60 protein-coding genes and 1 pseudogene (1 of these 61 running past the window's edge) are annotated in these 55103 nt (G+C 59.2%); 34 read left to right on the forward strand and 27 right to left on the reverse strand.

Annotated features, from left to right (window positions below; genetic code table 11):
* The 3 genes from KHQ23_RS21550 to KHQ23_RS21560 form a co-directional block, all read left to right on the forward strand.
* Window positions 1-1147: ABC transporter permease subunit (locus KHQ23_RS21550; RefSeq protein ID WP_211777060.1), on the forward strand; the 1147-nt coding region annotated here is incomplete at its 5' end.
* A complete protein-coding gene (locus KHQ23_RS21555) occupies window positions 1147-1779 on the forward strand; it encodes an ATP-binding cassette domain-containing protein (protein WP_032434352.1) in 633 nt (210 codons plus the stop codon). The genes KHQ23_RS21550 and KHQ23_RS21555, both read left to right, overlap by 1 nt.
* Before the next feature lie 93 nt (window positions 1780-1872).
* A complete protein-coding gene (locus tag KHQ23_RS21560; RefSeq protein ID WP_032434350.1) occupies window positions 1873-3180 on the forward strand; it encodes a sulfurtransferase in 1308 nt (435 codons plus the stop codon).
* A 51-nt stretch (window positions 3181-3231) separates the two neighbouring features.
* Here the strand turns inward: KHQ23_RS21560 and KHQ23_RS21565 are convergent, their stop codons facing one another.
* The gene (locus KHQ23_RS21565; protein ID WP_004183674.1) at window positions 3232-3855 is read right to left on the reverse strand and encodes a CDP-alcohol phosphatidyltransferase family protein; all 624 of its coding nucleotides are present in this window, start codon (window positions 3853-3855) and stop codon (window positions 3232-3234) included.
* Between the two features lie 86 nt (window positions 3856-3941).
* Here KHQ23_RS21565 and KHQ23_RS21570 point away from each other — a divergent pair, with 86 nt between their 5' ends.
* Both KHQ23_RS21570 and gdhA read left to right on the forward strand, forming a co-directional pair.
* Entirely contained in the window at window positions 3942-4352 is a 411-nt protein-coding gene (locus KHQ23_RS21570; protein ID WP_004176525.1) for a pyrimidine (deoxy)nucleoside triphosphate diphosphatase, read from the forward strand.
* Window positions 4353-4534: 182 nt separating this feature from the next.
* Window positions 4535-5878, forward strand: a complete 1344-nt coding sequence (gdhA, locus tag KHQ23_RS21575; RefSeq protein ID WP_004176526.1) for an NADP-specific glutamate dehydrogenase — start codon at window positions 4535-4537, stop codon at window positions 5876-5878.
* Between the two features lie 43 nt (window positions 5879-5921).
* Here gdhA and KHQ23_RS21580 read toward each other — a convergent pair whose 3' ends face one another.
* The 3 genes from KHQ23_RS21580 to selD all read right to left on the reverse strand — a co-directional run bounded on the left by KHQ23_RS21580 (window position 5922) and on the right by selD (window position 10076).
* Complete coding sequence (locus KHQ23_RS21580; protein ID WP_032434348.1) at window positions 5922-6902, reverse strand: NAD(P)H-quinone oxidoreductase; 981 nt, start codon at window positions 6900-6902, stop codon at window positions 5922-5924.
* Window positions 6903-7081: 179 nt separating this feature from the next.
* A complete protein-coding gene (locus KHQ23_RS21585; protein WP_019705495.1) occupies window positions 7082-9028 on the reverse strand; it encodes a DNA topoisomerase III in 1947 nt (648 codons plus the stop codon).
* Window positions 9029-9032: 4 nt separating this feature from the next.
* Entirely contained in the window at window positions 9033-10076 is a 1044-nt protein-coding gene (gene selD, locus KHQ23_RS21590; RefSeq protein WP_016946408.1) for a selenide, water dikinase SelD, read from the reverse strand.
* 225 nt (window positions 10077-10301) lie between these two features.
* On the opposite strand from selD, the gene phoC reads away from it, so the two are divergent.
* Window positions 10302-11048, forward strand: a complete 747-nt coding sequence (phoC, locus tag KHQ23_RS21595; protein ID WP_002901387.1) for an acid phosphatase PhoC — start codon at window positions 10302-10304, stop codon at window positions 11046-11048.
* Between the two features lie 736 nt (window positions 11049-11784).
* Here phoC and KHQ23_RS21600 read toward each other — a convergent pair.
* On the reverse strand, window positions 11785-12336 hold the full coding sequence (locus KHQ23_RS21600; protein WP_004176531.1) for an NAD(P)H nitroreductase: 552 nt from the start codon (window positions 12334-12336) through the stop codon (window positions 11785-11787).
* A gap of 165 nt (window positions 12337-12501) precedes the next feature.
* Between KHQ23_RS21600 and sppA the strand changes: the two genes are divergently transcribed.
* The 5 genes from sppA to yajD all read left to right on the forward strand — a co-directional run bounded on the left by sppA (window position 12502) and on the right by yajD (window position 18093).
* On the forward strand, window positions 12502-14355 hold the full coding sequence (gene sppA, locus KHQ23_RS21605) for a signal peptide peptidase SppA (protein ID WP_032434346.1): 1854 nt from the start codon (window positions 12502-12504) through the stop codon (window positions 14353-14355).
* Window positions 14356-14493: 138 nt separating this feature from the next.
* A complete protein-coding gene (gene ansA / locus KHQ23_RS21610; protein WP_004176535.1) occupies window positions 14494-15513 on the forward strand; it encodes an asparaginase in 1020 nt (339 codons plus the stop codon).
* 9 nt (window positions 15514-15522) lie between these two features.
* Window positions 15523-16164, forward strand: coding sequence for a bifunctional nicotinamidase/pyrazinamidase (gene pncA, locus KHQ23_RS21615; RefSeq protein WP_004213144.1), 642 nt, complete (start codon window positions 15523-15525; stop codon window positions 16162-16164).
* A gap of 170 nt (window positions 16165-16334) precedes the next feature.
* Window positions 16335-17588: a glycoside hydrolase family 18 protein gene (locus KHQ23_RS21620; RefSeq protein ID WP_032417012.1), complete on the forward strand. Its 1254-nt coding sequence runs from the start codon at window positions 16335-16337 to the stop codon at window positions 17586-17588.
* 160 nt (window positions 17589-17748) lie between these two features.
* Window positions 17749-18093: an HNH nuclease YajD gene (yajD, locus tag KHQ23_RS21625; RefSeq protein WP_002901254.1), complete on the forward strand. Its 345-nt coding sequence runs from the start codon at window positions 17749-17751 to the stop codon at window positions 18091-18093.
* A gap of 94 nt (window positions 18094-18187) precedes the next feature.
* Here the strand turns inward: yajD and KHQ23_RS21630 are convergent, their stop codons facing one another.
* Both KHQ23_RS21630 and msrB read right to left on the reverse strand, forming a co-directional pair.
* Window positions 18188-18466, reverse strand: coding sequence for a YeaC family protein (locus tag KHQ23_RS21630; protein WP_002901249.1), 279 nt, complete (start codon window positions 18464-18466; stop codon window positions 18188-18190).
* A 43-nt stretch (window positions 18467-18509) separates the two neighbouring features.
* Window positions 18510-18923, reverse strand: a complete 414-nt coding sequence (msrB, locus tag KHQ23_RS21635; RefSeq protein ID WP_002901246.1) for a peptide-methionine (R)-S-oxide reductase MsrB — start codon at window positions 18921-18923, stop codon at window positions 18510-18512.
* 338 nt (window positions 18924-19261) lie between these two features.
* Between msrB and gapA the strand changes: the two genes are divergently transcribed.
* Together gapA and KHQ23_RS21645 are read left to right on the forward strand one after the other, a co-directional pair.
* Window positions 19262-20257 carry a glyceraldehyde-3-phosphate dehydrogenase gene (gene gapA, locus KHQ23_RS21640; protein WP_002901243.1) on the forward strand — a complete coding sequence of 332 codons (996 nt, stop codon included), beginning with the start codon at window positions 19262-19264 and terminating at the stop codon, window positions 20255-20257.
* Between the two features lie 74 nt (window positions 20258-20331).
* A complete protein-coding gene (locus tag KHQ23_RS21645) occupies window positions 20332-21216 on the forward strand; it encodes a D-hexose-6-phosphate mutarotase (protein ID WP_002901240.1) in 885 nt (294 codons plus the stop codon).
* Window positions 21217-21272: 56 nt separating this feature from the next.
* Here KHQ23_RS21645 and KHQ23_RS21650 read toward each other — a convergent pair whose 3' ends face one another.
* Together KHQ23_RS21650 and KHQ23_RS21655 are read right to left on the reverse strand one after the other, a co-directional pair.
* Window positions 21273-22127, reverse strand: a complete 855-nt coding sequence (locus KHQ23_RS21650; RefSeq protein ID WP_004176538.1) for an aldo/keto reductase — start codon at window positions 22125-22127, stop codon at window positions 21273-21275.
* A gap of 91 nt (window positions 22128-22218) precedes the next feature.
* Window positions 22219-22965, reverse strand: a complete 747-nt coding sequence (locus KHQ23_RS21655; RefSeq protein ID WP_002901236.1) for a MipA/OmpV family protein — start codon at window positions 22963-22965, stop codon at window positions 22219-22221.
* Window positions 22966-23381: 416 nt separating this feature from the next.
* Here KHQ23_RS21655 and yeaG point away from each other — a divergent pair, with 416 nt between their 5' ends.
* Both yeaG and KHQ23_RS21665 read left to right on the forward strand, forming a co-directional pair.
* Complete coding sequence (yeaG, locus tag KHQ23_RS21660; RefSeq protein WP_002901234.1) at window positions 23382-25316, forward strand: protein kinase YeaG; 1935 nt, start codon at window positions 23382-23384, stop codon at window positions 25314-25316.
* 85 nt (window positions 25317-25401) lie between these two features.
* Complete coding sequence (locus tag KHQ23_RS21665; protein WP_004152363.1) at window positions 25402-26685, forward strand: YeaH/YhbH family protein; 1284 nt, start codon at window positions 25402-25404, stop codon at window positions 26683-26685.
* A 45-nt stretch (window positions 26686-26730) separates the two neighbouring features.
* Here the strand turns inward: KHQ23_RS21665 and KHQ23_RS21670 are convergent, their stop codons facing one another.
* On the reverse strand, window positions 26731-27294 hold the full coding sequence (locus tag KHQ23_RS21670; protein WP_002901231.1) for a hypothetical protein: 564 nt from the start codon (window positions 27292-27294) through the stop codon (window positions 26731-26733).
* Between the two features lie 158 nt (window positions 27295-27452).
* Between KHQ23_RS21670 and KHQ23_RS21675 the strand changes: the two genes are divergently transcribed.
* Complete coding sequence (locus KHQ23_RS21675) at window positions 27453-27935, forward strand: glutathione peroxidase (RefSeq protein ID WP_002901230.1); 483 nt, start codon at window positions 27453-27455, stop codon at window positions 27933-27935.
* Between the two features lie 121 nt (window positions 27936-28056).
* On the opposite strand, the gene KHQ23_RS21680 is transcribed toward KHQ23_RS21675, so the two are convergent.
* Window positions 28057-28368, reverse strand: coding sequence for a hypothetical protein (locus KHQ23_RS21680; protein ID WP_002901229.1), 312 nt, complete (start codon window positions 28366-28368; stop codon window positions 28057-28059).
* Between the two features lie 67 nt (window positions 28369-28435).
* Here KHQ23_RS21680 and KHQ23_RS21685 point away from each other — a divergent pair, with 67 nt between their 5' ends.
* On the forward strand, window positions 28436-28555 hold the full coding sequence (locus KHQ23_RS21685) for a hypothetical protein (protein ID WP_014907792.1): 120 nt from the start codon (window positions 28436-28438) through the stop codon (window positions 28553-28555).
* A 70-nt stretch (window positions 28556-28625) separates the two neighbouring features.
* Here the strand turns inward: KHQ23_RS21685 and KHQ23_RS21690 are convergent, their stop codons facing one another.
* A complete protein-coding gene (locus KHQ23_RS21690) occupies window positions 28626-29507 on the reverse strand; it encodes a LysR family transcriptional regulator (protein WP_009309126.1) in 882 nt (293 codons plus the stop codon).
* Window positions 29508-29682: 175 nt separating this feature from the next.
* On the opposite strand from KHQ23_RS21690, the gene KHQ23_RS21695 reads away from it, so the two are divergent.
* Complete coding sequence (locus KHQ23_RS21695; protein ID WP_009485416.1) at window positions 29683-30900, forward strand: MFS transporter; 1218 nt, start codon at window positions 29683-29685, stop codon at window positions 30898-30900.
* Here KHQ23_RS21695 and KHQ23_RS21700 read toward each other — a convergent pair.
* Window positions 30897-31646 carry an SDR family NAD(P)-dependent oxidoreductase gene (locus KHQ23_RS21700; protein WP_009485415.1) on the reverse strand — a complete coding sequence of 250 codons (750 nt, stop codon included), beginning with the start codon at window positions 31644-31646 and terminating at the stop codon, window positions 30897-30899. The two genes, KHQ23_RS21695 and KHQ23_RS21700, sit on opposite strands and share 4 nt — an antisense overlap.
* 166 nt (window positions 31647-31812) lie before the next feature.
* On the opposite strand from KHQ23_RS21700, the gene KHQ23_RS21705 reads away from it, so the two are divergent.
* A complete protein-coding gene (locus tag KHQ23_RS21705; RefSeq protein ID WP_004140447.1) occupies window positions 31813-32718 on the forward strand; it encodes a LysR family transcriptional regulator in 906 nt (301 codons plus the stop codon).
* A gap of 6 nt (window positions 32719-32724) precedes the next feature.
* Here KHQ23_RS21705 and KHQ23_RS21710 read toward each other — a convergent pair whose 3' ends face one another.
* Window positions 32725-33990: a Y-family DNA polymerase gene (locus KHQ23_RS21710; RefSeq protein WP_004152360.1), complete on the reverse strand. Its 1266-nt coding sequence runs from the start codon at window positions 33988-33990 to the stop codon at window positions 32725-32727.
* Window positions 33991-33992: 2 nt separating this feature from the next.
* The gene (locus KHQ23_RS21715; protein ID WP_002901192.1) at window positions 33993-34412 is read right to left on the reverse strand and encodes a translesion error-prone DNA polymerase V autoproteolytic subunit; all 420 of its coding nucleotides are present in this window, start codon (window positions 34410-34412) and stop codon (window positions 33993-33995) included.
* Window positions 34413-34682: 270 nt separating this feature from the next.
* Here KHQ23_RS21715 and KHQ23_RS21720 point away from each other — a divergent pair, with 270 nt between their 5' ends.
* Window positions 34683-34925: a DinI family protein gene (locus tag KHQ23_RS21720; protein WP_002901096.1), complete on the forward strand. Its 243-nt coding sequence runs from the start codon at window positions 34683-34685 to the stop codon at window positions 34923-34925.
* 170 nt (window positions 34926-35095) lie between these two features.
* On the opposite strand, the gene KHQ23_RS21725 is transcribed toward KHQ23_RS21720, so the two are convergent.
* Window positions 35096-36232, reverse strand: a complete 1137-nt coding sequence (locus tag KHQ23_RS21725; RefSeq protein ID WP_072158595.1) for a glycosyltransferase family 9 protein — start codon at window positions 36230-36232, stop codon at window positions 35096-35098.
* On the opposite strand from KHQ23_RS21725, the pseudogene KHQ23_RS26400 reads away from it, so the two are divergent.
* The 3 genes and pseudogenes from KHQ23_RS26400 to KHQ23_RS21735 all read left to right on the forward strand — a co-directional run bounded on the left by KHQ23_RS26400 (window position 36227) and on the right by KHQ23_RS21735 (window position 37542).
* Window positions 36227-36383, forward strand: a pseudogene (locus KHQ23_RS26400) (hypothetical protein). The gene KHQ23_RS21725 and the pseudogene KHQ23_RS26400 overlap by 6 nt on opposite strands.
* A 95-nt stretch (window positions 36384-36478) precedes the next feature.
* Window positions 36479-36979, forward strand: coding sequence for a YbaK/prolyl-tRNA synthetase associated domain-containing protein (locus KHQ23_RS21730; RefSeq protein ID WP_004892876.1), 501 nt, complete (start codon window positions 36479-36481; stop codon window positions 36977-36979).
* Between the two features lie 116 nt (window positions 36980-37095).
* Window positions 37096-37542, forward strand: a complete 447-nt coding sequence (locus KHQ23_RS21735) for a DUF441 domain-containing protein (protein WP_002901080.1) — start codon at window positions 37096-37098, stop codon at window positions 37540-37542.
* Here the strand turns inward: KHQ23_RS21735 and KHQ23_RS21740 are convergent.
* Window positions 37526-38320, reverse strand: a complete 795-nt coding sequence (locus KHQ23_RS21740; RefSeq protein ID WP_004140469.1) for a helix-turn-helix domain-containing protein — start codon at window positions 38318-38320, stop codon at window positions 37526-37528. The two genes, KHQ23_RS21735 and KHQ23_RS21740, sit on opposite strands and share 17 nt — an antisense overlap.
* A gap of 107 nt (window positions 38321-38427) precedes the next feature.
* Here KHQ23_RS21740 and KHQ23_RS21745 point away from each other — a divergent pair, with 107 nt between their 5' ends.
* Window positions 38428-39603, forward strand: coding sequence for a CynX/NimT family MFS transporter (locus KHQ23_RS21745; RefSeq protein ID WP_020324105.1), 1176 nt, complete (start codon window positions 38428-38430; stop codon window positions 39601-39603).
* 31 nt (window positions 39604-39634) lie between these two features.
* Here the strand turns inward: KHQ23_RS21745 and KHQ23_RS21750 are convergent, their stop codons facing one another.
* Window positions 39635-40327 carry a CTP synthase gene (locus KHQ23_RS21750; protein WP_004140471.1) on the reverse strand — a complete coding sequence of 231 codons (693 nt, stop codon included), beginning with the start codon at window positions 40325-40327 and terminating at the stop codon, window positions 39635-39637.
* A gap of 145 nt (window positions 40328-40472) precedes the next feature.
* On the opposite strand from KHQ23_RS21750, the gene KHQ23_RS21755 reads away from it, so the two are divergent.
* Together KHQ23_RS21755 and KHQ23_RS21760 are read left to right on the forward strand one after the other, a co-directional pair.
* Window positions 40473-40982: a DUF523 domain-containing protein gene (locus KHQ23_RS21755; protein WP_004150778.1), complete on the forward strand. Its 510-nt coding sequence runs from the start codon at window positions 40473-40475 to the stop codon at window positions 40980-40982.
* A gap of 4 nt (window positions 40983-40986) precedes the next feature.
* Entirely contained in the window at window positions 40987-41325 is a 339-nt protein-coding gene (locus tag KHQ23_RS21760; protein ID WP_014343000.1) for a DUF488 domain-containing protein, read from the forward strand.
* On the opposite strand, the gene KHQ23_RS21765 is transcribed toward KHQ23_RS21760, so the two are convergent.
* Entirely contained in the window at window positions 41315-41554 is a 240-nt protein-coding gene (locus KHQ23_RS21765) for a DUF333 domain-containing protein (protein ID WP_004176548.1), read from the reverse strand. The two genes, KHQ23_RS21760 and KHQ23_RS21765, sit on opposite strands and share 11 nt — an antisense overlap.
* Before the next feature lie 300 nt (window positions 41555-41854).
* Here KHQ23_RS21765 and KHQ23_RS21770 point away from each other — a divergent pair, with 300 nt between their 5' ends.
* The 4 genes from KHQ23_RS21770 to KHQ23_RS21785 all read left to right on the forward strand — a co-directional run bounded on the left by KHQ23_RS21770 (window position 41855) and on the right by KHQ23_RS21785 (window position 43344).
* A complete protein-coding gene (locus tag KHQ23_RS21770; RefSeq protein ID WP_004176549.1) occupies window positions 41855-42868 on the forward strand; it encodes a sensor domain-containing diguanylate cyclase in 1014 nt (337 codons plus the stop codon).
* 57 nt (window positions 42869-42925) lie between these two features.
* A complete protein-coding gene (locus KHQ23_RS21775) occupies window positions 42926-43027 on the forward strand; it encodes a YoaK family small membrane protein (RefSeq protein ID WP_004150782.1) in 102 nt (33 codons plus the stop codon).
* Complete coding sequence (gene yoaJ, locus KHQ23_RS26645; protein WP_142900986.1) at window positions 43027-43101, forward strand: protein YoaJ; 75 nt, start codon at window positions 43027-43029, stop codon at window positions 43099-43101. The genes KHQ23_RS21775 and yoaJ overlap by 1 nt, the downstream gene beginning before the upstream one ends.
* Window positions 43102-43218: 117 nt before the next feature.
* Window positions 43219-43344 carry a hypothetical protein gene (locus tag KHQ23_RS21785; RefSeq protein ID WP_004140488.1) on the forward strand — a complete coding sequence of 42 codons (126 nt, stop codon included), beginning with the start codon at window positions 43219-43221 and terminating at the stop codon, window positions 43342-43344.
* 59 nt (window positions 43345-43403) lie between these two features.
* Here KHQ23_RS21785 and KHQ23_RS21790 read toward each other — a convergent pair whose 3' ends face one another.
* From KHQ23_RS21790 to fraE, 4 genes are all read right to left on the reverse strand, one after another.
* The gene (locus tag KHQ23_RS21790; RefSeq protein ID WP_004140489.1) at window positions 43404-43667 is read right to left on the reverse strand and encodes a DUF2534 family protein; all 264 of its coding nucleotides are present in this window, start codon (window positions 43665-43667) and stop codon (window positions 43404-43406) included.
* A gap of 130 nt (window positions 43668-43797) precedes the next feature.
* On the reverse strand, window positions 43798-44436 hold the full coding sequence (gene leuE, locus KHQ23_RS21795) for a leucine efflux protein LeuE (protein WP_004150783.1): 639 nt from the start codon (window positions 44434-44436) through the stop codon (window positions 43798-43800).
* A gap of 89 nt (window positions 44437-44525) precedes the next feature.
* The gene (gene lpxP, locus KHQ23_RS21800; protein WP_004148038.1) at window positions 44526-45440 is read right to left on the reverse strand and encodes a kdo(2)-lipid IV(A) palmitoleoyltransferase; all 915 of its coding nucleotides are present in this window, start codon (window positions 45438-45440) and stop codon (window positions 44526-44528) included.
* 661 nt (window positions 45441-46101) lie between these two features.
* Window positions 46102-47145, reverse strand: coding sequence for a fructose-asparagine asparaginase (gene fraE, locus KHQ23_RS21805; RefSeq protein WP_004150784.1), 1044 nt, complete (start codon window positions 47143-47145; stop codon window positions 46102-46104).
* Window positions 47146-47447: 302 nt separating this feature from the next.
* Between fraE and KHQ23_RS21810 the strand changes: the two genes are divergently transcribed.
* A complete protein-coding gene (locus KHQ23_RS21810; protein WP_211776841.1) occupies window positions 47448-48656 on the forward strand; it encodes an HD-GYP domain-containing protein in 1209 nt (402 codons plus the stop codon).
* A gap of 73 nt (window positions 48657-48729) precedes the next feature.
* Window positions 48730-50514, forward strand: a complete 1785-nt coding sequence (locus KHQ23_RS21815; RefSeq protein WP_019705575.1) for a sensor domain-containing diguanylate cyclase — start codon at window positions 48730-48732, stop codon at window positions 50512-50514.
* Between the two features lie 6 nt (window positions 50515-50520).
* Here the strand turns inward: KHQ23_RS21815 and KHQ23_RS21820 are convergent, their stop codons facing one another.
* Window positions 50521-51411 carry a LysR substrate-binding domain-containing protein gene (locus KHQ23_RS21820; RefSeq protein ID WP_004150788.1) on the reverse strand — a complete coding sequence of 297 codons (891 nt, stop codon included), beginning with the start codon at window positions 51409-51411 and terminating at the stop codon, window positions 50521-50523.
* 120 nt (window positions 51412-51531) lie between these two features.
* Between KHQ23_RS21820 and KHQ23_RS21825 the strand changes: the two genes are divergently transcribed.
* Entirely contained in the window at window positions 51532-53040 is a 1509-nt protein-coding gene (locus KHQ23_RS21825; protein WP_004140497.1) for a UbiD family decarboxylase, read from the forward strand.
* Between the two features lie 33 nt (window positions 53041-53073).
* The gene (locus KHQ23_RS21830) at window positions 53074-53238 is read left to right on the forward strand and encodes a hypothetical protein (protein ID WP_032410895.1); all 165 of its coding nucleotides are present in this window, start codon (window positions 53074-53076) and stop codon (window positions 53236-53238) included.
* A gap of 112 nt (window positions 53239-53350) precedes the next feature.
* On the opposite strand, the gene KHQ23_RS21835 is transcribed toward KHQ23_RS21830, so the two are convergent.
* The 3 genes from KHQ23_RS21835 to KHQ23_RS21845 form a co-directional block, all read right to left on the reverse strand.
* The gene (locus KHQ23_RS21835) at window positions 53351-54037 is read right to left on the reverse strand and encodes an EAL domain-containing protein (protein WP_004150790.1); all 687 of its coding nucleotides are present in this window, start codon (window positions 54035-54037) and stop codon (window positions 53351-53353) included.
* Between the two features lie 397 nt (window positions 54038-54434).
* Window positions 54435-54614, reverse strand: a complete 180-nt coding sequence (locus tag KHQ23_RS21840; RefSeq protein ID WP_004140501.1) for a hypothetical protein — start codon at window positions 54612-54614, stop codon at window positions 54435-54437.
* Between the two features lie 39 nt (window positions 54615-54653).
* Window positions 54654-55103, reverse strand: partial view of a helix-turn-helix domain-containing protein gene (locus tag KHQ23_RS21845; protein WP_004150791.1) — the 3' portion only. 183 nt of this gene lie beyond the right edge of the window; only the last 450 of its 633 coding nucleotides appear in the window; the start codon falls outside the window, past its right edge; it ends in the stop codon at window positions 54654-54656.

Raw genomic sequence — 55103 nt, forward strand, 5'->3', positions numbered from 1 at the left:
GTATGGCATCGGGCTTGGCCTGACGATGGCCCTGAAAGAGAGCGCCTTTGTGCTGTGGGTGATCTATGGCCTGCTGGGGGAGAAACGCCTCGCCGACCAGGCGACCGCACTGAAGAGCCTCGGCTACGGCCGCTGGCAGTGCCTGCGCTGGCTGGTGCTGCCCGCCCTGCTGCCCGCCCTCGGCATGGTGCTGCTGGCCGCCACCGCCTGGAGCCTGTCGGCGGTAGACGTCGCCCTGGTGCTGGGGCCCGGCAATCCGCCCACTCTCGCCGTGCTGGCGTGGCAGTGGTTAAGCCAGGGCGATGAGCTGCAGCAGGCCAAAGGGGCGCTGGCCAGCCTGTTACTGATGACGATCCTCGGCGGGCTGGCGCTGGTGGCCTGGGGAGGGTGGCGGATACAGCGCCAGTACCAGCCCAATCTGCGCGGTATTCGTCACCCGCATCCTCATGCCCTGCCCGGCCGCCTGCTGGCGGCGCTGCTGCCGCTGAGCGGTCTGCTGGGCGCGCTATTGCTGGCGGGGCTGGCGCGCTCAGCGCCACCGCAGATGGATGCCCTCGGCAACAGCCTTGGCCTGGCGCTGGCGGCCTGCGCCCTCGGCGCGGCTGTCTGCCTGCTGTGGCTGGCCTGCGGCCCGACGCGGGGAGATGGCTGGGTCTGGCTGCCGCTGGTCCTGCCGGCCCTGCCGCTGGCCGCTGGCCAGTACCGGCTGGCGCTGTACGCCTGGCTAGACGGCGAATGGTGGACCGTCCTGTGGGGCCATCTGCTGTGGGTGGTGCCCTGGATGCTGTTTATTTTGCGCCCGGCCTGGCGCCAGCGCGATCCGCGGCTGACGGTTGTCGCCCGCACGCTCGGCTGGGGGCCCACGCGTATTTTCTGGCTGCTGACCCTGCCCTCGCTGACCCGCCCGCTGCTGACCGCCCTGGCGGTGGGCTTCTCAGTGAGCATCGCGCAGTATCTGCCGACGCTATGGCTGGGGGCAGGCCGTATCCCAACGCTCACCAGTCAGGCGGTGGCGCTCAGCAGCGGCGGCGAGGTGCAGACGCTCGCCGCCCAGGCGCTGTGGCAATTACTGCTGCCGGCGGTATGCTTTACCCTGACCGCTCTGCTGGCCTGGCTGGCAGGCCGCTATCGACGAGGACTTCGCTAGTGCTAACCGTAAACCATCTGACCCTGAGCGTGAGACGCCAGCCGCTGCTGCAGGAGGTCGCCTTTTCGGTAGCCCCGGGGGAGGTGCTGACGCTGATGGGCCCCTCCGGTAGCGGGAAATCAACGCTGTTTGCCTGGATGATTGGCGCCCTGTCCGGCGATTTTCGCGCCCGAGGCGAGCTGTGGCTCAACGAACGGCGTTGCGATACGCTGCCGACAGAGCATCGGCGCATCGGCATTCTGTTTCAGGACCCGTTACTGTTCGACCATTTCAGCGTCGGGCAAAATTTACAGCTGGCGCTGCCGGAGAACGTGCGCGGCGAGGCGCGAAAAGCCGCGGTGGAGGAAGCGCTTAGCCGCGCCGGGCTGGCGGGCTTCGCCCCGCGCGATCCGGCCACGCTCTCCGGCGGGCAGCGGGCGCGGGTGAGCCTGCTGCGCGCCCTGCTGGCGCGCCCCGAGGCGCTGCTGCTCGATGAACCCTTCAGCCGCCTGGATGCCAGCCTGCGCGCCGGGTTCCGCCGCTGGGTCTTTGAAGAACTGGCCCGCCAGGCCATTCCGGCGATCCTGGTGACCCACGATCGCGAGGACTGCCCGCCGACGGGGCGCTGCCTGGCGATGGAGCGCTGGCAATGAAGGACAATAGCGTGCAAACCTGCGTTACCGCAAAGAAATCGGCGCCTGGCGAGCGGAGAATACGCCCTCCACTTTTTACCGTCGGGCATTTCGATGAAACGTGTTTCTCAATTGACCGCACTCGCCCTGCTCATGGGGCTTGCTGCTTCCACTACCTGCGCCGCTGAAACCATGCCAGCGCTCACTCTCTCCCACCTGCAACAGCAGCACGGCGTGGCCATCGACACCCGGCTGAGCGCTTATTACAACGGCTGGCCGCAGCGCGCCAACGGCCCGGAAGGCCATGAGCCGCAGGCCCTCAATCTTTCCGCCCGCTGGCTCGGCGCCGTGAGCGACGATCAGCTGCGCGCCTGGGCTAAGCAGCACCAGCTCCAGTCCGATACCCCCATCGCGCTGTACGGCAGCCCGGAGGATAACGTCAGCGTCGCGGCGCGGCTGAAACAAACGGGTTTCACCCGGCTCAGCACCCTGAGCGATGCGCTGAGCCAGACCGACCGTCTGCAAAAGCTGCCGCACTTTGAACAGCTGGTCTACCCCCAGTGGCTGCACGACCTACAGCAAGGGAAAGCGGTCGCCGCCGCCCCGGCAGGCGACTGGAAAGTGTTTGAAGCCGCCTGGGGAGCGCCGAAGCTCTATCTGCTGAGCCATATCCCTGGCGCGGGCTATATCGATACCAATGAGGTGGAGAGCGAACCGCTGTGGAATAAAGTGTCCGACGCGCAGCTGAAGGCGATGCTGGCGAAGCACGGCATCCGGCATGACACCACGGTGATCCTCTATGGTCGCGACGTCTACGCCGCAGCGCGGGTGGCGCAGATCATGCTGTACGCCGGGGTCAAAGACGTGCGCCTGCTTGACGGCGGCTGGCAGACCTGGTCCGACGCCGGGCTGCCAGTAGAGCGCGGCATGCCGCCGGCGCAGCAGCCGGCGCCTGATTTCGGCGCGCCGATCCCCGGCCAGCCGCAGCTGATGCTGGATACCGAACAAGCCCGCGGGCTGCTGCATCGTCAGGACGCCTCGCTGGTCAGCGTCCGCTCGTGGCCGGAGTTTATCGGCACCACCAGCGGCTACAGCTATATCAAGCCGAAGGGCGACATCGCTGGGGCCCGCTGGGGCCACGCCGGGAGCGACTCCACGCACATGGAGGATTTCCATAACCCGGACGGCACCATGCGCAGCGCCGACGATATCGCTGCCCTGTGGCGCCAGTGGAACATTCTGCCGAGCCAGCAAGTGGCATTCTATTGCGGGACCGGCTGGCGGGCCTCGGAAACCTTTATGTATGCCCGCGCCATGGGCTGGCCGCACGTCGCGGTGTACGACGGCGGCTGGTACGAATGGAGCAGCAACCCGCACAATCCGGTGGCCCGCGGAGAGCGCGGCCCGGAAAGCAGTCAGTAACTCGCCCCGCCTCAGCGCGTCGCCCTTTGTCGGCGACGCGCGATACCCCGTTTACGCTGTGGTCGTTACCCGCTTTAAGGTCTGGTAGCCACTGCAGATGCGCGTCGCCGTCGTCAGCCAGCACAGCGCGCCAAACAGCCACGCCAGCCAGGCGAAATGCGCCGGAAACAGGCAGCCGAGGACAAACAACAGGATGGTCTCCGTCCCCTCCGTCAGTCCCCCGAGATAGTACAGCGATTTATGGGCGTAGCCGGGATTGGCGATCTGGTGCCTGGCCGCCAGGGCGGCAAAAGCGAGAAAGCTGCTGCCGGTGCCGATAAAGGCAAACAGCAGCCAGCCGCCCGCCAGGGCATTGTTCAGCGGATCCGCCAGAATAAAGCCGAACGGCACCAGGGCGTAAAAGAGAAAATCCAGCGCAATATCGAGAAAGCCGCCCGCGTCCGTGAGCCCGCGCCGCCGCGCCAGAGCGCCGTCCAGGCCATCCAGCAGGCGGTTAAGGAGAATGGCCGCCAGCGCCGCGCCATACCACCCCAGCGCCAGAAAGGGCAGAGCCAGCACGCCGATGGCAAAACCGACCAGCGTCAGCCCGTCCGGTGAGATGCCGGGGCGGTCAAGGACGCCGGCGACAGCGTTAAGCAGGGGTTTAAGGCGCGGATGCAGGTGGCTATCAAGCACGAAGGTCTCCAGCAGGGTTGGCGGTTGTCAGTTACGGTCTATGGCGGTGATAATAGGCCATATTCGTCTTATTAACCTTGATGCTTATGCTAAAAATGATTGATGTTGTCGCCGCCATTATTGAACAGGATGGCCAGATTCTGCTGGCGCAGCGTCCGCCCCACGCCGACCAGCCGGGGATGTGGGAGTTCGCCGGCGGCAAAGTGGAGCCGGGTGAAAGCCAGCCGCAGGCGCTGGCCCGCGAACTGCAGGAGGAGATGGGCATCATCGCCCGCCCGGCTTGCTATATCGCTAGCCATCAGCGGGAGGTCTCCGGCCGCCGGATCCATCTGCACGCCTGGTGGGTGCCGCACTTTCAGGGCACGCCGCTGGCCCACTATCACACTCAGCTGCGCTGGTGCCTTCCCACAGAAGCGCTGGCCCTCGATCTCGCCCCGGCCGATATTCCTCTGCTGCACGCCTTTATCGCCCAGCGCCCCACCCTTTCCGTCCGCTGATCCGCCCGCCGCCTCGTCATCGCTTTTAGTTATGACGAGCGGGCAATTATAAATTTTGTTGTCGGCTCAATTTTTCCTTGCTTGCCTAAGGATTAGCGGTGTTATAGTCGGAAAATCGGTTTTTTCAAGGACCGAATCATAATAAATACATGCAACCACAACCATAAGGGGAACTGATATCTATGGATCAGACGTGCACTCTGGAAGGCTTTCTCACCCGCGTTCAACAGCGCGATCCTCATCAAACCGAATTTGCTCAAGCCGTCCGGGAGGTGATGACCACCCTGTGGCCTTTCCTTGAGGAAAATCCGCGCTATCGTCAGCTTGCTTTGCTGGAACGTCTGGTGGAACCGGAGCGCGTGATCCAGTTCCGCGTGGTGTGGGTGGACGACCGCAATCAGGTCCAGGTCAACCGCGCGTGGCGCGTGCAGTTCAACTCGGCCATCGGCCCGTATAAAGGCGGGATGCGTTTTCACCCGTCGGTTAACCTGTCGATTCTCAAATTCCTTGGCTTCGAGCAGACCTTCAAAAACGCCCTGACCACTCTGCCGATGGGCGGCGGGAAAGGCGGCAGCGATTTCGATCCTAAAGGCAAGAGCGATGGCGAAGTGATGCGTTTCTGCCAGGCGCTGATGACCGAACTCTATCGCCACCTTGGCCCGGATACCGACGTACCGGCGGGCGATATCGGCGTCGGCGGTCGCGAAGTCGGCTTTATGGCCGGAATGATGCGCAAGCTCTCCAACAACAGCGCCTGCGTCTTCACCGGTAAAGGACTCTCCTTTGGCGGCAGCTTGATCCGTCCGGAAGCCACTGGTTACGGCCTGATCTACTTCACCGAAGCGATGCTCAAACGTCACGGCCTCGGCTTCGAAGGCGCTCGCGTGGCGGTTTCCGGCTCCGGCAACGTCGCGCAATACGCCATTGAGAAAGCGATGGAGCTTGGCGCGCGGGTGGTGACGGCCTCCGACTCCAACGGCACCGTCGTTGACGAAGCGGGCTTCACCAAAGAAAAACTGGCCCGCCTGATCGACATTAAAGAGCGTGCCCACGGCCGCGTGGCCGATTACGCCCGCGAATTTGGCCTCACCTATCTTGAAGGCCAGCAGCCGTGGTCAGTGCCGGTGGATATTGCCCTGCCTTGCGCGACCCAGAACGAACTGGACGTCGATGCCGCCCGCCAGCTGATTGCCAATGGCGTCAAGGCCGTGGCGGAAGGCGCCAACATGCCGACCACCATCGCCGCAACCGACCTGTTCCTGGAAGCTGGCGTGCTGTTTGCCCCGGGCAAAGCGGCCAACGCCGGCGGCGTGGCGACTTCCGGTCTGGAGATGGCGCAGAACGCCGCGCGCATGGGCTGGAAAGCGGAAAAAGTGGATGCCCGTCTGCATCACATCATGCTGGATATCCACCACGCTTGCGTGCAGTACGGCGGCGAAGCGAAGCAGACCAACTACGTGCGCGGCGCCAATATCGCCGGTTTCGTGAAGGTTGCAGATGCCATGCTGGCCCAGGGCGTGATTTAACCACCCCTAACTCCATCCCGGCGGCAGCCCGCCGGGATGCGTCTCACGACGTCATCGTGATCACCACTTTCCCCAGATGCTGACCACTGTCCAGACAGGCATGGGCCTCGGCAATCTCCGCCATCGGGTAGCTGGCGTAGATCAGCGGCTTGCATTTCCCTGCCTCTAGCAGCGGCCAGACGTGGCGGCGCAGCGCCTCGGCAATCTGTTGTTTCTCCGCCGCCGTCCGGCCGCGCATGGTCGAGCCGGTGACGGTGGCTCGCTTGAGCATCAGAGTCTGAATATCAACCTCATGAGCGATTCGCCCGCCCATAAAGCCGATGATGACCAGTCGTCCATCCTTTTTCAGTAGCCCAAGGTTGCGGTTAAAGTAAGGGCCGCCAACAATATCCAGAATGACGTCCACCCCTTCATCGTTGGTCAGCTGGCCGATTTTCTCGGCAAAATCATCGGTTTTGTAGTTAATCGCCTTAGCATAGGGACGTAGCGCAGCAATTTTTTCGTCCTGGCCGACGGTGGCATAGACGGTCATCCCCAGCGCGTGGCACAGCAGGACCGCGGTGGTGCCAATCCCGCTGGCGCCGCCGTGGACCAGAATGCTTTCGCCAGGCTGCAGCTTACCCAGCTGGAAGACGTTCGCCCAGACGGTGAAGAAGGTTTCCGGAATGGCGGCCGCTTCGCTAAAGCTGAGGCCCGCCGGGATCGGCAACGTCTGGCCTGCCGGCACGGCGCAGTATTCGGCATAGCCGCCGCCGTTGGTCAGCGCGCAAACGCGATCGCCGGGCGTAAACGCTGTGACCTGCGCGCCGACCTTAACAACCACACCCGCCACCTCGAGGCCGGGCACGGGGGTGACGCCCTCAGGCATGGGATACAGACCCTGGCGCTGCAGAATATCCGGCCGGTTGACGCCCGCCGCCTTCACCTCAATGAGCACCTCATGCTCCCCGATGGTGGGGATCTCCCCTTCGCGGATCTGCAATACCTCCGGGCCGCCCGGTTGGCTGATAGCAATATATTTCACGGGTCCTCCTTATCGCCTGTGAGAGAAATGGGGCATCGGCATCAGGAAAAGCGCAGCGGGCATCCCCTGCTCAGGGGCCCCGCATCCAGGCTCTTCCCGGCTGTTTAGTGTAGACCATTGGCCTGACTGGCGGAGAAGCGGTGGCCGCGGGATAACGCATCCTCGCGACCACCGGCGGGTTACTGCGGCGGCGGCGCGGTATCGTCTGCCGCTTTTTTGCCTTTCGGCTTCCCTTTACCTTTGCTGAACGACTTCTTCGCCCCGCCCGGCGCCACCAGGCCGCGGAACTGACGCACCGGCGTGCTGCGCGCCTGATCGATCAGTTGATACAGCGTCCCCACCAGCGGCTGCATAAAGTCCTGATAGCGGCACTGTTTCTCGCTGATTTGCGTCAACACCGACTCCCAGTGGGCGGTCATGTCCGGTCGCCCGGCCATCTCCGGCAGGGAATGAATGAGCGCCCTGCCGGCCTCCGAAGAGTGGATATAGCGCCCCTTTTTGCTCAGGAAACCACGCTTGAACAGCAGCTCGATAATCCCTGCGCGGGTCGCTTCCGTGCCGAGGCCGTCGGTGGCGCGGAGGATCTTCTTCAGATCTTTATCCTGCACGAAGCGGGCAATCCCGGTCATCGCCGACAGCAGCGTGGCGTCGGTAAAGTGGCGCGGCGGCTGGGTCTGACGCTCCACCACCTCGCCCCTCTCGCACAGCAGTTCATCGCCTTTGGCCACCACCGGCAGCGGCGTGCCGTCGTTCTCTTCATCGCGCTCTTTGCTGCCAAGCAGCGTCCGCCAGCCCGCCTCGGCCAGAAAACGCGCCTTGGCGACAAACTTGCCGTTGGCGATCTCAAGATCAATCTGGCATTTGCGGAACACTGCGTCAGGGCAGAACTGCATCAGATACTGGCGGGCGATCAGGGTGTACACCTTCGCTTCGTTATCGGTGAGCTTCACCTGGCTGCTGCGGGCGGTTGGGATAATCGCATGGTGCGCGTCGACCTTTTTATCATCCCAGCAGCGGTTGCGGATCTCCGGATCCACTACCGGCTGCGGCAGCAGGTCCGCCGCATGGACGGCAATCGCATTCAACACCGCATGGCGGCCAGCGAAGTGCTCTTCCGGCAGATAGCGGCTGTCCGAACGCGGATAGGTGATGAGTTTGTGGGTTTCGTACAGCTTCTGGCAGATATCCAGCACGTTCTGCGCGCTGAAGCCGAAACGTTTGGCCGCCTCAATCTGCAGCGCCGACAGCGAGAACGGCAGCGGCGCGGGTTCGGAATCGCGCTTATCGTTATAGCCGGTCACGATTGCCGGCTGGCCTTCGATGCGCTTAACCACATGCTCGGCCAGCGGACGATGCAGCAGGCGCCCTTCTTCATCCTGGTAAGGTTCGCAGGCTTCGCTCGGCACCCAGGTGGCGACAAAACGCTCCTCCTGCGGCGTGACGATATGCGCCTTCACGTCGAAGAAATCTTTGGCGATGAAATTTTCAATCTCTTCATCGCGACGGACCACCAGGCCAAGTACCGGGGTCTGCACCCGCCCCACCGAGAGCACCCCCTGATAGCCGGCGTTGCGCCCCAGCAGGGTGTAGGCGCGGGTCATATTGATGCCGTACAGCCAGTCGGCGCGGGCCCGCGCCAGCGCCGACACGCAGAGCGGCACGAACTCGCTGTTGGCGCGCAGACGGTTGATCGCCCGCTCCACCGCCTGCGGGTTGAGATCGTTAATCAGACAGCGCTGCACCTGCTGACGCTTCTCCGGCGCCAGCTGCAGGTAGTCGAGTACTTCGTCCACCAGCAGCTGCCCTTCTCTGTCCGGGTCGCCGGCGTGGATAACCTCCTCGGCGTCGCCGAGCAGGCGCTTGATGACATTCAGCTGTTTGGTGACCGAGGGCTTTGGCTGCAGCTGCCATTTCTCCGGCACAATCGGCAGATCGTTGAGATTCCACCGGGCATAGCGGCTGTCGTAGATGTCCGGCTGCGCCTGCTCCAGCAGGTGGCCGATACACCAGGTGACCACCTGCCCGTTGCCGCACTCAATATAGCCATCGCCTTTGCGGTGCGGTTTAGGCAACACATCGGCGATAGCCCGACCGAGACTCGGTTTTTCTGCAATAAACAACCGCATCGAATCAACGGATCTCGATCATGGGTCGCCCGCCGCGGGCGGTCACCAGCTCGCCGATGGCGGCCAGCTTAATGCCGAACTCCGCCGCGGCGCCCTGAACTTCCGCCTCCGCCTCCGGGGTCACCGCCAGCAGCAGACCGCCGGAGGTCTGCGGATCGCACAGCAGATCCCGCCACTCCGTCGGCATCTCGCCCATGAGATGGCCGTAGCTGGCAAAGTTGCGCCCGGTGCCGCCCGGCACCGCGCCGGCGGCGATATAGTCCTCCACCCCCGGCAGTTTTGGGATATCGGCATAGCGCAGCTGCGCCTGCACGCCGGCCCCGCGGCACACCTCGCTGAGGTGGCCGAGCAGGCCAAAGCCGGTGACGTCGGTCATCGCCTTCACCCCGTCGATGGCGGCAAACGCGGCGCCGGCGAGGTTCATCTGGCACATGGTCTCCGTCGCTAACCCTTGATGCTCTGGCTTGAGCAGCGATTTTTTCTCTGCAGTGGTCAGTACGCCGATCCCCAGCGGTTTAGTAAGATACAGTTTGCAACCCGCCTGGGCGGTGCTGTTTTTCTTGATGCGCTCGGTGGGCACCACGCCGGTGACCGCCAGACCGAAGATCGGCTCCGGGGCGTCAATGGAGTGGCCGCCCGCCAGCGCGATCCCCGCCTGCTGGCAGGCAAAGCGCCCGCCCTCCACCACTTCGCGGGCGATTTCCGGCGCCAGGGTGTTGATCGGCCAGCCGAGGATGGCAATCGCCATAATCGGTTTCCCGCCCATAGCGAAAATATCGCTGATGGCGTTGGTGGCGGCGATGCGGCCAAAGTCGAACGGGTTATCGACAATCGGCATAAAGAAATCGGTGGTGCTGACGATCGAGGTGCCATTACCGAGATCGTAAACGGCGGCATCATCGCTGGTTTCGTTGCCGACAAGCAGGTTTGGGTCGACAAACTTCGCCTGCTCGCTATGCAGGATAGTTTCCAGCACTTTCGGGGAAATTTTACAACCACAACCGGCTCCGTGGCTGTATTGCGTTAAACGAATGGCTTGCTCGCTCATGGACATCTCCTGTCATTGCAATCCCGCTATGTTAGCGCCCAAACGCCAGGGTGGTAAGTACGACAGTCTGAAATCGCGTATGGTTGCTCATTAAGCAGACAAAAAGCCGTTTTTGCGAGACACGGCAATTTTTTCCCGACCATTTTCACTTTTACTTAAAGATGACAGAAATGTGACAGCACAGGACTGTCTTCTCTGGAATGATTATGACGTAAGGAAATTCTAATGAAAAAGCGTGTTCTTGCCCTTTGCCTGGCCAGTTTCTTCTCCGTTAACGCCTTTGCTCTGGTTCCCCCCGGGAACGATGTCACCACCAAGCCCGATCTCTACTATCTGACCAATGCCCAGGCCATCGACAGCCTGGCGCTGTTGCCACCACCGCCGGCGGTGGGCAGTATCGCATTTTTAAACGATCAGGCGATGTATGAGCAAGGACGTCTGCTGCGCAATACCGAGCGCGGGAAGCTGGCGGCAGAGGATGCCAACCTCAGCGCGGGCGGCGTAGCCAACGCCTTCTCCAGCGCCTTTGGTTCGCCGATCACCGAGAAAGACGCGCCGCAGCTTCACAAACTGCTGACCAATATGATTGAAGACGCCGGCGACCTGGCGACCCGCAGCGCGAAAGAGAAATACATGCGCATTCGCCCGTTTGCGTTCTATGGCGTCTCCACCTGCAACACCACCGAACAGGACAAGCTGGCGAAAAACGGCTCTTACCCGTCCGGGCATACCTCTATCGGCTGGGCCACCGCCCTGGTGCTGGCGGAGATCAACCCGCAGCGGCAAAACGAAATTTTGAAGCGCGGCTATGAGCTCGGCGAGAGCCGGGTGATCTGCGGCTATCACTGGCAGAGCGATGTCGATGCGGCGCGCATCGTCGGCTCCGCGGTGGTCGCTACGCTGCACACCAACCCGGCCTTCCAGCAGCAGTTGCAGAAAGCCAAAGATGAATTCGCGAAAAGGCAGAAGTAACGTCATCGCCGTTGCATTCCCGGATGCGGCGCCTGGCGCGTCTTGTCCGGGCTACAAAAACCGCGATTGATTCGAATGGTAGGGGTTGTAGGCCGGGTAAGGCGCCAGCCGCCACCCGGCATAGATGCGGCTCCGAGCCTGCTGCCATCGCCCGGCGGCGCTGCGCTTGCGCGGCCAGCCGGACGGTTCCCTCTCCCTCCGGGAGAGGGCCAGGGTGAGGGGAAGCACTGCAGTGTGGTTGTTTATGTTATCTATGGCTTCAGCGTAGTTTGCGCTCCCGGTTAATCGTCTGCGTTATGTCACTCATGGCGCCGGGAGCGCACAGGGGGCGGCCAGTCGCCGCCGCCCCCTGTACCCCCGGGCTCCGGCCAGCAAAATCGCCGCTGCGCGGTCCCTTCGACTTATCCCTGCAGGCTTCGGGTCGGGCCGAGGCAGTGTCCCTGCAAAACACGGCCCTCAGCCCGCATCCATGCGGGCTGCCCCGGCCTGCCGGGAACGTCTCAGCGATTTTGAGGCCGTCAGCACCGGCAGTTTCAGCAAGAAAAGTGAATAAATTAACGACAGGTCGTACGAACGTAGGCCGGGTAAGGCGACAGCCGCCACCCGGCACAAAATCAGCTCTGTGCCCGCTGTCCTTGCCCGGCGGCGCTGCGCTTGCGCGGGCCTACAGACAATCAGAGCCGGATGCGTTGGCCGGGTAAGGCGCCAGCCGCCACCCGGCATAACACACGCGGACTCAGAATCGCGTCACAAACGGCGCGGTATCCGGCAGGGCAATGGTGGTTGAGGCTTTTAGCTGCGGCGTCCCCAGATAGAGGAAGCCGACAATTTTATCCTGTTCGCGGCACTCGAAGCCGGCCCGCACCACCGGACTCTCGGTCAATGCTCCGCTGCGCCAGATACCGTTGAATCCCTGAGCCAGGGCCGCCATCTGCATCGCCATCACCGCGCAGCCAGCGGACATTTCCTGCTCCCAGCGCGGCACCTTAGGGTGGTCTTCACAGCGCGCGACCACGGTAATAATCAGCGGCGCGCGGAACGGCGCATTGCGGGCTTTCTCAATTCCCTTCTCATCCTGGCCGGCCTCTCTGGCCCCTTTTTCCAGCAACTGGCTGAAGCGCTCGCGGCCGTCATCGGCGATAATAAAGAAGCGCCACGGCTGCAGGGTGCCATGATCCGGGGCGCGCAGCCCGGCGCGCAGAATGTTTTCCAGCTGTTCGCCCGCCGGGGCAGGTTCCGCCAGGCGGGAAGCGCTCCGGCGATTAAGCAGTAGATCGAGAGCATCCATCTGTATAACTCCTGTGATGTCATTTTTCATAAAATTAACATGCACAAGGATTTTGTTACAGCGCGGTCGGTGATTCCTGCTGACAACCGACGGCTCACTCTTTAGGATAGCCAGACGCGGCGGCCCCTGCGGCCTGCCCTTTTTAGATAACGTTAGGGAGAAGACATGCGAACCCTTTGGCGACTGATTGCCAGCTTTTTTAAATGGACGTGGCGGATACTCAACTTTATTCGCAAACTGGCCCTCAATGCGATCTTCCTGGTGCTGGTGCTGGTGTGTATCGGCATCTGGAGCCAGTTCAGCAGCACCACCAGCGAACATGCCGCGCGCGGCGCGCTGTTGCTGGATATTACCGGCGTGGTGGTGGATAAACCATCCGCCAGCAGCAAGCTCGGCGTGATTGGCCGCCAGCTGTTTGGCGCCAGCTCGGACCGTCTGCAGGAGAACTCCCTGTTCGATATCGTGCAGACCATTCGCCAGGCGAAGGATGACCGCAATATCACCGGTATTGTGCTGGATTTGAAAAACTTCGTCGGCGGCGACCAGCCATCCATGCAGTACATCGGCAAAGCGCTGCGCGAATTCCGCGATAGCGGCAAACCGGTGTATGCCGTCGGCAGCAGCTACAGCCAGGGCCAGTACTACCTGGCGAGCTTCGCCAACAAAATCTGGCTCTCGCCGCAGGGCGAGGTAGACCTGCACGGCTTCGCTACCAACGGGCTATATTACAAATCGCTGCTGGATAAGCTGAAGGTCTCCACCCATGTCTTCCGCGTCGGCACCTATAAATCCGCCGTCGAGCCATTCATCCGCGATGATATGTCCCCTGCCGCCCGCGAAGCGGATAGCCGCTGGATTGGCGAACTGTGGCAGAACTACCTCAACACCATTGCCGCCAACCGCCAGATCACCGCCCAGCAGCTCTTCCCGGGCGCCCAGGGCATTATCGATGGCCTGCGTAAGGTGGGCGGCGATACGGCGAAATATGCGCTGGACAATAAGCTGGTGGATGAGCTGGCGACCTCCACGGAAGTGGAAAAGGCGCTGACCAAACAGTTTGGCTGGAGCAAAGCGGATAACAATTACCGGGCAATCAGCTATTACGACTACAACGTGATGACGCCGTCTGACCAGGGTTCCGCCATCGCGGTAATCTTCGCCAACGGCGCCATCATGGACGGTGAAGAGACCCCGGGCAACGTCGGCGGCGACACCACCGCAGCGCAAATTCGCGATGCGCGCCTCGATCCGAAAATTAAGGCCATCGTTCTGCGCGTAAACAGCCCGGGCGGCAGCGTAACCGCTTCGGAAATCATTCGTGAAGAGCTGGCGGCAGCCAAAGCCGCCGGTAAACCGGTAGTGGTCTCGATGGGCGGCATGGCGGCGTCCGGCGGCTACTGGATCTCCACCCCAGCGGATTACATCGTGGCGAACCCAAGCACCCTCACCGGCTCCATTGGCATCTTTGGGGTGATCAACACCGTGGAAAATACCCTCGGGTCGATTGGCGTCCACACCGACGGCGTCTCCACGTCGCCGCTGGCGGATGTCTCCAGCACCAAAGCGCTGCCGCCGGAAGTGCAGCAGCTGATGCAGTTGAGCATTGAGAATGGCTATCAGCGCTTTATCACCCTGGTGGCTAACGCCCGCAAGAGCACGCCGGAGAAAATCGATCAGATTGCCCAGGGCCACGTCTGGACCGGGGAAGATGCCAAAGCCAACGGCCTGGTCGACAGCCTCGGCGACTTCGACGACGCGGTGGCCAAAGCCGCCGAGCTGGCGAAGCTGAAAACCTGGCACCTCAACTACTATCAGGAAGAGCCGACCTTCTTCTCGATGGTGCTGGACAGCCTGACCGGCTCGGTACGCGCCTCGCTGCCGGCGGCCATTCAGGCCTGGCTGCCTGCGCCGGTCGCCGCGGCGGCCGAGACGGTGAAAGCGGAGAGCGACAAGCTGGCGGCGTTTAACGACCCGCAGAATCGCTATGCCTTCTGCCTGACCTGCGCTAACATCCGTTAATACGCAGCAGCTGCCCCGTCTCCCGGGGCAGCCTTTTTCCCTCTCCTGCCAACACTGCCACAAAGCCCGCGACCGACGCTGTATTTTTTCCTGCGTCTCTTTATACTGCGCCTGTCTACGACCAACCTAAGCGATGCTATGCAAAAAAAATCGATTTACGTTGCCTACACCGGTGGGACCATCGGTATGCAGCGCTCTGAACACGGCTATGTACCCGTTTCCGGCCATCTGCAGCGTCAGCTGGCGCTGATGCCGGAGTTCCATCGTCCGGAGATGCCGGACTTCACGATCCATGAATACCATCCGCTGATGGATTCATCCGATATGACCCCCGAGGACTGGCAGCACATCGCCGACGATATCCGCAGCCATTATGAGGAGTATGATGGCTTTGTGATCCTCCACGGAACCGACACCATGGCGTTTACCGCCTCGGCGCTGTCGTTCATGCTGGAAAACCTTGGCAAGCCGGTCATTGTGACAGGGTCACAAATTCCGCTGGCCGAGCTGCGTTCCGATGGTCAGATTAACCTGCTCAACGCCCTGTACGTCGCCGCCAACTATCCGATTAACGAAGTGGCGCTGTTCTTCAACAATCGACTGTTCCGCGGCAACCGCACCACCAAAGCCCATGCCGACGGCTTCGACGCTTTCGCCTCGCCAAACCTTGCCCCGCTGCTGGAGGCCGGGATCCATATTCGCCGTCTCGGTACTCCGCCGGCGCCGCAGGGCAGCGGAGAGCTTATCGTGCACCCCATCACTCCGCAGCCGATTGGCGTGGTGACGATTTACCCCGGCATCTCCGCCGACGTGGTGCGCAATTTTCTGCGCCAACCGGTGAAAGCGCTGATCCTCCGCTCCTATGGCGTCGGCAATGCCCCACAGAATGGCGAGTTTATTCAGGTGCTGGCGGAAGCCAGCCAGCGCGGTATTGTGGTGGTCAATCTGACGCAGTGCATGTCCGGAAAGGTGAACATGGGCGGCTATGCCACCGGCAACGCCCTCGCCCAGGCGGGGGTCATCAGTGGTTTCGATATGACAGTGGAAGCGACGCTGACCAAGCTACACTATCTGCTTAGCCAGCAGCTGGACGTTGACGCCATTCGCGCGGCGATGCAGCAAAATCTGCGTGGCGAACTCACCCCCGACGAGGCTTAAGGAGGACGTATGGCACATCGAGCGCTGTTACTGGTTGATTTGCAGAACGACTTTTGCGCCGGCGGCGCGCTGGCGGTTCCTGAAGGCGACAGTACCGTCGACGTAGCCAATGCGCTTATCGACTGGAGCCTGGCGCGCGGCGAGCCCATCGTCGCCAGCCAGGACTGGCATCCGGCGGATCACGGCAGTTTCGCCAGCCAGCACCAGGTGGAACCCTACACCGAGGGCGAGCTGGACGGCCTGGCGCAAACTTTCTGGCCGGATCACTGCGTGCAGCACAGCGAAGGCGCGGCGCTGCATCCGCTGCTCAAGCAGCAGGCGATCGCCGCTGTGTTCCACAAAGGGCAAAACCGGATCATCGACAGCTATAGCGCTTTCTTTGACAACGGTCACCGGCAGAAAACCGAACTGGACGGCTGGCTGCGTGGTCAGGCGATCGTGGAGCTGACCGTTCTCGGCCTCGCCACCGATTACTGCGTTAAGTTCACCGTGCTGGATGCCCTGGCGCTGGGCTACGCGGTCAACGTCATCACCGACGGCTGTCGCGGCGTAAATCTGCAGCCGCAGGACAGCAGCCAGGCGTTTATGGAGATGGCCGCCGCGGGCGCCACGCTCTATACCCTCGACGACTGGCGGGAAACTCAGGCCTGATCCCTCCCCCCCGGCGCCCTCGCGCCGGGTCTTCTTCTGCCGCCTCGCTATTGTCCATAAATTGAACTCTCTCGCAGTTTCAACAGGTTATTGCTGCTAGTCTGGCAAGGCTGTTTTTTCGCCACGCCATTTCCGTGGCGTGGTTATTTTTATGTCAAAGAGGAACCACTATGAAACGTTTGCCCTTGCTGGCAGCTTTGTCCTTGCTTTGCGCTTCCGCGCTCTCTGCCCAACCGCTGATGTCCGTCGGCTATTTTAACGGCGGCGGCGACGTCACCGCCGGGCCGGGCGGTGATATCGATAAGCTGGACGTCCGGCAGATCACCCATCTCAACTACTCGTTTGGCCTTATCTATAACGATGAAAAAGACGAGACCAATGCGGCCCTGAAGGATCCTGCTCATCTGCACGAGATCTGGCTGTCGCCGAAGGTGCAGGCGGATCTGCAAAAGCTCCCCGCCCTGCGTAAACAGAATCCGGACCTCAAAGTCCTGCTGTCGGTCGGCGGCTGGGGCGCGCGTGGTTTCTCCGGCGCGGCGGCGACCGCAGAAAGTCGCGCCGTCTTTATTCGTTCCGCGCAGAAAATCATCCAGCAATATGGTCTGGACGGCATTGACCTCGACTGGGAGTTTCCGGTCAACGGCGCCTGGGGACTGGTGGCCAGCCAGCCGGCTGACCGCGACAACTTCACTGCCCTGCTGAAATCGCTGCGTGAGGCAGTCGGTGAGCAAAAGCTGGTGACTATCGCCGTGGGCGCCAATGCCGAGAGCCCGAAAAGCTGGGTGGACGTCAAAGCGGTGGCCCCGGTGCTGAACTACATCAACCTGATGACCTACGACATGGCCTACGGCACGCAGTACTTCAACTCGAATCTGTATGACTCCAGCCACTGGCCGACGGTCGCCGCAGCGGATAAATACAGCGCCGATTTTGTGGTCAACAATTACCTGGCCGCCGGGCTTAAACCCAGCCAGATGAACCTCGGGATTGGTTTTTATGGCCGGGTACCGAAACGGGCGGTCGAGCCGGGGATTGACTGGACGAAACCGGATGCGCAAAACAATCCGGTCACCCAGCCCTATTTTGGGCCACAACAGATCGCGCTGTTTGCCTCGCTGGGCTATGACCTGAGCAAAGACACCTACGTGAAATACAATGATATCGTGGGCAAACTGCTCAACGATCCGCAAAAGCGTTTTACCGAGCACTGGGACGATGAGGCGAAGGTTCCGTGGCTGTCGGTGCAGTCCGCGGAGGGCAAGCCGCTGTTCGCCCTCTCCTATGAGAACCCGCGCTCGGTAGCCATTAAGGCGGACTATATCAAGGCGAAGGGCCTCGCCGGGGCCATGTTCTGGGAATATGGCGCCGATGACCAGAATCAGCTGGCCCGTCAGCTGGCGGAATCGCTGGGGATCAAACACTAATCATGGCTGTTCCGCCGCATCGTCGGCACCGGGAGGCGTGACGCAGGCAGCATCGCCTGCAATGCAGGTATATCACGCCGCCCGGGATAGGTTATGATGCCTGTTATCCGCTGCGCCAGGGGTTGGCGCAGCTTAACCGTTTGACAGGAGGCAGGGGGCCATGGCCTATATCCCCAAAAATTACGCACGTCTGGAAGTGGGTTACCGCGAAAAGGCGCTCAAGCTTTTTCCCTGGGTGTGCGGACGCTGCTCACGGGAGTTTGTCTACTCCAATCTGCGCGAGCTGACGGTGCACCACATCGATCACGACCACTCCAATAACCCGGAAGATGGCAGCAACTGGGAGATGTTGTGCCTGTACTGTCACGATCACGAACATTCCAAGTACACCGAAGCCGATCAGTATGGCTCCACGGTGGTGGCAGGGGAAGATGCGCAAAAGAGCGTCGGCGAGGCCACCTACAACCCGTTTGCCGATCTGAAAGCGATGATGAACAAAAAGTAAGCGAAGCGGCTGACCGCCGGACGCGGTCATTCGACATGACGCCATCCGGCGCGCGGTTACCCGACGCCGGAACGTCTCACCGCCGGCCGGCGGTTTATTGCAGTTTAACGGTGGCGATCGGCTTCGGCACGATGCCAAAATCCTCTTTCAGCTGCTGTTTGCTCTTCATTACCATCTGCCCGCTGGTGTCGATGGTCATGTGCTGGGCGTCGGTGTTATACCGTGCCTGCCAGAGCATCACCAGCTGCAGGCTATTTTCCTTCTGCTCCGGCGTCAGCGCGACGCCATCCGGCCATTTTCCCAGCTCTACCGCCGTCGCCAGACGCTGATACACTTCCGGCGTCATACTGTCGATAATTTGCTCAATATCCATCTTCCGCTCACCTCCGCCTGGAATAATTTGCTGAATCGTTTCTTCAACCCTTGATTTGCTCGCCATTTTGCTCATCGGTGAAGCTCAGCGATGCCGAGTTGACACAATAGCGCTCGCCGGTCGGCTGCGGACCATCCGGAAACACGTGGCCGAGATGGGCATCACAGTTTCCGCAACGGATCTCAATGCGCTGCATGCCGTGCGAATTGTCGGTCAGATAGCGAATGGCCTCCGCGCTTACCGGCTCGTAGAAGCTCGGCCAGCCGCAGCCGGAGTCGTATTTAGTCTGGGAGTTAAACAGCGGCGCATCGCACACCAGGCAGTGGTACACGCCATTTTTCTTGTTGTGCAACAGCCGTCCGGTGAAAGGCGGTTCGGTGCCATGATGCTGCGTCACGTAAAACTGCATTTCGCTCAAGCCATTTTTCAGCTCTTCCGGGGTGGGTTTATTCGCCATGGGCTTACATCTCGCTTTGCAATGGACTACTTTCGCTCCAATTCTAACAAAACATTAACAATGAAGCGTACACTTTTGTTCTAAACTTATCCGGTGCCCACAGGCAGCCAGATAATTGTGACTTAAATCACGTTTTTATCTTAAATGCCCTTTAAAATTCCGCGCGCAGCCCCCATATGGAATTGGGCTCAAAGGGAAAGTGAGGCAAATCAATCGCGCAAAGGTCTGCTCAGGATTGATTTGTCGCAATGATTGACACGATTCCGCTTGACGCTGCGTAAGGTTTTTGTAATTTTACAGGCAACCTTTTATTCACTAACAAATAGCTGGTGGAATATATGACTATCAAAGTAGGTATCAACGGTTTTGGCCGTATCGGTCGCATTGTTTTCCGTGCTGCTCAGAAACGTTCTGACATCGAGATCGTTGCAATCAACGACCTGTTAGACGCAGAGTACATGGCTTACATGCTGAAGTATGACTCCACTCACGGTCGTTTCGACGGTACCGTTGAAGTGAAAGACGGTCATCTGGTCGTTAACGGTAAAAAAATCCGTGTTACCGCTGAACGTGACCCGGCTAACCTGAAGTGGGACGAAGTTGGTGTTGACGTTGTTGCTGAAGCAACCGGTATCTTCCTGACCGACGAAACCGCTCGTAAACACATCACCGCTGGCGCGAAAAAAGTCGTTCTGACTGGCCCGTCCAAAGACAACACTCCGATGTTCGTTCGCGGCGCTAACTTCGACGCTTACGCTGGCCAGGACATCGTTTCCAACGCTTCCTGCACCACCAACTGCCTGGCGCCGCTGGCTAAAGTTATCAACGACAACTTCGGTATCGTTGAAGGCCTGATGACCACCGTCCACGCTACCACCGCTACTCAGAAAACCGTTGATGGCCCGTCTCACAAAGACTGGCGCGGCGGCCGCGGCGCAGCTCAAAACATCATCCCGTCCTCTACCGGCGCTGCTAAAGCAGTAGGTAAAGTACTGCCAGAACTGAACGGCAAACTGACCGGTATGGCGTTCCGCGTTCCAACTCCGAACGTATCTGTTGTTGACCTGACCGTTCGTCTGGAAAAAGCAGCGTCCTACGAAGAAATCAAGAAAGCCATCAAAGCCGCTTCTGAAGGCGCTATGAAAGGCGTTCTGGGTTACACCGAAGACGACGTTGTTTCTACCGACTTCAACGGCGAAGTTTGCACTTCCGTGTTCGATGCTAAAGCGGGTATCGCACTGAACGACAACTTCGTGAAACTGGTTTCCTGGTACGACAACGAAACCGGCTACTCCAACAAAGTTCTGGATCTGATTGCCCACATCTCCAAATAAGTTGAGATGAAAAAGTAATCTGTAAGAGCGACTTCGGTCGCTCTTTTTTTTGTCTGCAGAGATAGGATTGCACAATGATAAATAAAATTTTTGCTCTCCCGGTGAATGAAACCATTTCTCCCGTGATCTCCCGTCGCCAGCTGGACGACCTGGAGCTGATTGTCATCGACCATCCGCAGGTGAAAGCCTCTGTGGCGCTGCAGGGGGCGCACCTGCTCTCCTGGAAACCCGCCGGTGAAGAAGAAGTTCTGTGGCTGAGCAACAACACCCCGTTTAAACAGGGCGTCGCCCTGCGCGGCGGCGTGCCGATTTGCTGGCCCTGGTTTGGTCCTTCTGCGCAGCAAGGTCTGCCGTCGCACGGCTTTGCCCGCAATCTGCCATGGACCCTGGAAGGTCATGACGAAGACGACAGCGGCGTAATGTTGACCTTTGCGCTCCAGCACAGCGCTGAAACCATGAAGCTCTGGCCGCACGAGTTCACCCTCTATGCCCGCTTTAAGCTGGGCAAGACCTGTGAAATCGAGCTGGAAGCCCACGGTGAATTCGAGACCACCTCTGCCCTGCACAGCTATTTCAACGTCGGCGATATCGCGGCGGTGAAGGTGAGCGGTCTTGGCGAGCGCTATATCGATAAAGTGAACAATGCCGAAGAAGGCGTTCTGAGCAACGGCGTGCAGACCTTCCCGGACCGCACCGATCGCGTCTATCTCAACGCCGACAGCTGCAGCGTGATCCATGACGACGCGCTAAACCGCACTATCGACGTGGTGCATCATCATCAGCACAATGTGGTGGCCTGGAACCCGGGCCCGGCGCTGTCCGTCAGCATGGGCGATATGCCGGACGATGGCTACAAAACCTTCGTTTGCGTCGAAACCTGCTGCGTAACCCAGCCGCAGAAAGCCAGCGAAGAGACGCCCTCTCGCCTGGCGCAAACCATCAGCGTGAAAAAACGCTAATAGCAAAAGCCCCGTTGGTAACGGGGCTTTTGTTTTTCTTTGCCGTGAACGATGGGTTAAACCATATCCAGCCGGGTTTTTCGCTGCGGCGGCGGATAGAGGCGGTCCAGCTGCGCGAGCTCTTCCCCACTAAGGACGATGTCGAGCGCTGCGGCATTCTGCACCACATGCTCAATACTGGCCGCTTTCGGGATCGCCAGCACTCCCGGATGACGAATCACCCAAGCGAGCAGCAGTTGCGCTACCGTAATCCCCCGCGCGTTAGCCATATTAATGATATCGCTATGCTGAAAAAGTCCATCGCGTAAGCGCCCAGCCTGCGCCAGCGGGCAGTAGGCCATCACCGGCAGACTGTGCTGCTGGCACCAGGGCAGGAGATCGTATTCAATGCCCCGCGATGCGAGATGGTAGAGCACCTGGTTGGTTGCACAGTGCTCGCCATCCGCCGTCCGCCACAGCGCCTGCATATCCTCGGTGTCCAGATTAGAGACGCCCCAGCGGCGGATCTTGCCCTCGGCCACCAGCTTCTCCATCGCCTCAACCGTCTCCTGCAGCGGGATATCCCCGCGCCAGTGCAGGAGATACATGTCCAGATAGTCGGTCTGCAGCCGGCGCAGGCTGTTTTCACAGGCGCGGTGCATCGCCGCTTTGCCGGCATGCCAGGGATAGACTTTGGAGACCAGCACTACCCGGTCGCGCAGACCGCGGATCGCCTGGCCCACCACTTCCTCCGCCCCGCCGTCGGCGTACATTTCCGCCGTATCGATCACCGTCAGTCCATGGTCGATGCCCGCCCGCAGTGCAGCCACTTCCTGCTGACGCTGCGCCGCATGTTCGCCCATATACCAGGTGCCCAGCCCGATGGCCGGCACTGCCGCCTGCTCGCCGAAGCGTACTGTTTTTTTCACCATCTTCTCCTCCTTAACCGTATGCACCACCATAAAGCAAAACAGGGCGCAAGGCCCTGTTTTGCTGCATGAAGCGCACTGTAAGAATGCACAATCAGAAGGTGTAGGTGATCCCGGTGGAGATCAGACCGCTCCAGGATTTATCCACCATCGGACTGTCGGTAATTTCATCCGACAGACGCGTGTAGCGCGCCACGCCGTAAACGCTCCAGTCACCAAGGAAGCGATAGTTAGCCGACAGTTCCAGATACGGGTTCCAGCTACTGTCCGGGTCATAGCTGCGCATGCCGCTGCGGCGCGACTCGTGCCGGGAGACACCATAGTAGTATTCGTTCTGATTGTCGCTGTTCCACTCCACGCCAATACCCGGCGTCAGCGTCAGGTTACCGTTGGTGTAACGGTACAGCCAGGCGAGATCCCAGTTAATACCGTTGCTGTTATCCAGCGTATCGCCGGCAATCGTCGTGCGCAGGAAGCCATAGGGCGTGTTGTGGACATAAGAAAGACCGGCCATCACGGTCGATTTACGTTTATCCAGTCGACGCATCTGCTCGCTGTCGCTGTCGCCCGGCTTGAAGTACATTGGCGACCAGTAGGCCGTAATCGACAGTTTATCGTTGGTGTCATTCCACAGGTAGTAACCCCCGCCCAGACCGTGGAACCAGAAGTTTTCGCTCTCATAACTAATGACCGGCACCGGATAGACATCCGCATCATATTGCTTATACGGATGCTCAACGACCCCTACGCCAGCCCCAAGAGTGAACTTCCCGTCGGCATGCGCCGCGCTGGCGGACGTCGCTATCAGCACGCCGAGTGCCAGAAGTTTGATTTTAGTCACAATCCATATTCCCGTTGTCAAATAATCAGCCCGTGCAGTGTACCGTCGTAGGTCTCATGCCTCAAATTCTTTACCCGATATGACACAAATCGTTCACTTTGCCACCCTTCTCTTACCATCCGGTGACAGCCCGATGACAACTTTGCGTCCCAACGAATCAAAAAGCGCCATGTTCAGGATGAGTTATTGATATGTCATTGAAATTGATTTTCTGCGCCATGCAAGATTTCTAAATGCATCTACGCTTAAATTTAGAAGGTGTAATTGCCGGGCACATTCACGCTACCCCACCCGCAACCTGGCATAAGGGTTGCTGGATACCAGGAGAGCGATGTTCAGCTTATGTCTTCCGGGGGCCCCCACTATTCATATGAACGGCTCTCAACCTGTGCTAAAAAACGAAAGGACGGCATGCCATGAATATATTCGATCACTATCGCCAGCGCTACGAAGCTGCCAAGGACGAAGAGTTCACACTGCAGGAGTTTCTTACCATCTGCCGGCAAGATCGCAGTGCCTATGCCAATGCGGCAGAACGTCTGTTGATGGCCATTGGTGAACCCGTCATGGTTGATACGGCTCTCGAGCCGCGGCTATCCCGTCTCTTTTCAAACCGGGTTATCGCACGCTATCCGGCATTTGAAGAGTTTTACGGTATGGAAGACGCCATTGAGCAGATCGTTTCCTACCTCAAGCATGCCGCCCAGGGGCTGGAAGAGAAGAAACAGATCCTCTATCTGCTGGGGCCGGTGGGCGGTGGTAAATCGTCGCTGGCTGAACGGCTGAAAGCGCTGATGCAGCGCGTGCCCATCTATGTGCTGAGCGCCAACGGCGAACGCAGTCCGGTCAACGATCACCCGCTGTGCCTGTTCAATCCGCAGGAAGATGCGCAGATCCTCCAGAAAGAGTATGGCATCCCGACCCGCTATCTCGGCACCATTATGTCGCCGTGGGCGGCCAAGCGCCTGCACGAGTTTGGCGGCGATATCACTAAATTCCGCGTGGTTAAAGTCTGGCCATCGATTCTCGAGCAGGTTGCCATCGCCAAAACCGAACCGGGTGATGAAAACAACCAGGATATTTCAGCGCTGGTCGGTAAGGTGGATATCCGTAAGCTGGAACACTATGCGCAGAACGACCCGGACGCCTACGGCTACTCCGGTGCGCTGTGCCGCGCCAACCAGGGGATTATGGAGTTCGTCGAGATGTTTAAAGCGCCGATTAAGGTGCTGCATCCGCTGCTGACCGCCACCCAGGAAGGTAACTATAACGGCACCGAAGGGATCTCCGCCCTGCCGTTTAACGGGATCATCCTTGCTCACTCCAACGAGTCGGAATGGGTGACCTTCCGTAATAACAAGAACAATGAGGCCTTCCTCGACCGCGTCTATATCGTCAAGGTGCCTTATTGCCTGCGTATCTCCGAAGAGATCCGCATCTATGAAAAACTGCTCAACAACAGTGAGCTGACCCATGCGCCCTGCGCCCCGGGCACCCTGGAAACCCTGGCGCGCTTTTCGATTCTGTCGCGCCTTAAAGAGCCGGAAAACTCGAGCATCTACTCGAAGATGCGGGTCTATGACGGCGAAAGTCTGAAAGATACCGACCCGAAAGCGAAGTCCTATCAGGAGTATCGCGATTACGCCGGGGTTGATGAAGGGATGAACGGGCTCTCCACCCGCTTTGCCTTTAAGATCCTGTCTCGGGTATTTAACTTCGACCACGTCGAGGTGGCCGCTAACCCGGTGCATCTGTTCTATGTGCTGGAGCAGCAGATTGAGCGCGAACAGTTCCCACAGGAGCAGGCCGAGCGCTATCTGGAATTCCTCAAAGGCTATCTGATCCCGAAATACGCCGAGTTTATCGGCAAAGAGATCCAGACCGCTTATCTGGAATCCTACTCCGAGTATGGGCAGAACATTTTCGATCGCTATGTCACCTACGCTGACTTCTGGATCCAGGATCAGGAATACCGCGATCCGGACACCGGGCAGCTGTTTGACCGTGAATCGTTGAATGCCGAGCTGGAGAAAATTGAGAAGCCAGCCGGGATTAGCAACCCGAAAGACTTCCGTAACGAAATCGTCAACTTTGTGCTGCGTGCCAGAGCCAACAACAGCGGACGTAATCCGAACTGGACCAGCTATGAGAAACTGCGCACGGTTATTGAGAAGAAAATGTTCTCCAATACCGAAGAGCTGTTGCCGGTCATTTCGTTTAATGCCAAAACCTCAACCGATGAGCAGAAAAAACATGACGACTTTGTCGACCGCATGATGGAGAAAGGCTACACCCGCAAACAGGTTCGCCTGCTGTGCGAGTGGTACCTGCGGGTTCGTAAATCGTCCTGATGCGTCCAACCCGGCGGCACGCCGCCGGGTCAACTGCAGCTGAATGATGATAAGTAAAGTTGGCTAATGCAGTACAGGAGGGCATATGACCTGGTTCATAGACCGACGCCTGAACGGGAAAAACAAAAGCGCCGTCAACCGCCAGCGCTTTTTGCGCCGTTATAAGGCGCAGATTAAACAGTCGATCTCCGAGGCCATCAACAAGCGCTCGGTGACCGATATTGAGAGCGGAGAATCCGTCTCGATCCCGACGGACGATATCAACGAGCCGATGTTTCATCAGGGTCGCGGCGGCCTGCGCAACCGCGTCCACCCGGGCAACGACCATTTTGTGCAAAACGACCGCATTGAGCGCCCGCAGGGCGGTGGCGGCGGTGGCGGTAGCGGTCAGGGGCAAGCCAGCGCCGATGGTGAAGGAAAGGATGAGTTTGTCTTCCAGATCTCGAAAGATGAATACCTGGATCTGTTATTTGAAGATCTGGCCCTGCCGAACCTGAAGAAAAACCAGCACCGGCAGCTGAACGAGTTTAAAACCCATCGCGCGGGTTTTACCTCCAATGGGGTGCCAGCCAACATCAGCGTGGTACGTTCACTGCAGAACTCGCTGGCCCGCCGTACGGCGATGACCGCCGGCAAGCGTCGTGAACTGCGCGCCCTGGAGGAGGATCTGGAAGCCATCAGCCGCAGCGAACCGGTGCAGCTGCTGGAGGAGGAGCGCCTGCGCAAAGAGATTGCCGAACTGCGGGCTAAAATCGAGCGGGTGCCGTTTATCGACACCTTTGACTTACGCTACAAAAATTACGAAAAACGGCCGGAGCCTTCCAGCCAGGCGGTGATGTTCTGTCTGATGGACGTCTCAGGCTCGATGGACCAGGCCACCAAAGACATGGCCAAGCGCTTTTATATCCTGCTGTATCTGTTCCTCAGCCGGACTTATAAAAACGTCGACGTGGTCTATATCCGCCACCATACCCAGGCAAAAGAGGTGGATGAGCACGAATTCTTCTATTCTCAGGAAACCGGCGGCACCATTGTCTCCAGCGCCCTGAAGCTGATGGATGAAGTAGTGCAGGCCCGCTATGATCCGGCGCAGTGGAACATCTACGCCGCCCAGGCGTCGGATGGCGACAACTGGGCCGATGACTCCCCGCTGTGCCACGAACTGCTGGCGAAGAAAATTCTGCCGGTGGTGCGTTATTACAGCTATATCGAAATTACCCGCCGGGCGCATCAGACCCTGTGGCGCGAGTATGAACACCTGCAGGCGACCTTTGATAATTTCGCCATGCAGCATATTCGCGACCAGGAGGATATCTACCCGGTATTCCGCGAACTGTTTCACAAGCAGTCATCTAAAAGTGAAGCTTAATTAAATACTCAGCCAGTGAGTCGAGTGACTTGCTGGCTGTTTTCCTCAGACACAAGGCCCGGTGGCACATCCATACATCATGTAAAACGGAAACAACGGGGCCAGGGCAACGGCGCCAAGCGAGCTAATCGTTTTGGTCTTATCATTGATTGATACCACAACGGGGTGCGCTAACTGGTAGGCGGCGGCCAGATCTGACGCGTCCGATGCAGTCCAAAATCCTGTCGCTTTAAACAACACCCCGAGGCGATCGTTATCAATTTGCACCGCATGATACTGATTCACCAGCTCGCTATGCTGCCCGGCATCCAGTTTGCGCTGATCCATCACCACCAGATATTCCGCCGTCACCTCATGTTGTTCCACGACAAAGTTAACCCGCACGCCGGAAGCCTGTTGGTGAAAGCGTTCATAAAAGGTCTTATAACGCTGATATTCCTGAGGCACACCGTCACGGACAAAGCGGTAACTGTATTTCGCTGAGCTGGCGACAATACCGGACTCTGTGGGTTTCATCGCCACAATGGTATCCCGAGGCGGCAAGTTTGGCGTGCTGGTACATCCTGCGAGTATCGCCACCACCACCAGCGATAAGACATATTTCATCATTTTCAGCCGTTCCTGTTCGCGATTTTCTCTATGACATCTGGCGTTTTTTTAACACTCCAGGTACAAATCCCTAACCCTGTGTATCATAACTGCCTAATCTGCTTCAAACATTCGCGCGATCGTCAGCGTTGAACTGTTTCTACTCTCAGGAGCCTGCTATGACCCCTTTTTATCAATTGACGGCTACCCGCCTGCGCGGCCAGCCCCTCTCCATGGCTGACTATGCTGGCAAGGTGGTTCTGGTGGTGAATACGGCCAGCCATTGTGGCTTCACACCGCAATACGCTGGCCTGGAAGCGCTCTACAAAAAGTACGCGGCTCAGGGGCTGGTAGTGCTTGGTTTCCCGTGCAACCAGTTTGGTAAGCAGGAACCCGGCGGTGCGGATGAAATCGAGCAGACTTGTCACGTTAACTACGGCGTGAGCTTCCCGATGTTTGAGAAAGTGGACGTCAACGGCCCCGCCGCACACCCGCTGTTTCGTTATCTGAAACAAGCGTTGCCCGGCGTGCTCGGCGGACGGATCAAGTGGAATTTCACCAAGTTCCTCATCGGTCGCGACGGCACACCCCTCACGCGTTTTGCGCCGTTCACGACGCCGGAGAAAATGGAAGCCTCCATTGTCGCGGCCCTCACGCGCTGAGTGTTCCCATCATGCCACGTTCACCCAGCGGCGGCTGGCTGCCCATACAAGGTAGACGTCGCTCTCGCGCAGCCAGCAACCGCCTGCTGCTGGCCAATCTTCCACCTGCCCGGTCATCAGCCTACAGCGGCGACACGGCCTCGACTTCATGCTGAAACACATAGGGGTCGGAGAGGAGTTCGAATGCGTCGTCGTCCGGATAGGTGACCGCGACGTGATAGTCTTCGCCAGCGAAGGCTTTGACCGCCGCGAGATCCTGCCAGTAGGTGGCAAGAAAGAAATGCGCCCATTCGCCCTGGTTTTCCTGGCGCACCAGCGCCCCCCGGTTGCCGGCGATGCTCTGAGCGTGTTCCACGCCGGTCCGCTCGAGATGGCGGGCAAACCCCTCAGCATGTTGCAATGGCACACAGCCGTGCCAGGTCCTGACAATCATTTGCGTTCTCCTGTGGTGATAAACGTCTCACCCTAACATCGACAGGCATTTCTGGGGGAGCGCAACAATGCCGCGCTGGCAACAACACAAAATTATTTTGCCGGACGGGGATATCCTCTCACTCTGCAGTATTTTCGACTGCGGGGCAGCATTGGGCCGAATATTGCGCGGCGAGTATCACTGTTAGCTGGCGCGGAAAAAATCGTGACTCGTCAGCCTCGGGCAGTCTTATCGATACACGCCCAAGCCGCGCCCCATCAGGGCATCGCCAGCCGATCTTGATGGTCCGCAAAGAGAGCGATGAGATGGTCGGCGAGAACCCGCACGCGTCTGGATCCGGCCAGGTCAGAATGCATCACCAGCCAGAGGGTCTGATCCGCGCCGATCTCCGGCTGCAGGCACTGCAGGCCGCTGGCCCGCGCCATAAAGTGCGGCAGGACGCCCAATCCGAGGCCCGCGGATACTGCGGAAACCTGGGCCACGAGCGTATTGGCTTCGACTTTACACGGCCGGCCGCGCAGGGTGCGCGTGATCCATTGGGCGGCCGGCAGGTGCTGGTGAGTTTCCGGCCACCCCACAAAGTCCGCCTCGCTCAGCGACAGGCCGTCCGCCCCGGCCAGACAGTCGGCGGCGCCATAGACGCCAAACCCCACCGTCCCCAGCCGCTTTAACGTCAGATGCCCGGCCTCAGGCTTGACCATGCGGATCGCCAGATCGGCATCCCGACGGTGCAGGTTCACCGGCTGCACGCCGCTCAGCACCTCCACCCGCAGCTCGGGATAATGGTCCAGGAGCCCTTTCAGGGAGGGCAGAATAAAATGCGTGGCCAGGTTATCCGAGGTGGCCAGACGGACAACCCCGGCGACATGCCCCTGCAGTTGCGCCGCTTCGCCGAACGCCAGGCCAGCGTATTCCAGCGCCTCCGCCCGCGCGAGCAGGGCTTCGCCATCGTCGGTCAGGCGGTAGCCGCTCTGATGGCGGCTGAAGAGCGGAACGTTCAACGCCTGCTCCAGCCGATCCAGCCGGCGGGAGACCGTGGCAATCCCCATGTTCATCTTGTCGGCGGCGCCGCTCAGCGTTCCCGCCCGGGCGATGGCGAGGAATATGCGAGCATCATCCCAGTGGAATTCTGCGGTCATCTATTTTCCATGTATGGAAAACGGCTCTCCGTTTTCCGCTCTTTTTTATCAGTTTCGCAGGGATGATACTGCACGCCATTCGCGGAGACAACCAGGCCATCCGATCGCCTGTGCTCTCCTCACCTGAACGTCCGTGCACCGCGCGGAACGCTCCTTTCCTAAGGATACGCCTGATATGAAAGAGATTGCTTTACCCCTCCACCCGGCGCCGGCGCGCGTCTGGATTGCCGTCGTTGCGCTCGGGATCTGCGCCTTTTCGATCGTCACCAGCGAACTGGCGCCGGTGGGCATGCTCAGCGCCCTGGCGGCGGATTTTCACCAGACGGAATCCGGCGTGGGCCTCGCCGTCACCGCCTATGGCTGGGTAGGCGCCCTGGCGGCTCTGCTTTCCGGCGCAATGCCGACGCGTATTTCCCGCAAGGCGCTGCTGGTCGGGCTGATGCTGATCCTCGCGCTTTCCTGCCTCGCCGCAACCCGGTCTTATTCGATGTTCGCCCTGATGAGCGCCCGCATGATTGGCGCCCTGGCGCATGGCGCCTTCTGGGCCTTAATTGGCATTGTCGCCGCGCAGCTGGTGCCGCCGCACCGGCTGGGGCTGGCCACGGCGATCATTTTTGGCGGCGTGTCAGCGGCAAGCGTAGTGGGGGTGCCGCTGGCGAGCTTTATCGCCACCCTGGCGGGCTGGCGACTCGCGTTTATGTCGATGGCCTTGCTGTCACTAGCCGCCGCTGCGGTGCTGTGCTCGACGCTGCCCCCGCTGGCCGCCCCTGCCCCCGTCAGGCTGCGTGTTTATCGCGATATCTTCCGCAATCCGCTGCTCGGTGGCCTGTATGGCGCCACGGCCTGCATCATTACCGCTCACTTTGCCGCCTTCACCTACATTGAACCACTGCTGATAAATCTGCAGGGAGTCCCGGCGACCGCTCTCTCCGGCCTGCTGCTGCTGTCAGGGGTTTCCGGGCTGCTGGGTAACGTTATCGCGGGTAAGCTGATCGATCGTCATCTGAAGGGGCTGATTTTCGCTGCGCTGCTGCTGAGCGGGGGCGCGCTGGCGCTCCTTGGCGCCGCCCGTCTTGCGCCACTGCCGTTCTGTTTTAGCGGGCTACTGTTAGCCCTGTGGGGCGCCGGCATCGCGATTGTGTTCGTCGGCTTACAGACCTGGCTGCTGCGCAGCGCGGGCGCTGTCGCCCAGCCGGCGTCAGCCATTTATGTGGCCATTTTTAATGCCGCCATCGGCACCGGGGCGTTTGTCGGCGGCCAGCTGATCGCCTCAGCTGGCCTGTCGGGAATGGTGTGGCTGGCGGCGGGGATCATGGTGGGCAGTACGCTGCTGATCGCCCTGCTGAAAGCGCCTCTGCCCGGTCAGGTCAGTGCGGCGACGGCAGGCGCTTAGATTTGCGCCAGCCCGCCGTCGACATAGATCTCCGCGGCGTTAATAAAGCTCGACTCATCCGACGCTAAAAATACCACCGTCCGGCCAATCTCCTCCGGCTCGCCCAGCCGCCCGAGCGGTACACCGGCCGCCAGAGCATCGAACAAGCCCTGGCGGTCCGCCTCCGCCACCAGCCCTCCCAGACCCGGGGTACGTACCGGACCCGGGCTGACCACATTGATGCGGATCCCGCGGTCGCTAACCTCCAGCGCCCAGGAGCGCGCCAGGCTGCGTACCGCGGCCTTACTGGCGCTATAGATGCTGAAGTTAGCCGTCCCTTTTACCGCCGCCGTAGAGCCGGTCAAAATCACCGAGGCGCCATCGGTGAGCAGCGGCAGCGCTTTTTGCACGGTGAACACCACCCCGCGCACGTTGGTGGCGAAAATTCGGTCGACGTGCGCTTCGGTGATGGCGCTCAGCGGCAGCATATCCCCGCCGCCGGCATTGGCGAACAGCACATCCAGCCGGCCGGACTCTTCGGCAATGGTCGCAAATACCGCGTCAAGGTCGCTTAACACGGCGGCGTCGGCGCGGATCGCGCGGGCGGCGGGTCCGATGAATCTTACCGCCGCATCCAGCTCCTCCTGACGGCGGCCGGTGATGTACACCTTCGCGCCCTGCTCCGCCAGTGCTTTCGCCGACGCCAGGCCAATCCCGGCGCTGCCGCCGGTGACTAACGCCACTTTATCCGCAAGTTTTTTGCTCATGGTGCATTTCCTTGGTTAGAGTATAAACAGGCCAGGCTCGCGAACGCGCCCCGCCGGGTATGGAAAGCACTGTAATCGTCCCGGCGAGGCGGAAAAATGGCCTAATCTGAAAAACACTCTTCCCCTCGGTGGATAATGACCTCCAGTAACCAGGATAAAGCGAATAATGGACCGGTTTTCAGCTCTCAAAGCCTTCACTCGCGTTGTCGAAGCCGGCAGCTTTACCCGCGCCGCGGACTCGCTGAATATGCCCAACGCCACCCTCAGCAAAACCATTCAGCAACTGGAAGCGCATCTTGGGGTTTCCCTCCTGCAGCGCACCACGCGGCGTATTACCGTGACGCCGGAAGGACGGGAGTACTATGAAAAAGCCCGCTGTCTGCTGGAAGACCTGGAAGAGATCGACGCGTCTTTCAATACCGCCCGCAATAAGCCGAAGGGCCATCTACGGATCGCCATCGGCGGGTCGACCGCGTGCGATGTGCTGATCCCGCTGCTGGCGGACTTTATGACCTCCTGGCCGGATATCCGTATCGATTTGCAGGTGGCCGATAAGCCCGCGGACCTCATCAGCGGCAATATTGACTGCGCCATCCGCGGCGGTCCGATGGAAGACTCGACGCTGATCGCCCGTAAAATCGGCGAGGCGACGCTGGTCACCTGCGCCACCCCGGGCTATCTTCAGCGCTACGGCACCCCCGCCTCGCCGGATGAACTACATCATGGCCACCGGCTCATCAGCTATCTGTCGCCGGCCAGCGGCAGAGCGTTTCCGTTTCGCTTTACGCGTCACGGCGTCAGCACCGAGCTGAAGACAGAGCCCCATCTCGGCATCAATGAGAGCAACGCGCATATTGCCGCCGGCGAGGCGGGCTTAGGCATTGTGCAGACCTTTACCTATTCGCTGAAACCGGCGCTGGCGAGCGGCGAACTGGTGGAGATCCTCAGCGCCTGGCGCCCGGCCCCCTATCCTTTTCACGTTGTCTATGCCCGGCACCGGCACGTCCCGCCCCGGCTCCGCGTCTTTATTGACTGGCTGGCGGCGGTTTTTCCGGCCGCGGTGCAGGGATAGCGCGCGTTATCTGACGCGGAGCAGGTCGCCGTATCGCGTGGTGTAGCGCGGCGAGAGCATCTCTCGCTTCATCTGCCACTGCTGCTGGATCCCCTGGCCGGCAAAATAGAGCGCCCCCCTGCCGTTTTTCGCATTCAGCTGATCGAGAACCTGCATCAGTCTGGCGCTGTTGTGCCGCGGAGCAAGCTCGTCGAACAGATTCAGCTGGGCGACGCCCTGGCTGTAGAAATCGCCGAGCATCACGCCGGCCTTCTGATAGCGATGCCCCGCTTTCCAGATGGCATCCAGACAGCTCGTCGCCGCGGCGATAATATCCCGAGAGTCCTGGGTCGGCGTCAGCAGCTTTAGCGAGGCGCTGTTGCCGTAATAGGGTTCATTCAGCGCGAAGGGGCTGGTTTTGACAAAGGCGGAGACGAACCGGCAGTACTGATGCTCACCGCGCAGCTTTTCTGCTGCCCGCGCGGCATAGCTGCAGATCGCCTGGCGCATATCCTCATAGGCCGTAATCCGATCCCCGAACGAGCGGCTGCAGATAATTTCCTGCTTAGCGGGGGCAAACTCCTCCAGCGCCAGGCAAGGCTCGCCGCGCAGCTCCCGTACCGTTCGTTCGAGCACCACCGTGAAGTGCTTGCGGATAAAGCGGATATCGCTCTCCGCCAGCTGGAGTACCGTGCCGATCCCCATCGCTTCAAGCTTTTTGCCGATCCGCCGCCCGATGCCCCAGACCTCGCTCACCGGCAGCAGCGCCATCAGCTTTCGCTGCCGCTGCGGGCAGGACAAGTCCACTACCCCGCCCGTCTGCCGCGGCCACTGCTTCGCCGCGTGGTTGGCCAGCTTCGCCAGGGTTTTGGTCTGGGCGATGCCAACGCCCAGCGTCAGATGGGTACGCTGCAGCACCGTGGCGCGGATTTCGCGGCCAAAATCGGTCAGATCTCTGCAATGACGCACACCGCTGACATCGCAAAAGGCCTCATCGATACTGTAAATTTCGCAGCGCGGGGTGAGCTCTTCCAGGGTAGCCATCACCCGGCTGGACATGTCGGCATACAGCTCATAATTACTGCTAAACGCCACGACGCCGTGGCGAAGAAACGCAGCCTTCTGCTTAAAGTAGGGTTCGCCCATTTTCACAAACGGCTTCGCCTCCGCCGAGCGGGCGATCACGCAGCCGTCGTTGTTCGACAGCACCACCACCGGCCGCCCCTTCAGGTCTGGCCGGAAGGCGGTCTGACAGCTGGCATAGAAGGCGTTCACATCACAATGCGCGAACATGATCAGCCCGCCGCCTTGATGATGTAGGTTACGACGCCGAAAATATCGAGCGTCTCCTCGCGGCCGACCACGATGGGCGAATAGGCCGGGTTCATCGGGTTAAGCTGCACCCGCGGCAGAAGCTGCAGCTTCTTTACCGTAAACTCGCCGCCGACGGCGGCAATCACGATATCGCCATGCTCCGCTTTACGCGCGCTGTCCACCACCAGCAAATCGCCTTCGTCAATGCCGGCATCGATCATGCTGTCGCCAGCGGCTTTGACAAAATAGGTCGCGCTGGGATGCTGCACCAGCAGCTCGTTGAGGTCGATTCGCTTCTCAACATAGTCCTGAGCCGGGCTGGGAAAGCCGCACTGCACCAGGTCGGCAAAAAAGGGAAAGGAGACAATCTGACGTAGCTCAACCGGCGTGTAAACGTTCATTTTTCAACCCACCACACAACACTGAATATATATACAGTAGTTTTGCCAATTTTACCGGTCAATATCGGCTCCAGCTATCAATCGCCAGCACTGAAATAACTCCTTGATGTCAATAGGGGTCTTCTTCAGCGCCAGCGAACCGTTTGCTGCTTTTGCGCGCAGCCCGCCCGCCGCGCGAGGTGGTAGATGCGCAGCGCCGCGGCATTCGCTTGACACTGTACATTAATACAGTAAAACTATCGCCCGCGATCAGCATACAGAGGACAGAAGATGTTTGTGGAACTGATTTATGACAAGCGCAATTTTGCCGGGCTGCCGGGCGCCAGAGAGGCCATTCTTAACGAGCTGACCAAACGCATGCAGCGCATTTTCCCGGAGGCGGAAGTGCGGGTGAAGCCGATGATGACGCTGCCGGCGATCAACACCGACGCCAGCAAGCATGAAAAAGAGCTGATCAGCCGCACGGTGCAGGAGATGTTTGAAGAGGCGGATATGTGGCTCACTGAAGAGTGATCCCGCCCGTCAGTCGCGGCGACCACCTCTTTAAGAGCTTTCCCGGATGTGGCAGAGCCGCGGGCAACAGTACAATAGCGGCGGTTGCAGACTGGCAATGCAACCTTCGCTCACCTGCTGGCTCTTGCATACGGCCAGCAGGTGAGCCCTACCTGTCTCCCCTCATCGCCTCACAGCGTCTCCGGTAGCGCCGCTATAATTCTATCCACTAGCCCGCGATGCTGATGGACCTTCCCGCATTTAACAATGATCTGCCTGGCGTTGTCATAGCCCGGGGCCCACAGCCGGTTATTAAGCAGAACGTCCTTATAGACCGCGATCAGCGGTTTGTTCCACGCCGCCGCCATGTGCACCACCGAGGTGTCCGGGGAGATAATCAGCTCCGCCTGGGCGATCAGCGCCATCGCATGGTGTAACGTGTTAAATGGGTTAATCACCACCTCCGGCGGCAGCGGGATGCGGATCTCGCGCCGGTGATCGAGCAGAATAACCGCGCTCCCCGGGTGGCGGGCCAGCAGTTTGTCGAGCAGTTCCGCCAGCTGCGTCTGCGAGAGACTGCGGTCGGCATGGCCGGCAAAAATATTAATCACCACCGCTTTTCCGCTTAGCGACGCCAGATACTGCGCCACCTCCTGCATAATCGGCCCGGGCACCACCAGGTCGTAAGCGTCCAGCCCGCGGGTGTCCAGTTGGAGATAATCGGCGATCAGCTCGAACGTTTTCGTCACGTGCCAGCGCTGGCAGTCAAAATCAAAAGAGTGGGAGTAGTGCTTAATCGATGGCCATTTATTAAACCCGAGCACTGATTTGGCTTTTATTTGTCGGAAAAGCCGCAGGCGATGCACGGGAATATCGAACAGCGAAGGGTCAATAATAATATCGTACTTATTATTAGCCAGTTCATTAATAACGTCGCGAGGAACGTTATGATTAAATTTACGCAAAAAATCGGCGGACGTGACCGGATCAGCTTCATAAATATGGCGGATCCGCGGGTTATAACGCATCACCTGGCTGTTAGAGGTCGTCAGCAAAAAATCAACGATATAGCCTGACTGATGCAGGCATTTCACCAGCGCGGAATCCACCACTACATCGCCGACCGCCCCCTCATTGCGCATCAACAGGACGGTTTTCGCAGACGACAAATCTACCGGCTGACGGCGTCGGCGATCCCAGAGCGCTTTCGCCACCCCCACCCGCAGGGCATTACGTACTTTCTTAGTAAAGTAATTCCGCCGTCTGTTGAGCTCCCTTATTTTATTAAATTTCTTGCGTGGGGAACCCTGCATGGTTGCATCGTGCATCATCCTAACCTCATTACGGCAATTATTAATATTCTGTGTCGTCCGATAGAGACTGAGCGAAATAAAAAAAGTTCGATTGAAAATGAAAATCATTCTTTTTTTTATTTACAAAACTCATCTGCGCCTGCGGGATTGCACCACAGCACTGTGAAGTAATAATGAGCGAATGGTGAATTTCCCGGCCCACCGTTGGCAGGCCGGCGCAACAGCGCTAAGCTGGCTGCTTTATGATGTCAGGAGGACGCTATGCTTGAAGCAGTAGAAGGTAATATCCACCAGCGGCTGTGCGCGCTGCTCGACGAGCACCGGGCCCGCTACCGGGTGATGGCGCACGAGGCGGTCGGTCAGTGCGAAGCCGTCTCGGCAATCCGCGGCACCGCGCTTGGCCAGGGCGCGAAAGCGTTAGTCTGTAAAGTGAAAGGAAACGGCGTCAACCAGCATGTGCTGGCGATCCTCGCCGCCGATCGGCAGGCCGACCTCGCCAGCCTGGCCCGGCATATCGGCGGCAGCAAAGCCTCGCTGGCCAGCCCGGCGGAGGTGGATGCCCTCACCGCCTGCGTGTTCGGCGCCATTCCCCCCTTCAGTTTCCATCCGGCGCTGCGGCTGGTGGCGGACCCGCTGCTGTTTGAACGCTTTCCACAAATCGCCTTTAACGCCGGGCGCCTGGACCGGTCGATCATTCTCGACACCGAAGACTATTTACATATCGCCCGACCAGAGATCGCGACCTTTCGCCGTCTTAGCTAACCGGGCATCCGCCCAGATTTCCGCCGCATGGCGTAAAAATCCTGTTTATTCACGCCACGATGCGTAGAGTAAGCGGGATATTTTTGGCATTCTTATTTTGGCAAGGACCTCTGTACATGTTTGATACCACCCTGTTGATCCTGCTGGGTCTGGCGGCGCTCGGCTTTATCAGTCATAACACCACCGTGGCGATCTCCATCCTCGTGCTGATTATCGTGCGCGTCACGCCGCTGAACGCCTTCTTTCCCTGGGTTGAGAAACAGGGACTGACCGTCGGGATCATTATTCTGACCATCGGCGTGATGGCGCCTATCGCCAGCGGCACGCTGCCGCCCTCGACGCTGATCCACTCCTTTATGAACTGGAAATCGCTGCTGGCGATTGCGGTCGGGGTGTTTGTTTCGTGGCTCGGCGGGCGCGGCGTCTCCCTGATGGGCTCCCAGCCGCATCTGGTGGCCGGGCTGCTGGTCGGTACAGTACTCGGCGTCGCCCTGTTTCGCGGCGTCCCGGTCGGGCCGCTGATTGCCGCCGGGATCATCTCATTGTTTATTGGGAAGTCGTAGCCAGGCTACCGTGATAGCGGCCCGGTGTCTGCCCGAGCCCTTTTTTAAACATGGTGATGAAGGCGGTGGTGGAATCGTAGCCCAGCGCCTGAGCCGTCTGCTGCACCGTCTGCCCGCGGATCAGCAGCTGCAGCGCGAGGATCAGCTGCAGCTGATGGCGCCAGCGGCGAAAGCTCAGCCCCGTTTCGCGCACTACCAGGCGGGCCAGATTCCGCTCGCTCATCGCAAACACCGCCGCCCACTGGCTCAGGGTCTGCCAGCGCGCCGGATCCTCAGCCATCATCGTCACCATTTGACGAATTTTCGGGTGGTTTGATACCGGCAGCTGCAGGTGCTCCTGCGGCTGGCGGGGCAGCTCATCAAACAGAACCTGCACCAGCCGGGCCGTGGCGGGGGCGGCCAGCGACTCTCCGCCGCGCTCCGCCAGAGTAAGGATCAGCTCTCGCACCAGCGGGGAAATCTTTAGCGTACAGCAGCGATCCGGCATCGGCGCGGCGCCCGGCTCGATGAACAGGAAGCATACCTGGGCGCCGGGGGTAGCGCGGTTACTGTGGGACAGCTGCCCCGGAACCCACACCGCATACTGCGGCGGCACCATCCACATTGCGTTCTCCACCTCGCAGGTCAAGGCGCCGTGCAGGGCAAGGATCAGCTGCCCCTTACGGTGGGAATGCGCCGGAATATACTGCTCCGCCTCCACCACCCGGATACGAAAGGCAATGGCCGATTCGTGGCCACTGTCCGGTTCATAGCCATCCAGCCCCAGTCCAATCATCATCTTGTCCGATATTAGCGATAATCTGTCATTTTAGCTTGATTTAAACGAGGGACAAAGCCGCTATCGTAACCCCCCTCGTTAGTTACCTTGAGAATGATATGTCTTCTGTGATCTCCTCTACCGGCCGCCGCCCCGCGCTGCTGATTGCCGGTATCCTGCTCATCGCCACCACCCTGCGCGTGGTCTTTACCGGCGCGGCGCCGCTGCTGGACGCGATTCGTAGCGACTATGGCCTGACCACCGCGCAGACCGGGCTGCTCACTACCCTGCCGCTGCTGGCCTTTGGCCTTGTCTCGCCGCTGGCGGCAGGGGTTGCCCGCCGGTTCGGCATGGAACGCAGCCTGCTGCTGGCGATGCTGCTGATCTGCGCCGGCATTGCCCTGCGCTCCCTGCCCTCCGCTGCGCTGCTGTTTATCGGCACGGCGGTGATCGGCTGCGGCATTGCGCTGGGTAACGTGCTGCTGCCCGGGCTGATTAAACGGGATTTCTCGCAGCATGTCGCGCGGATGACCGGCGCCTATTCCCTGACGATGGGCGGCGCGGCGGCGCTTGGTTCGGCGCTGGTGGTCCCCGTGGCGATGGCCGGATTCGGCTGGCGCGGGGCGCTGCTGCTGCTGATGGTCTTCCCGCTACTGGCGCTCCTCAGCTGGCTGCCGCAGTCCCGGCGCCGGGCGGAGACGCCATTGACCGGCTCAGGCGCTATGCATAACCGGGGGATCTGGCGGTCGGCGCTGGCCTGGCAGGTGACGCTGTTCCTCGGCATCAACTCGCTGGTCTATTACGTGATTATCGGCTGGCTGCCGTCGATTCTGCAGAGTATGGGCTATAGCGAAGCGCAGGCCGGCTCGCTGCATGGCCTGCTGCAGCTGGCGACCGCCGCGCCCGGCCTGGCGATACCGCTGATCCTGCATCGGCTGCGCGACCAGCGCGGGATCGCGGTGCTGGTCGCCCTGATGTGCGCCATCAGCGCCGCCGGGCTGTGGCTGTTGCCTGAGCTGGCGATCGGCTGGACGCTGCTGTTCGGCTTTGGCTCCGGAGCCACCATGATCCTCGGCCTGACGTTTATCGGCCTGCGCGCCAGCTCGGCGCATCAGGCCGCGGCGCTGTCAGGGATGGCGCAGAGCGTCGGCTATCTGCTGGCCGCCTGCGGGCCGCCGCTGATGGGCAGGATCCATGATGCCAATGGCGACTGGCATATTCCGCTGCTGGCGGTGGCGCTGATTTCGCTGGTGATGGCGGTCTGCGGCGCGCTCGCCGGACGTGACCGGGAAATTCACCCCTGAAGATGACCGGCAGCGCCCGCTGCCGGTGGAATTATTGTGCCGCGGCGCGGAGAAACGCCTGCACCAGCGGCGCGGGACGCCCGTCCAGCGCGTGACGCTCATGCTGGAACAAGGTGGCGACAAAAAACGGGTGCGTCACCAGCTCGACGGCGCGGATCTCACCCTCTTCATCCCAGCCGGTGACGCGCAGATCGCCCTGCTCCAGCTCCGCCGCAAACGCGCTGCTCACGCCGTACCGGCAGTGGTAGCCCTCTTCAATGCTCTCCCGGCCATAGGCGCGGGCAATCAGCGTATTCGCCCGCAGCTCGACGACGGCAGAGGTCTCCACCAACGAGCAGCTGAGGGGAGCGATCACCATCCGCCCTTCGCTGTCGGTTTCCGCATGTCCGGCGTCCTGCCAGCCGAGCACGTTGCGGGCGTATTCAATCACCGCGTGCTGAAAGCCGCCGCAGGTGCCGAGGAAAGGAATGCTGTTTTCCCGGGCATAGCGGATCGCGGTAAACGCGCCTTCCGGGTGACGATACGGGCTGCCGGGAACGACCCAGATGGCATCGTACTCCGCCAGCGCCTCGCCGGAGGCGATCGACGGGGTGGCGAGCCAGTCATATTTCACCGGCTGCTCCAGCACGGCGGCGGCATCGTCTATCGCCAGGGGAATGGCCTGATGGGCAACAATATCGGGGTGATAATCGCCGACAAGGGCGAGGCGTAAAGGGGTTTTCATAGCAGGTTCCTTATGTCTGGACGAGACGGACAGCACAAGGCACGTCAGAATAGCGATCCCTCCTGTGGAACACAATCCTTATTTTCACCCCACCGCCGTGGCCGACGGGTGAGGTATACTGGAAAAAGCGCGTAAGGGAGAGAGAATGAAAAATAAGCTTTTGGTCAGCGCCTGCCTGATGGGATTCCAGGTGCGGTATAACGGTAGTGAGAAGGCACAGCTGGCGGCGACGCTGTCCCGCTGGCAGCAGGCGGGGCGGCTGGTGATCCACTGCCCGGAGCTGGCGGCCGGTCTGCCTACGCCCCGACTGCCGGCGGAGATCCTCGGCGGTACCGGCGGCGATGTGCTTGCCGGACGGGCGCGGATCGTGGAAAGCGACGGCCGCGACGTCACCGAACATTATCAGCTGGCCGCCTGGCTGGCGCTCAGCGCCGCCCGGGAAGCGGGCTGTCAGGCAGCGTTACTCACCGACGGCAGCCCTACCTGCGGCAGCCAGTTTGTCTATGACGGTTCCTTTCGCGGACGGCGCAAAGCGGGCGCCGGCGTGGCCGCCGACCTACTCCGCGCCCACGGCATCACGGTATTTTCCGACGGGCAAATCCCGCAGTTGCTCGCCTGGATGGCACAGAAGGAGCAGGATGATGATTCAGTGTAAACGGGTGTATGACCCGCAGGAAAGCAGCGACGGCTATCGGGTGCTGGTCGACCGTCTCTGGCCGCGGGGGATTAAAAAAGAGGCGCTGGCCTGTGATGAGTGGTGTAAGGAGTTAACGCCTTCCGCTGAGCTGCGCAAAGCCTTTCACGGCGAGGCGATCGATTTCGCCCACTTCAGCCAGCGCTATCGTCAGGAGCTCGACGCCCATCGCGAAACGGGCCTGCGGCTGGCGGCGCTGGCGCAACGCCAGCCGCTGACGCTGCTGTACGCTGCGAAGAACACCGAGCAGAATCATGCCCGGGTGTTGGCCGCCTGGCTGGCGGCCCTGCCGGTTACGATTTAGCCGGATGATCCCGGCGCCACAGCGCCCACTCGTCGAGGGTTTCGCCGCTGGGTAGTTTGCACTGGGTGCTGACGCCCTGCGGCGTTTGCACCGGCACCCGGGTGCCGCCGGATTGCTGACAGTATACCGCCGCGGGGTTGGGCATGCCGATGGTTTTCGTCGGCGCAGTGGGCTGCGGCTGGGCACAGCCGGCTAATACCAGTGGCAGAATAGCCAGTAACTTTTTCATTGTTCCTCCCTTTCCTGAATGCCCGGGGATTTTAGCCTGAATCTCCACGTTTTCTCCATCTTGCCTGCACTTTTCCCCCGTAGAGTAGCCCTGTTCTCGAACTGACCAGAGAACAGATCATTCCATAATCAATGAGTTTTTCCCCGTCGCCCCCGACGGGGCTTTTTTTCCCACCGCGTGGACAAGTATTCCCCAGACAGATGTGATAAATTTAAAAATATCACTGTTTATTTGACGCTGATGTCCGTTTGCAGCCCAATATGCTGGGGTGACGTTTGGCGTGCTGGAGCTGTATTATTCATGTCAGATTTTATTCTTGCCCGGGTGTCGCAAACCCTCGCTGCGGAACAGTCCCTGGAAACCCTGGTGCGCCAGCTGCTGGAGATGCTGGAGGCGGTAACGCGAATGGAGTCCACCTACCTCACCCGCATTGATACCAACGCCCAGCGGCAGCAGATCATGTTCGCCCACAACAGCAGCGAAATGCAGATCCCGGAAGGATTTTCCGTCCCCTGGGATGAATCCCTGTGCAAACGCGCCCTTGAGGATCAGTGTACGTTTAGCAATGACGTTGCCAACCGCTGGCACTCCTGCATCGCCGCCCAGGAGCTGGGAATCGCTACTTTTTTAAGCATTCCCGTCCGCCTGGCCGACGGCTCTCTGTTCGGCACCCTCTGCGCCACCAGCCGGCAACAACAGCCTTATAACCTCGAAGGCGAACAGGTCATGGGCCTGTTTGCGAAGCTCATTTCCCACTACGTGGAAAAAGACACCCTGGTGCAACAGCTGCAGGCGGCAAACGTCGCGCTGGAGCTGCACTCGTCTACCGATGAGCTCACCCAGCTTCCCAATCGCCGCGCGCTGTTTAAGCAGCTGGCGTTACGCTTTGCCTCCGCCCGCGCCCAGCAGCAGCAGGTCTCGCTTATTTTTATCGATCTCGATGGTTTCAAAGCCATTAACGATCGGTTCGGCCATCCGTGCGGCGACAGCTTTCTGGTGCAGGTCGGCAAACGACTCACCGCTGTCGCGCGCCGGGAAGATATCGTTGGCCGCCTTGGCGGCGATGAGTTTTTGATCGTCGGTAGCGCCCAGCAGCCTGCCGCACAGCAGGCGTATGTCACGTCTCTGCGTCAGGCTCTGTGCGGCGTCTACTTCCTCGGCGAACAGCGTATCGACTATGAGGGCGCTAGCTTCGGGGTGGTCACCTGCGATCCGCAGAGTATCGATGTTGAAGCGGCCTTACGCGCTGCCGATGAGGCGATGTACCAGGATAAGAAGTCCCGCCGCCAGGAGAATTTCATTCATATTGACTAAAGTACCGCGATATCCAGTATCATGCAGGGCATCATTCGTGGGTACAGGGACACAATCATGAAATTGGGTATTCTTTTCCCGGTGGCGATCTTTATCATCGCCGTCGTCTTTCTCGGCTGGTTTTTTGTCGGCGGCTATGCGGCGCCGGGTGGGGCATAATGAAAAAAAGCACCATTATCATGCTGGTCGTCGCCATCGTGGCGGTGGCCAGCACCCAGTTTGGCTGGTGGTGATCGCCGCGGCGATATTGCGGATTTATCCTATCCCATCAATAAGTTAACCCTTTACACTCACGTTATCCGCCGCGGCATTCTCGGCCCCGGGGAATAAGAATAGCGGGAGAAGTAAGGATGAAAAAACCGATCGTGTTACCGTTGATTATTGCGCTGTGCACGCTGTTATCGGGATGCATTATTGACGATGGATATCATCCCCATCGCCACCACCACCATCATCACTATCATGACGACGACTAATGCTTCACGCTGTTGATAAGCCGATAAGACAGGGCGAACCGCGGTTCGCCCGTTGACGCTTAATCCTGACGATCGGCGCCGAGGAAAATAAAGCCGAGGGGGATAGCGAAGAGCGCGGTAAAGACAATGCTGTAAACCGTCACCATCGCCCCCTGCAGGAAGAACATGGACGTCGTCCACTCTGAGTACGGCATATTGTACTCGCTCACCACGCCCCCGAAGGTCGCCCGCCCCACTACCGCCAGCGCGATAGCAAACACCACCGCGAGCGACAGACAGTATTTTTTGCAGTTTTTATTGCTGAGGAGTTTTTGCAGAATCATCGGGGCTTCCTTTTTGCTGAGCGATAAACGGCTGTATATGTAACACCAATGCAATAAAAAATGAAGGGTTTTTGTTACAGGGCAGAATAAGAGACGGCGGGCCGGTCAGCGGGTAACCGGCCCGTGGGGATCAGGACTGCAGGGTAGCCAGGCGCGCGGCGAACCCGACGAAAACCAGACCAATCAGGCTGTTGCCAAGTTTAGCCAGCTTCTTGCGGGTTTTGACGTAGCGGGTGACAAACGAGCCGGAGAGGATCAAAAAGCTCATATAGCAGAAGCTAATCACCTCGAGGGTCAGCGCCAGGATAAAGAACGCCACGCCGGGGGTTTTGGCGTTGACATCGATAAACTGCACGAAAAACGACACATAGAACAGAATCGCTTTCGGATTGGTCAGGCTCAGGGTCAGGGAGCGCTTGAGGATCGCGCTCGCCGGCTCCGCGCTGGCGTCGGACTGGCCGTCGCGCTGGGTCAGCACCGCATAGAGCATTTTGCCCCCGAGCCACAGCAGGTAAATTGCCCCGAGGTAGCGCACGACGTTAAACAACACCGGCGTGGTTTTAATCAGCGTCGCCACCCCGGCGAAGGCCAGAAACATCAGCACTGCGTCGCCAATAAAGACGCCCGCCGCCGCCAGATAGCCTTTCTTCACCCCGTGGGCAATACCCGTTTTCAGCACGAAAAACGTATTAGGGCCAGGAACGAGGATGATAAACACCGCCCCGACCAGATAGGTTAAATAATTCAGAACACCAAACTCAGCGAACACTCTGCACTCCTTCGCGCACGACTAAAACATGATCCGGCTCACGTTACCCCAACTGTCGGGATTTTGAAAGCGCAGCCTGTGCGGGAAGGTTAATAGACGGAAGGTTCGCCCAGCGGGCGAGTTTTAAAACGACGGTGTACCCACAGATACTGCTCGGGAGCGCGCAGGATCTCGCGCTCAATAACCTTGTTGATATAGCCGGCGGCGATCTGCTTATCCTCACCCGGATAGTCATTCATCACCTCGCTGATATGCAGGCTATAGCCCCGGCGATCCAGCTTACGTACCATGCTGATGCTCAACATTTTCGCGCCCGATAAGCGGGACAGGACATAGGTGCCGTTGGTGGTCGCCGCCTGCGGGACGGAGAAAAAAGGTGCAAAGACGCTGCCCTTGGGACCGTAATCCTGATCGGGCGCGAACCACACCGCTTCACCGGATTTCAAGGCATGCACCAGACCGGTCAGATTGTTGCGATCGATCATCGCTTTGTTCGAACGCAGGCGACCGCGGGTTTGCACCCACTCCATCAGCGGGCTGTTGTGCGGCCGGTAGGTGGCCATCATTGGCCGACACAGCCCCATCGCGCGGCCGCCCAGCTCCAGCGACATAAAGTGCACGCCGACGACCATTACCCCTTTCCCACCGCTAAGCGCGTGATTAAGGTTGGCGAACCCCTCGACATCAAACCATTTTTTGACCCGCTCGTCGCTCCAGAACCAGGCCATGCCGGTTTCGATAAGCCCCATTCCCAGCGACATAAAGTTTTGATCGATCAGCGTCTCGCGCGCCGCTGGCGACATGTCCGGGAAGCAGAGTTCGATATTACGCCGGGCGATATGTTCGCGGCGTTTAAGAAAGCGACGGGAAAGGCGACCAGCGCTGGTGCCGATAAAATGCAGCAGCGGATAAGGCAGTTGCACGATTAACCAGAGGATGCCGAGCCCGAACCAGGTCAGCCAGTTACGCGGGTGTAAAAGTTGTTTATTAAATACGCAGGCCATGATTTTTCCTGTAAACATTAATTATGTGGTAACGCTTAAGGAAAACAGAATCCATTTATCATCATTAGGCGGTACGTACAGCAAGTTCGACAATACTAATCCGCTGAAATTCCCTCCGGCAAGTAAAAAACAGCAAGCTGACAAAAAAACATAATTGCGGCACATATGTTACTAAATGTAAACTTAAATCTTGAACCACGCTTAATATATTCATCATGCATATCATTTTCACGCTAATCATCAGCGTTACTAACGAAAACAACCGAAAGCTGCCGCAGTGTGGCCCTGGCCGCCGGTGGCAGGCGTCCGCTGAGCCGCGCGATCGGCGGCCTGACCGCGTTGGGATGCATCGTAGTCTGGCAAAGCGAGTATTAAACGCGTCCCACTGCGAAATGCATCTTTTTTAATCCGTCAGCATAAAAAAGATTAAAACGACTTTAAGACAACAATTAAGAATAGACTTATTTAAACCTGCTTTTAAAATAAGCGCGGTGCATTGAAATACTGTGCCCGCCGGACAATAAAAAATATTTCTTTACGCCTCGTGGGAAACACAGGTGGAGTGAATGATGGGCAATCATCCGCCATCGATTTGCATGGAAGCCAGGTCATTGAGAAGAAAGCACGGCGAGGGTGTGAAAAACGCCCTCGCCGCAGAGGATCAGTAGGTATGGAAATATTGCTGAATCAGCTGCGGATCTTTAGTCTGCGTCAGCGCGGTCATCAGCAGTATACGCGCTTTTGCCGGGTTGAGGGAGTCGGCCACCAGCCCGGGCTGGCTGTCATCCGGCGGTACGACGCCGCTGCCGGTACGGGAGGCTCGCACCACCACGATGCCCGCCTGCTGCGCTTTTTTGATACCGGCGGCGCTACGTACCGACACCGACCCCGCCCCGGTTCCGGCGTAGATAATACCGTCGGCATGATGGGCGATCGCCGCATCGTACATATACTCCGGATCGTCCTGGTAACCATAAATAATCACCACCTTCGGCAGAACCTTCAGCTGACGCACATCGAACACCGAGCGCAGCGTGTGAATTTTATCCACCCGCGTCTCGAACTGGGGTTTTCCGCCCACCACGACACCAAGATAGCCCTCCTCGGGCGCCCGGAAGGTATCCAGCGAAGTGGCATTAGTTTTGGTGACAAAGCGCGCCGCGCCGATGCGGTCGTTAAGCACCACCATTACCCCGCGTCCCCGGGCATCAGGATCGGCGGCGACCGTGACCGCTTCCAGCAGGTTCATCGGCCCGTCGGCGCTGATCGCCGTCGCCGGGCGCATCGCCGCGGTAAAGACCACCGGCTTGTTGCTTTTCACCGTCAGATTGAGGAAATACGGGGTTTCATCCAGCGTGTCCGTGCCATGGGTGATCACCACGCCATCGACATCGTCCCGAGCCAATAGCGCATTCACCCGCTTCGAGAGCTGGAGAATAATATCGCTGGTCATATTCTCACTGCCAATATTGGCCACCTGCTCGCCCTCGACGTGAGCGATTTTACTCATTTCCGGCACGGCGTTAATCAGCGTCTGCACCCCAATCGCCCCGGCTTTATAGCCGGTTGTTTGGGTATTGCTGGCCGCCGAACCAGCAATCGTTCCGCCGGTGGCTAAAATAACAATATGCGGAAGACGCGTCTCGCTAAACGCCAGGCTGCTCATCGTCAATAACGCAATGGCAAGTAATGCTCTAAAATTCATACAGGTCACTCCCTTCATAGACATTAATCAAACTTACGCTTGCTTAATGCAAAGGGCTTGCCAGAATTCATTTCTTTTCTGGGGGGGAAATGGTTAACTATCAGACAATAATAAGGTTCTTAGGACGATATCGCCCAACTCTGGTGCACCACTGGATCTGAAACGGGCAGAGCTATGAACCAAAACATTCTGAGGATTTACCTGTTCAGCAACACACAACACGCATTGCGATCAGATTATCGACACTTCCGTCACCGGCGAGAGCATTTTTGCCCGCCAGGTCACGCGAACGGAGAACAGAGATGCGTATTGCCCTGAAGTCGGCCCTGATGCTGACCACCAGAGTCATCCAGATCATTACCCCTGAACTGCACCGGCATATGCAACGAACGGCCTTAATCGCCCTGACGCTGGCGCAAAGGCTGGAACTGCCTGACGAACGGCAGCAGACCATTTTTTGCGCCGCGCTGCTGCACGATATCGGCGTGCTGGGGGATAAACGCACCATTCATTCGCTGGATGCTATCGATAATATCCACGACCCGCATCAGCGCCAGGGTGTGGCGATGCTGGAGGGATTAGCGACCTTCCAGCCCATCGTTCCCTTTATTCGCGATCACCATTTTAGCCCGAACCACCGGGGCTCCCGCGAACAGCACATTGTCTATTTCGCTGATGCCTTTGAACGGCTGCTGCCGGCCGATAGCCACGTTGCCGCCTGGCCCACGCGGGCGGTGGTGGAACAGTTCGTCGCTTTGCATCGGGAGATCGATCCGCCGCTCTGCGATATCCTGTGCGAGGTCGCTGAAAATGCGAACTTCTGGCAGCACCTTCACCCCGGCCATATTCAGCGGCTGCTGGAGATTATTGGCCCCATCAACACGCGCTATCTGGATATTCACGGTCTGAAGGATGTCTGCCTGCTGATTGCCAAAATCGTCGACACCTACAGCAGCTTTACCGCCACCCATAGCATCATGGTGGGGGAAATCGCCCGCCAGCTTGCCCGCTGGATGCTGCTGCCGGAGCCCACCTGCCAGCAAATACAGATAGCCGGCTATCTACACGATATTGGCAAGGTCTATATCCCACTCTCCATTCTCGAAAAAGAGGGCGAGCTGGATGATGAGGAGCTGAGTCAGGTGCGGGAACACAGCTACATGACCGGCGAACTTCTCAGCGACTATAGCGAGCTCGGCGACATCATTAACTGGGCCTCGAATCATCATGAAAAAATGGACGGCAGCGGCTACCCTCTGCATCTCGAAAAGGAGCACCTGACCCTCGCCGACCGGATTATCTCCATCGCCGATATTTTCACCGCGCTGACCGAAGATCGCCCTTATCGTAAAGGGATGGCCTGGCAGGAAGCCTTACAGATTATGGAAGCGGATGTTATAAATGGCGCTCTGGATAGCGATGTCTTCCTCGTTTTGCGCCACCATGCGGAAACGCTACACGCCATCATTCTTCAGACCCTTGCCCCTCTGCATAGCGAGCGCCGCCTCTGAAGCGGGCCGCCGTCGTGGCGGGGGCGGAGTTCTATAATCAAAACAGCTTCATCTGCATGCAAGGAAATTCACGGTGAGAATCGCCACCATCACTAACTGGGCTTACGGGATCACCGTTGGCCTGACGCTGGCTTCCGGGAGCGCTATGCTCATGGCCTCCAGCGCCGACCGCGTCGAACGCCAGGCGGTACAGCAGCGCCAGGTCTTTGATACCCTCTCCGACGAGGTGGAAAACGACGCCTGGGCGCTGTCTGACCTCGCCCGGCTGTACGTGATAAAGCCTTCGCCGGAGACGCTTACGCAATATCAGCAGCTGCAGCAGACCGACAAGAGCATAGAGCAGCGGCTGGGCGGCCTGAAAGATAACGGCGCCAGCCGCGAGGAGCTGGCGCTGCTCCAGGATGGCCTGCGGATCGCCAATGAGCTACAGGATGAACAGCAGGCGGCCCTGGCGCATGTCGCTCGCGGCGATGCGCCAGCGGCCATCGCGGTGCTGTACGGCACCGCGTACGAGACTGAACTGGAGCGCATGCAGACGCAGATCGATCGCTTCCGCCAGATGCTTGAGCATCGCGCCGCCGTCGCTATCGACCAGGCCACCGAGCGCTCGCGGATCTGGCGTACGCTGTCGGAAATCATGGTCGGCCTGACCGCCCTGATGTTTTTGTTCGTCCTCGGCTTCATTCTCAAACGCCGGGTGCTCTACCCGGTGGTTCGCCTGAGCGACGTAGTCCAGCGTCTCGCCTCCCAGGATTATGCGGTAGAGACGCCGCACTTTACCCAGGTGGATGAGATTGGTGACATGGCTCAGGCGATCCGCATTTTTCGCGAGAACGGCCTGGCCCGCCAGCGGCTGGAGCAGCAGCGCGACGCCGACTGGGCGATCCGCGAGCTGCTGGCGCGTATGACTCAGCGGCTGCAGGGCTGTGAAACCATTGAGGATGTGATTAAGGTGGCGGAGCGGTTTGCGCCGAATATCGCCCCGACGATCCCCGGTAAACTGTATGTTCTGGATACCGACCCCTGGCAGATGCGCTGCGTAGCGCAGTGGCTGTCGCCCGCCGGTGAGACGACGCCCTTTTCTCCCGACGACTGCTGGGCGATACGGCGGGGACTCAGCCATCCGCCGGTGCAGGGCGAGCCCGATATCACCTGCTATCATCTGCCGGAGACGCACGCCGGCCAGTCGCTCTGCGTACCGCTCATCGCCCAGGGCGAAGCCATTGGCCTGCTGACCTTCCAGAACGTCACCGCCGGTGACGCTCCTTCCCGGGCCTATCTCGAGCTGATGGCGGAAGCGTTGGGCCTGGCGCTGGCCAATCAGCGTTTGCGCAGCGCCCTGCTGGAAAAAGCGCTGTTCGATTCCCTGACCGGCCTGCGTAACCGCCATCATCTTGACGAAGCGCTGCATTCGCAGATGGCGCTGGCGGTCCATACCCATACTCCGCTGAGCTGTCTGATGATCGACATCGATCATTTTAAAACCATCAATGATCGCTATGGCCATGAGGCTGGGGATCTGGTGATTAAGAGCGTTGCGACCATTGTGCAGCGCGCGGTGCGCGATATCGGCATGGCTTTCCGCTACGGGGGCGAGGAGTTTTTAGTGCTGCTCCCCGGGATTGACGAAGCCGGGGCGCACCAGTGCGCCAGCGAGATCTACACCCAGGTGCGCAATATGACGCTGCGTGATGGTCTGACCGAGATAGGCCAGGTGGATGTGTCGATTGGCATCGCCAGCTACCCGCAGCACACCCAAAGCGATAGTCTGCTTCGCGCGGCGGATGCCGCGCTGTACCGGGCGAAAGAGCTGGGCCGTTCAAGGATTGTCAGCTTTGGCCGCCTGAAGACCAGCTAACCGGGACTATCGCTCAGCGGTATTAAGCAGCGAGATAACTTTCCTTACCACTGCCGAACGAATATGGCGGTGGTAAACCATGCTCAGCTCACTCTCCGCCAGCCGATCCTGGAGATCGATATACACCACGTTATCAAGGCGTAAGGCCCGCGCCGAGAGCGGAACCAACGCCACTCCCACCCCGGCGGAGACCAGGCTAATCATCGAGGTAACGTCGTTAATCCGCTGCGCCACCTGCGGCGTAAAGCCCGCGACGCGACAGGCATCCATAAAAACCTGCTCCAGTCCGGTGCCCTGCGGATCGTCAAGCGAGATCCAGTTGTCAGTGCGCAATGAGGCCAGATTAAGCGCGCCCACGCCGGCCAGCGGATGCTGTTGATAGAGCGCCAGGCAGAGCTTTTCACGTACAAACGGCCTGACCACCAGCGCGTCCGGCGGCGAGGCCAGCGGCGCGCGGATGATGGCGATATCCAGACGCAGATCCAACAGCGCTTCGTAGAGCATTTGCACATCCCCCTGGACCAGCGACAGCTCAATCCCCGGCCAGTCGGCGCGCAGCCGGCGCAGGAGCCCCGGCAGTTTACTGTCGTACATCGCGCTGGAGACATACCCCAAATGCAGCCTCCCCTGCTCGCCCCGCGCGGTGCGCTGGGCGTCCAGCACCGCCTGATCGGCCATTTCCAGCGCCAGCCGCGTCTTGTGTAAAAAGGCCTCGCCCGCGGCGGTCAGAGTCAGACGGCGGTTAGCGCGGGAAAAGAGCACCACGCCCAGGCGCTGCTCAAGCTGCTTAATCTGCTGACTGAGGGCGGGCTGGGCGATATGTAACCGCTCCGCCGCCCGGTGCATATGCAACTCTTCGGCAACGACCACAAAATGGCGTAACGCTCGCAAGGACATGGTCGGACTCCTCCCTACAAATTGATAAGAAAAAGCTTATCAATAAAGCATAAATGATGCAATTGATAACCATTAGCCTGCGAAGCATACTGTGCGCATCGATACGCTAAGGAGAACATCATGACCGCACCGATTCAGGATCTGCGCGACGCCATCGCGCTGCTGCAACAGCATGACAATCAGTATCTCGAAACCGATCATCCGGTTGACCCTAACGCCGAGCTGGCCGGTGTTTATCGCCATATCGGCGCGGGCGGCACCGTGAAGCGCCCCACTCGCATCGGGCCGGCGATGATGTTTAACAATATTAAGGGTTATCCACACTCGCGCATTCTGGTGGGTATGCACGCCAGCCGCCAGCGGGCCGCGCTGCTGCTGGGCTGCGAAGCCTCGCAGCTGGCCCTTGAAGTGGGTAAGGCGGTGAAAAAACCGGTCGCGCCGGTGGTCGTCCCGGCCAGCAGCGCCCCCTGCCAGGAACAGATCTTTCTGGCCGACGATCCGGATTTTGATTTGCGCACCCTGCTTCCGGCGCCCACCAACACCCCTATCGACGCCGGCCCCTTCTTCTGCCTGGGCCTGGCGCTGGCCAGCGATCCCGACGACGCCTCGCTGACCGACGTCACCATCCACCGCTTGTGCGTTCAGGGCCGGGATGAGCTGTCGATGTTTCTTGCCGCCGGCCGCCATATCGAAGTGTTTCGCCAGAAGGCCGAGGCCGCCGGCAAACCACTGCCGATAACCATCAATATGGGTCTCGATCCGGCCATCTATATTGGCGCCTGCTTCGAAGCCCCTACCACGCCGTTCGGCTATAACGAGCTGGGCGTCGCCGGCGCGCTGCGTCAACGTCCGGTGGAGCTGGTTCAGGGCGTCAGCGTCCCGGAGAAAGCCATCGCCCGCGCCGAGATCGTTATCGAAGGTGAGCTGTTGCCTGGCGTGCGCGTCAGAGAGGATCAGCACACCAATAGCGGCCACGCGATGCCGGAATTTCCTGGCTACTGCGGCGGCGCTAATCCGTCGCTGCCGGTAATCAAAGTCAAAGCAGTGACCATGCGAAACAATGCGATTCTGCAGACCCTGGTGGGACCGGGGGAAGAGCATACCACCCTCGCCGGCCTGCCAACGGAAGCCAGTATCTGGAATGCCGTCGAGGCCGCCATTCCGGGCTTTTTACAAAATGTCTACGCCCACACCGCGGGTGGCGGTAAGTTCCTCGGGATCCTGCAGGTGAAAAAACGTCAACCCGCCGATGAAGGCCGGCAGGGGCAGGCCGCGCTGCTGGCGCTGGCGACCTATTCCGAGCTAAAAAATATTATTCTGGTTGATGAAGATGTCGACATCTTTGACAGCGACGATATCCTGTGGGCGATGACCACCCGCATGCAGGGGGACGTCAGCATTACGACAATCCCCGGCATTCGCGGTCACCAGCTGGATCCGTCCCAGACGCCGGAATACAGCCCGTCGATCCGTGGAAATGGCATCAGCTGCAAGACCATTTTTGACTGCACGGTCCCCTGGGCGCTGAAATCGCACTTTGAGCGCGCGCCGTTTGCCGACGTCGATCCGCGCCCGTTTGCACCGGAGTATTTCGCCCGGCTGGAAAAAAACCAGGGTAGCGCAAAATAAGCAATAGCCGCCGGTAAACGGCGGCATTTTTCCATGCCGCGCGATCCTGAGCGGATGGCGCAGGCAGGATTAATTGATCGCAGCGGCGAGATCTTTTTTCACCAGCTCGCGCAGCTCAGAAGTCAGCACCTGGCTTACGTCGAAATGGCGATCGGGGCGTTACGCATGGGGGTATTTACAGGGAATGATCCTTCATAAAAAAGAGAGGCGCTTATCACTGCGCTAATAAAGACTATCTGTAGCAAAGGGGGTATTTAAAACTGGATAATAAAAGAATAGCAGGTAACCGAAACCAGCCCCCGGTCGACCCTCAACCGCAAAGAAAAATATATTCTTCCTTCCAGTAGCGGCCCTGACCTATGATGTCCCCGGCAGAAGTGATTAACCGTTTTTGCTTTTCGGTTTCGATACCCTCAACGATCACATGGCCGGTCAGGGTATGAATAGACTGCAACAGACCGGGCAAAGCGGGGTCGTTTTCTTTATCCCAGAAGTAATCCTTATCCACTTTGACGCAATCGAAGCGGAATCTCTCCAGCAGCGGGAAGGAGGTTCGCCCGCGACCAAAATCATCCAGCCAGACCGGACAAAGCGCCGCCAGCGTGCTTAGCGCCGTCAGCTCGCGGCCGGCGATAAACTCATGAAAATTCTCATTTATCTCCAAAGCAATATGCTTACACGAGCGCAGAAAATCGCAGAGATAGCGGTCCGTCAGAATAAAATGGCTTAATAAATCATCGATATTGAGCGAGATCGGCTTATTATCGACCAGGGAAAAATCAAATACGGAAAGCAACTCGATTTGTCGGGTAAATAGTGCAAGCTTATCGCTTTCGGTAAGCGTGGAGAAAGAAAACGCGGGCGCTGAGGCGTTATTTCGTGCGGGTGCTATAATATCTTTAGTGAGCAATTCCCACGAGTGGCAGCTGCCATCATCGCTAATAGCGGGCTCCAGTACGAAGCGATAGGAGGTATTTTTCGCGTTTTCTTCAACCATTTAAAAAATACCAAAAATAAGAAAGGGTTAAAGCATGTCATATATTTCCCGCCAACAAAAATAGTTTAAAATGATCGATAAGAAACATTCGATAGCTAAAAACTATCAACATATAATTTATTGATCGGTAAAGTGAATTAATATAAATTAGCCACCGCTGTCGCATGCGTTTAGACAACAATTAAAATATTGTTTCAAACCAGCCAGTTACATGACGAGCCGCATCCAGTCGTAGCCACATTACGCTTTTCCCCGGCGGCAAAAAAAAGCGTGGTGTAATAAAAATCAAAAATACAAGCCGCCAGTTTTCGTCCTCTCGTATGCCAAAAGATGAATAATCTCTGGCCCAACGCAACCGCTTGCCGATAATAAAAACGCTGCCCCGGTCAACGAAACGTCATACTTTACCGCTACCTTGCTGGCAGAACAGGCGCAGCGGATAAAGGGCAGTGAAAAGAAAATACATGGTTCCACTGGCGCTAATGCTCCTCATGCTCATCGCCAGCGCATGGCTGGAACCGGCCCCGCGGCCTGTCGCCAGAGGGCTGTGCGTCTGGTTCGACGGGGCAATGGTCAACTGTCTGCAGAGGCAACGGCTGGGCGAAAGGTTGCCGATTCACTCGCTGGCCAGGCGGTAAACGGGCACTCGTCGGGTGGTATTGAACAAATTGTCGCTGACCTCCACCTCCGTCGTGACAATCGCCATGCCGGACCGGCGCAACTGCGCGATGTCCGCCGCCACTCGCTGACTGCCGAACCAGAACAAGGCGTCGAGAGCGGTGACCGGCAGGCCGGCGTTCAGCGCCTGGCGGAGCCGCTCCCGGGCCGGCTTTATCTCCCGGGCAATCTGCTGGTACGGGGCCGCCGTCAGCCCGGTTGCATCGACGCGACGAATGCGGTTTGCCAGGCGGTAATGAAAGGCTTCCGGGACAGCCTGTAAATCCTGTTTCAAACTATAGACGCAGCCATAACGTTTGCCGTTGAAAACGGCGGCTTTACGGCTAAGCTGCAACGTCTCGCGAACATCGGCGATTAGCTGCGGCGCGCGCACCAGCAGCAGGCGAAA

Source organism: Klebsiella sp. 64 (genome assembly GCF_018223915.1).
GTDB lineage: Bacteria > Pseudomonadota > Gammaproteobacteria > Enterobacterales > Enterobacteriaceae > Klebsiella > Klebsiella pneumoniae.

Bases quoted from the DNA above. Each gene is read 5' to 3' on its own strand.
- KHQ23_RS21560 (WP_032434350.1), top strand. From the start codon at position 1,873: ATGAAACGTGTTTCTCAATTGACCGCACTCGCCCTGCTCATGGGGCTT.
- KHQ23_RS21570 (WP_004176525.1), top strand. From the start codon at position 3,942: ATGCTAAAAATGATTGATGTTGTCGCCGCCATTATTGAACAGGATGGC.
- gdhA (WP_004176526.1), top strand. From the start codon at position 4,535: ATGGATCAGACGTGCACTCTGGAAGGCTTTCTCACCCGCGTTCAACAG.
- KHQ23_RS21585 (WP_019705495.1), bottom strand. From the start codon at position 9,028: ATGCGGTTGTTTATTGCAGAAAAACCGAGTCTCGGTCGGGCTATCGCC.
- selD (WP_016946408.1), bottom strand. From the start codon at position 10,076: ATGAGCGAGCAAGCCATTCGTTTAACGCAATACAGCCACGGAGCCGGT.
- phoC (WP_002901387.1), top strand. From the start codon at position 10,302: ATGAAAAAGCGTGTTCTTGCCCTTTGCCTGGCCAGTTTCTTCTCCGTT.
- KHQ23_RS21600 (WP_004176531.1), bottom strand. From the start codon at position 12,336: ATGGATGCTCTCGATCTACTGCTTAATCGCCGGAGCGCTTCCCGCCTG.
- sppA (WP_032434346.1), top strand. From the start codon at position 12,502: ATGCGAACCCTTTGGCGACTGATTGCCAGCTTTTTTAAATGGACGTGG.
- ansA (WP_004176535.1), top strand. From the start codon at position 14,494: ATGCAAAAAAAATCGATTTACGTTGCCTACACCGGTGGGACCATCGGT.
- pncA (WP_004213144.1), top strand. From the start codon at position 15,523: ATGGCACATCGAGCGCTGTTACTGGTTGATTTGCAGAACGACTTTTGC.
- KHQ23_RS21620 (WP_032417012.1), top strand. From the start codon at position 16,335: ATGAAACGTTTGCCCTTGCTGGCAGCTTTGTCCTTGCTTTGCGCTTCC.
- yajD (WP_002901254.1), top strand. From the start codon at position 17,749: ATGGCCTATATCCCCAAAAATTACGCACGTCTGGAAGTGGGTTACCGC.
- KHQ23_RS21630 (WP_002901249.1), bottom strand. From the start codon at position 18,466: ATGGATATTGAGCAAATTATCGACAGTATGACGCCGGAAGTGTATCAG.
- msrB (WP_002901246.1), bottom strand. From the start codon at position 18,923: ATGGCGAATAAACCCACCCCGGAAGAGCTGAAAAATGGCTTGAGCGAA.
- gapA (WP_002901243.1), top strand. From the start codon at position 19,262: ATGACTATCAAAGTAGGTATCAACGGTTTTGGCCGTATCGGTCGCATT.
- KHQ23_RS21645 (WP_002901240.1), top strand. From the start codon at position 20,332: ATGATAAATAAAATTTTTGCTCTCCCGGTGAATGAAACCATTTCTCCC.
- KHQ23_RS21650 (WP_004176538.1), bottom strand. From the start codon at position 22,127: ATGGTGAAAAAAACAGTACGCTTCGGCGAGCAGGCGGCAGTGCCGGCC.
- yeaG (WP_002901234.1), top strand. From the start codon at position 23,382: ATGAATATATTCGATCACTATCGCCAGCGCTACGAAGCTGCCAAGGAC.
- KHQ23_RS21665 (WP_004152363.1), top strand. From the start codon at position 25,402: ATGACCTGGTTCATAGACCGACGCCTGAACGGGAAAAACAAAAGCGCC.
- KHQ23_RS21670 (WP_002901231.1), bottom strand. From the start codon at position 27,294: ATGATGAAATATGTCTTATCGCTGGTGGTGGTGGCGATACTCGCAGGA.
- KHQ23_RS21675 (WP_002901230.1), top strand. From the start codon at position 27,453: ATGACCCCTTTTTATCAATTGACGGCTACCCGCCTGCGCGGCCAGCCC.
- KHQ23_RS21680 (WP_002901229.1), bottom strand. From the start codon at position 28,368: ATGATTGTCAGGACCTGGCACGGCTGTGTGCCATTGCAACATGCTGAG.
- KHQ23_RS21685 (WP_014907792.1), top strand. From the start codon at position 28,436: ATGCCGCGCTGGCAACAACACAAAATTATTTTGCCGGACGGGGATATC.
- KHQ23_RS21690 (WP_009309126.1), bottom strand. From the start codon at position 29,507: ATGACCGCAGAATTCCACTGGGATGATGCTCGCATATTCCTCGCCATC.
- KHQ23_RS21695 (WP_009485416.1), top strand. From the start codon at position 29,683: ATGAAAGAGATTGCTTTACCCCTCCACCCGGCGCCGGCGCGCGTCTGG.
- KHQ23_RS21700 (WP_009485415.1), bottom strand. From the start codon at position 31,646: ATGAGCAAAAAACTTGCGGATAAAGTGGCGTTAGTCACCGGCGGCAGC.
- KHQ23_RS21705 (WP_004140447.1), top strand. From the start codon at position 31,813: ATGGACCGGTTTTCAGCTCTCAAAGCCTTCACTCGCGTTGTCGAAGCC.
- KHQ23_RS21710 (WP_004152360.1), bottom strand. From the start codon at position 33,990: ATGTTCGCGCATTGTGATGTGAACGCCTTCTATGCCAGCTGTCAGACC.
- KHQ23_RS21715 (WP_002901192.1), bottom strand. From the start codon at position 34,412: ATGAACGTTTACACGCCGGTTGAGCTACGTCAGATTGTCTCCTTTCCC.
- KHQ23_RS21720 (WP_002901096.1), top strand. From the start codon at position 34,683: ATGTTTGTGGAACTGATTTATGACAAGCGCAATTTTGCCGGGCTGCCG.
- KHQ23_RS21725 (WP_072158595.1), bottom strand. From the start codon at position 36,232: ATGCACGATGCAACCATGCAGGGTTCCCCACGCAAGAAATTTAATAAA.
- KHQ23_RS21730 (WP_004892876.1), top strand. From the start codon at position 36,479: ATGCTTGAAGCAGTAGAAGGTAATATCCACCAGCGGCTGTGCGCGCTG.
- KHQ23_RS21735 (WP_002901080.1), top strand. From the start codon at position 37,096: ATGTTTGATACCACCCTGTTGATCCTGCTGGGTCTGGCGGCGCTCGGC.
- KHQ23_RS21740 (WP_004140469.1), bottom strand. From the start codon at position 38,320: ATGATGATTGGACTGGGGCTGGATGGCTATGAACCGGACAGTGGCCAC.
- KHQ23_RS21750 (WP_004140471.1), bottom strand. From the start codon at position 40,327: ATGAAAACCCCTTTACGCCTCGCCCTTGTCGGCGATTATCACCCCGAT.
- KHQ23_RS21755 (WP_004150778.1), top strand. From the start codon at position 40,473: ATGAAAAATAAGCTTTTGGTCAGCGCCTGCCTGATGGGATTCCAGGTG.
- KHQ23_RS21765 (WP_004176548.1), bottom strand. From the start codon at position 41,554: ATGAAAAAGTTACTGGCTATTCTGCCACTGGTATTAGCCGGCTGTGCC.
- KHQ23_RS21770 (WP_004176549.1), top strand. From the start codon at position 41,855: ATGTCAGATTTTATTCTTGCCCGGGTGTCGCAAACCCTCGCTGCGGAA.
- KHQ23_RS21775 (WP_004150782.1), top strand. From the start codon at position 42,926: ATGAAATTGGGTATTCTTTTCCCGGTGGCGATCTTTATCATCGCCGTC.
- KHQ23_RS21785 (WP_004140488.1), top strand. From the start codon at position 43,219: ATGAAAAAACCGATCGTGTTACCGTTGATTATTGCGCTGTGCACGCTG.
- KHQ23_RS21790 (WP_004140489.1), bottom strand. From the start codon at position 43,667: ATGATTCTGCAAAAACTCCTCAGCAATAAAAACTGCAAAAAATACTGT.
- lpxP (WP_004148038.1), bottom strand. From the start codon at position 45,440: ATGGCCTGCGTATTTAATAAACAACTTTTACACCCGCGTAACTGGCTG.
- fraE (WP_004150784.1), bottom strand. From the start codon at position 47,145: ATGAATTTTAGAGCATTACTTGCCATTGCGTTATTGACGATGAGCAGC.
- KHQ23_RS21810 (WP_211776841.1), top strand. From the start codon at position 47,448: ATGCGTATTGCCCTGAAGTCGGCCCTGATGCTGACCACCAGAGTCATC.
- KHQ23_RS21820 (WP_004150788.1), bottom strand. From the start codon at position 51,411: ATGTCCTTGCGAGCGTTACGCCATTTTGTGGTCGTTGCCGAAGAGTTG.
- KHQ23_RS21825 (WP_004140497.1), top strand. From the start codon at position 51,532: ATGACCGCACCGATTCAGGATCTGCGCGACGCCATCGCGCTGCTGCAA.
- KHQ23_RS21830 (WP_032410895.1), top strand. From the start codon at position 53,074: ATGCCGCGCGATCCTGAGCGGATGGCGCAGGCAGGATTAATTGATCGC.
- KHQ23_RS21835 (WP_004150790.1), bottom strand. From the start codon at position 54,037: ATGGTTGAAGAAAACGCGAAAAATACCTCCTATCGCTTCGTACTGGAG.